This window comes from Kibdelosporangium banguiense, assembly GCF_017876405.1.
GTDB lineage: Bacteria > Actinomycetota > Actinomycetes > Mycobacteriales > Pseudonocardiaceae > Kibdelosporangium > Kibdelosporangium banguiense.
In genome coordinates this window covers 12,228,733-12,284,808 of the sequence record NZ_JAGINW010000001.1, presented here as the reverse complement: position 1 = coordinate 12,284,808, position 56,076 = coordinate 12,228,733, and the positions used below count along the sequence as shown (strand labels likewise).

Genomic DNA, 56,076 nt, shown 5'->3' with positions numbered 1-56,076 from the left:
GCGGCGAAGTTCGGCACGCCCGGCCGGCGTGACCGCGTAGGCGCGACGGCCGCGCGGGCCTTCCTCGACTTCTTCGGCGAACCCGGCTTCGGTGAGTTTCGCCAGTTCGCCGTACATCTGGTTGCGGCGGGCGTACCATGCGCCCCTCATCACCTCGTCGAACTTCTTCGCGAGGTCGTACCCGCTCTGCGGACCCGGCAGCAACGTGGCGAGCACAGCGTGCCGAAGTGACATGTGGCCAACCTTATCCGACAGAGTCATCAAGCTTGACCGGTCGTACATGACCGGTCACACTTGACCTGTGACTGAACGGCGAAAGCGCGCGATCCTGCTGGCCACGCTGGCCGGTGTTCTGCTGGGAACTCTGGACGGCACGGTCACCAGCACCGCGATGCCGCGGATCGTCGCGCATCTGCACGGCGAACAGAGCCTGACCTGGGTTGTGACGGCGTACCTGCTGGCCTCGACCGTGACGATCCCGGTCTACGGCCGGCTGGCCGACCTGTACGGCCGGAGAAACCCGTTACTCACCGGGCTCGGGCTGTTCCTGGCCGGATCGGCGCTGTGCGCGACGGCCCAGGACATGGGTCAGCTGATCGGATTCCGTGTCCTGCAAGGGATCGGTGCGGGAGCGCTGATGACGGTCGGGATGACGCTGGTGCGTGACCTGTATCCGCCACACCGGTCCGGCGGCATGCTGCGGATGCAGACCCTGATGGCCGGGATGATGGTGATCAGTTTCCTCGGCGGCCCGCTGGCCGGTGGCGTGATCACCGACAGCTGGGGCTGGCGCTGGATCTTCCTGGTGAATGTGCCGGTCGGCGCGGTCGCTTACCTTGTGCTGGCTCGCTTGGTGCCCAAGGGAGTTCCCGGCGACGAATCCGGCCGGTTCGATGTGGCCGGGGTACTGCTGCTGACCTTGGGGATCTCGCTGGTCCTGGTCGGCCTCACTGTCGCGAATGGTCTGCCCATCACGGCCGTCGGGGTTGTCGGTCTGGTCGTATTCGTTCTGGTGGAACGAAAAGCCGACGTGCCCGTGGTTCCGTTGCGGCTCTTCGGCAGTCGTACTTACAGCGCCGCGTCGCTTGCGGGTTTTCTGTTCACCGTCGGCATGATGCCTGTGGGTCTGTTCATCGGCCTGTACTTCCAGCAGTCATTGGGATACAGCGCCACGGCGGCCGGTCTGCTGGTGCTGCCGCTGATGGCCGGCATGATCATCGGCAACCGGCTGACCGCCGCGCTGGCACTGCGGACCGGCCGGATCAAAGGCGTCCTGGCCGCCGGTGCCGTCCTGCTCGCCATGGGCGCCGCGCCGCTTGCCCTGCTGGACAACGGGATCCCGCTGTGGATCACGCTCACCTGTACGGCGCTGATCGGGATCGGCACGGCGCCCTCGATGGGCGGCATCATGATCGTGGCACAGACCGCGGTGGACCGGCGCGATGTCGGCTCAGCCACCGCAGGCCTGAGCCTGGTCAAACAACTGGGTGGCACGGCCGGGCTGGCGATCGGTCAGGGTCTGCTCTCCACGCAGGCGATCGGCTGGACCATCGCGGTCATCGGGGTCGCCTGCGGGCTGCTGGCCCTGGTGGCGGTGCTGGCGATGGAGGATCTCGACCTCATGGCGGCCAGGCACTGACGTGACCAGTCCGTCGCGTCAACGAGTATCACATTGCCGACGGACGTCGTAGAAGTGTTATCTGTATGGTGAGTCCATGGTGGATCAGGCACTTCTTGTTCGTGGCGGTTTCGTGTACACGGCCGACGCCGGGGGCATGATGGTGTTGCCCGGTTTTGTCAACGCGCACTGGCATGAGGTGCTGTGCTGGGCGGAACCGGACTCGGCTCAACCGTCACCCTGCGCACCTGTCTCAGTCATCCTGGCCGGGTCCAGGCCGCCGTCCTGATTCGCCGCGCCGCGGGGGACGGGTCAGTTGCCTTCTTCGAGCATTCCGTCCCGCAGTTTCTGCAGGGTCCGCGCGAGCAGCCGGGAGACGTGCATCTGCGAGATGCCGATCTTCTCGGCGATCTGGGTCTGGGTCAGGTTTCCGAAGAACCGCAGCAACAGGATCGTGCGTTCGCGTTCCGGCAGTTCACGAACCAGCGGCAGCAACGACTCGTGGTTCTCCACTCCTTCCATCGCCGAGTCCGGCTCGCCGAGCATCTCGCCAAGGGAGGTGTTGTCGGAGTCCTGGGTGAGCATGTCGTCCAGGGACACCGAGTGGTAGGCGTTGCCTGCTTCCAGGCCCTCGTAGATCTCGTCCTTGCTCATCCCGAGCCGGGTGGCTATCTCGCTGGGGGTCGGCGCGCGGCCGAGCTGCTGGGACAGTTCGTTGCCTGCCGCCGTTATCGCCAGGTGCAGCTCCTTGAGCCGTCGCGGCACGCGTACCGACCAGCTGGAATCCCGGAAGTAGCGGCGGATCTCGCCCATCACGGTGGGCACCGCGAACGACAGGAAGTCGGTTCCCCGCTGCGGATCGAACCGGTCCACGGCGTTGATCAGCCCGACCGTGGCGACCTGGACGAGGTCCTCGCCGGTCTCGCCGCGGTGGGCGAAGCGCCGGGCGATGTGCTCGGCCACCGGCAGGTGCCCGGTGACCAGCTCGTCGCGCAGCTCTGATCGGCGAGGATCGTCCTGGTCAAGCCCGGCCAGCTCGCTGAACAGCGGTGTCAGGTGCTCGTAGCCGTTCTTGGTCCTAGCTCGTGCCGTCACACCTCACCCCTGTCTCTGCCGCGCTTGGTCAACTCGATCAGCACTCGGTACCCGCCCGGGACCTGCTCGACCCGGGTGCTCGCGGTGTCTGCCAGCGTGGTCAGCACGCGCCAGCCGAACGAGGTGGTGTCCAGCAGTGCGTCCACAGTGGACAGCGCGGAGGCTTGCAGGCCGATCGTGTTCTTGCCGACCCGGAACCGGCACCGCAGTTCGGTGCCCGGCCAGGCCGCGCCCACCAGCATCGAGCAGGCCTCCTCCACGGCCAGCTTGAGATCGGCGACGAAGTCCAGGTCGTAGTCCTCGCGCATGGCTATCGTGGCCGCCAGCGACCGGATGATCGGCAGGTATCTGGCCTCCGCGGGCACTCTCAGCTCGATGTCACCCACGTCCACCGAACTGTCCACAAAGGACTTGTTGGTCGCCGTCATGATCACCGCCCCTCGTGTTGTGACTCAGCTCGATGGCTGGTTTCCCCGTCGCCGGGAGCGGCAAACTTCTCGTCACTGTGCGTGAGGAGGAAAAATTCCGGGTCACGGAGACAAAGAGCCGGGTAACTGCCGGAAACGGCAGAGGGTCGCCGACCGATCACCTAGTAGAACCGCATGCCTGGGGAGGTGGACGAATGACTATGGACGAATGTCCGCTTGTGCAGATCCGGGTCCGGGCCCGGGCCCTGGTGGCCATGGCCCGCGACGGGGACACGGCCGGGCTGGTCGACGCCCTCGACCGGCTGACGAGTGAACAAGCCGCGGGTGGGCCGGGTGCGCACCAGATCGTCGGCGAGCTCATTTCGGCCGCCGTGCAGATGGTGGCGCTGCGGGCGGGGGACATGCCCGCACACACCCTCTTCGCTGTCGACATCAGGGACGACGTGGACAACGCGGTGGCCATCGACCACCTCGAGCCGCCCCTGCGAGCCACTATCAGGGCCCTGCTCGCCGAGCTCAACGGCCATCCCGACGATGCCCGGTTCCAGCTGGAGCTGGCGTTGCGGGACATCGACATGGAGGCCACCCTCGAAGTGGTCGTGCACGCTCTACTGTGGACGATAGGGATGCTCGAGTGGTGCGAGGACGAGGGCGTGGACGTCCCTGACTGGCTCAGAGGAGCGGGTTTGGCCGCATAGCCGTTACGGTGAAGAAGTGCCTGGTGACCTGACCGACTATCGTCGCAAACGCGATGCCGCGCGCACTCCGGAACCGGTTCCCGAGGACGCGGCGCTGCCGCACGGTGACGACGACACGTTCGTGATCCAGGAGCACCACGCCCGGCAGTTGCACTGGGACGTCCGGCTGGAGCGGGGCGGTGTGCTGGTGTCCTGGGCGGTGCCCAAAGGGCTGCCGCCCGAGCCGGGAACGGTCCGGATGGCCGTGCACACCGAAGATCACCCGATGGAGTACGCCACCTTCGAGGGCGTGATCCCCAAGGGCGAGTACGGCGCGGGCAAGATGACCATCTGGGACCGTGGCACGTACGAGACGCTCAAGTGGGAGGACTACGAGGTCGACGTCGTCCTGCACGGCGGCCGGGTACAGGGCCACTTCACGTTCCTGCGCAAGGGGGACGAGGACCGCAACTGGATCGTGCGCAGGCGTGGCGCCCCGCAGGATCCCGACTGGCAGCCGTTGCCCGAGCAGCTCACGCCCATGCTGGCCACCATCGGCACGATGCCGCCGTCCGGCCAGGACGACAAGTGGGCGTACGAGTTCAAGTGGGACGGCGTGCGCGCCCTGATCCGGGTCGAGGGCGGCCGGTTGCAGATCTTCAGCCGGGCGGGCAACGAGGTCACCGCGACCTATCCGGAACTGGCCGAGATGGGCAAGCAGCTGGGCAGCGCGCAGGCCTGGCTGGACGGTGAGATCGTCGCGTTCGCAGGCGGCAGGCCGAGTTTCGCCGAGCTGCAGAAGCGGATGCACGTCGGCAACGCCGCGCAGGCGCGCAGACTCGTGGGCCAGACCCCGGTCAGCCTGCTGCTGTTCGACCTGCTGCACTTCGAAGGACGATCGCTGTTGCGGTTGCCGTTCGCCAACCGTCGTGCGTTGCTGGAAAAACTGGCCCTGCGCGGCAGCCATTGGTACACCGCGCCGTCCTATCCGGCCGCGGGCGCGGCAGTGCTGGCAGCCAGCCGGGAGCAGGGCCTCGAAGGCGTGATCGCCAAACGGCTCGACTCGCGTTACCAGCCGGGCCGGTCGCCCGCGTGGATCAAGATCACCGACGTCCGGCCGCAGGAAGTCGTGATCGGCGGCTGGCGGCCGGGGGAAGGACGCCGCGAAGGCGTGATGGGCGCGTTGCTGCTCGGCATCCCCGATGAGGGTGGCCTCCGGTTCGTCGGCTCGGTGGGAACCGGGTTCTCCGACACGGATCTGGAGTCGCTGACCGAGACTCTCCGTCCGTTGAAACGCAAGACCTCGCCGTTCAACGGCAAACTTCCGCCGGAACGTGCTCGCGGCGCGATCTGGGTGCGGCCGGAACTCGTCGGTGAAGTGGTGTTCCGGATCTGGACCCCCGACGGCCGGATGCGGGCCCCGGTGTGGCGTGGCCTGCGTTCCGACAAGTCCCCGCACGAGGTGACGCTCGATGAGTGACCAGCTGGTGGAGGTCGACGGCCGCAGGCTGAAGTTGTCGAATCTGCAGAAAGTTCTTTACCCCGAGGCCGGATTCACCAAAGGACAGGTAATCGACTACTACGCCCGGATCGCGCCGGTGCTGCTGCCGCACTTGAAGGACCGGCCGGTGACGTTGCGCCGATATCCCAACGGTGTTGACGGACAGTCGTTTTTTGAGAAGAACGTCGCCCGGCATGCACCCGAATGGGTCCGTACCGAACGTCTGCCGACCCCAGGCAGTAGCAAAGGCAACGAATTTCTCGACTTCGTGCTGATCGAGGATCTGGCGACGCTGGCGTGGGTGGCCAACCTGGCCGCGCTGGAGCTGCACGTTCCACAGTGGAAGGTCGGCGCCGAGCCGGACCTGCTCGTCTTCGACCTCGACCCGGGTGCGCCGGCGACCGTTGTGGAGTGCTGCCAGGTGGCGCTCTGGCTGCGTGAGGAGCTGGCCGAAGGCGGCTACGACGCCTGGCCGAAAACCAGTGGATCCAAGGGAATGCAGCTTTATGTTCCCCTTCAGTCGGGTGAAATCGATACCTGGACGTATTCCCGCAAGCTGGCCGAGCGGCTGGCCGGGCAGTACCCGCGCCAGGTGGTCGCCACGATGGCCAAGGCGCAGCGCGGCGGCAAGGTTTTCATCGACTGGAGCCAGAACCGGCCCGCCAAGACAACAGTGGCTCCTTATTCCCTGCGTGCCCGGCCGCAGCCGACTGTGTCCACACCGGTGACCTGGCAGGAAGTCGAGGAATGCGATCATGTCGAGGATCTGACGTTCACCGCCGACGAGGTGCGCGCCCGGGTGGACGAACTGGGCGACTTGCTCGATTACCTCTGAGTGCCCGTCATATGACCGGATCATTGCCCTGACATGTCCAGGAAACCACCGTTTCACAATACGCCGGGGATTGCTGTCAAAAGCCCGGTTGGCGGGTACCCGACAGGGAAAACAGGGGTAATCTGCCGGACGGGGATCGGTGGGAAGGGAGTGGTTTCATGGTGTCACGTCAACGCTCTGGTGTCGTGCCGGTCGGTTCGATCAAGCCGCGAATCGCGCCCGAGCAACGGCGAGTCCGTACCGAGCTGCCGCGCCAGGCTCTTGCCCTGACGCCGGGCCTGCAGTTGCGACGCGCCGTCGACTCCGCGTTGCTGGATCTGCAGAAGGTTTCCGCGGCGGAACGAACCGAGATGCTCGGTGCGATGCGCAGAGTCAACGACAACCTGCACGGCGCGCTCGCGCACACCGCCGCGATCGGCGAGACGTGTATGGTCGCAGCCGCGGTCCAGGCCGTGCACGCTGCCGAAGACCACCTTGAGGCATCCGAGCTCAGTCAGGCCCGGGTCGCCTTGACCACTGCCCGTGAGCGTCTTGCTCCTCCTCCTGCTGCAAGGGACCTCCGCTGAGCGATCTCGCCGACGAGAATCTGGCGGCGCTGGCACGCGCCCACGGTGTGGCCACATGGTACGAAGACGCAGATCAGCGCCGCGTCGAGGTGGACAGCGCCGTTGTCCGCCAAGTGCTCGAACAACTCGAAGTGGATACCGGCACGCGGCACGTGACAACGTCGCGTAGTGGTCTGCCTGACACGATCGTGGTGCGCCAAGGCGTCCGATACGAGACCGGCCGGGGCCTCGTCCGGCTTGAGGACGGCACCCGGGTGGACGTCGCCGACCGGCTGCCACCGGACCTTCCGTTGGGCTGGCACATGCTGGAGACGGGCGGGCGGGAGATCCCGCTCGCCGTGACGCCCGCGCGGCTGCCGGACGTGCCGCGGGCGTGGGGCTGGATGCTTCAGCTGTACGCCTTGCACTCGGCCGAATCCTGGGGAATGGGCGACTTCGGCGACCTGGCGGCGTTCGCCCGGGACGCCGAGGGCGCCGGGGTGATCCTGGTGAACCCCGTCCAGGCGATCGTGCCCGTGCTGCCGGTCCAGCGTTCGCCGTACTCGCCGTCGAGCCGCAGGTTCGCGAATCCCTTGTACCTCAAGGTCACCGACACCGGCGAGTTCCACCGGGCCGACCCCGCGGTACGTGCCCGGGTGCTGGCGCTCGCGCCCGGCCCGCCGAAGGACCTGATCGACTACGACGCGGTCTGGGCGGCCAAGCTCGCGGCTCTGGAACTGTTGTGGCCAGGGCACATCAGGGACCTGGAACCCGGCCTGCACGACTTCGCGACGTTCTGCGCGCTGGCCGAACAGCACGGCGGCGACTGGCGTGAGTGGCCGGCCGGGCTGCGGCACCCCGGCAGCCCGGATGTCGCTGCGGCGCGCCGGGATCTGGCGCCGCGCATCGCGTTCCACGCGTGGCTGCAGGAGTTGTGCGAGCAGCAGCTGGGAGCGGCCCGGACGGCTGCCGGCGCGATGTCCGTAGGGATCGTGCACGACTTGCCGGTCGGCGTCGATCCTGGCGGCGCGGACGCGTGGGCGCTGCAGGACGTGCTCGCGCCACAGGTGACCGTCGGCGCGCCGCCGGACGCGTTCAGCCAGCAAGGGCAGGACTGGCGGCTGCCGCCGTGGCGCCCGGACAGGCTCGCGGCGACCGGTTACCAGCCTTTCATCGAAGTGATACGCAGCGTGCTGAAGCACGCCGACGGAATCCGTGTCGACCACGTCGCCGGACTGTGGCGGCTGTGGTGGATCCCGCCCGGCGAGCCGCCGAGCAGGGGCACATACGTGCACTACGACTCAGAGGCGATGCTCGGCATCCTGGCGCTGGAGGCGCACCGTCACTCGGCCGTGGTGGTCGGCGAGGATCTGGGTACAGTGCAACCGCACGTGACCACGACCTTGCATGAACGCGGGATGCTCAGCTCGGCGGTGCTGTACTTCCAGCGTGACTATGAAGCCCCTGGTCACCCGTTTGTGCCCATCCGTTCGTGGGAACCCGCTTCCATGGCGAGCATCTCCACGCACGATCTGCCGACCGCAGCCGGATTCCTGCGGGCCGAGAACGTCCGTGTGCGGGAGTCCCTCGGGCTCGTCACCGACCCGGACAAGGAGTACGAGCGCGTGGCGGCCGAACGCAGGGACCTGATCGAATTCTTGGTGAAGGAAGGTGTCCTGGAGTCGCCGGACGCGCCGGAAAACGACATCCTTGTCGCCATGCACGCCGTGCTCACCCGCGCCCGCAGCGCCCTGTTGCTCACATCACCGCCGGACGCCCTCTGCGACATCCGTCAACCGAACCTGCCGGGCACGGTCGACGAGTACCCGAACTGGCGAATTCCGCTCTCCGTGCCGGTCGAAGACCTGTTTTCGCAGGTAGGCGTCCGGCGGGTGATTCACGCTCTGACCGGGGACGCAAACCCTGCGTGACATCCAGCGTGCCCCTGCCAGCGGGACTGCGGCGTTCTCTAGGGTCGTCGCAAAGCAACTGAGGAGCGATCGTGCGGCCCTGGCCCGGAACCCCTTACCCGCTTGGTGCCACCTATGACGGCGCCGGCACCAACTTCGCGCTGTTCTCGGAGGTGGCGGACTACGTCGAGCTGTGCCTGATCGACGACGACGGGCACGAGACACGTGTCCGGCTGCCCGAGGTGGACGGGTTCGTGCACCACGGATACCTGCCGACCATCGGGCCGGGCCAGCTGTACGGCTACCGCGTGTACGGGCCGCACGACCCGGCCAACGGCATGCGCTGCAACCCCAACAAGCTGCTGCTGGACCCGTACGCCAAGGCTGTCGCAGGCAGCAATGTCGACTGGCACGAGTCGCTGTTCGGATATCCGTTCGGTGACCCGGACGGCCGCAACGACGCCGACTCCGCCGGGCACGTGCCGATGGGTGTCGTGGTCAGCCCGTACTTCGACTGGGGCAACGACCGGCACCCGAAGACGCCGTACAACGAGTCGGTCATCTACGAGGCGCACGTACGCGGCCTCACGCTGCAGCACCCGTTCGTGCCGGAGGAGATCCGGGGCACGTACGCGGGCCTCGCACACCCGGTGATCATCGAGCACCTGAAGAAGCTCGGCGTCACCGCTGTCGAGCTGATGCCGGTGCACCAGTTCGTCACCGACCACGCGTTGTTCGAGCGTGGCATGCGCAACTACTGGGGCTACAACACGATCGGGTTCTTCGCGCCGCACTCCGCGTACTCGGCCACCGGTCGCGGCAACCAGGTGCAGGAATTCAAGGCGATGGTCCGTGACCTGCACGAGGCGGGTATCGAGGTCATCCTCGACGTGGTCTACAACCACACCGCCGAGGGCAATCACCTCGGGCCGACGTTGTCCATGCGGGGCATCGACAACGAGGCCTACTACCGGCTGGTGGACGACGACCGCCGGTTCTACATGGACTACACGGGCACCGGCAACTCGCTGAGCGTGCGCAACCCGCACACCCTGCAGCTGATCATGGACTCGCTGCGGTACTGGATCACCGAGATGCACGTCGACGGGTTCCGGTTCGACCTCGCCGCGACCCTGGCCCGCGAGTTCTACGACGTGGACCGGCTGGCGGCGTTCTTCGACATCATCCAGCAGGACCCGGTGATCAGCCAGGTCAAGCTGATCGCCGAACCGTGGGACGTGGGCCCCGGTGGCTACCAGGTCGGCAACTTTCCTCCACTGTGGACGGAATGGAACGGCAAGTTCCGGGACACCGTCCGGGATTTCTGGCGCGGTGAGCCGTCCACCCTCGGTGAGTTCGCCTCCCGGATCACCGGCTCCTCGGATCTCTACCAGGACGACGGCCGCCGTCCGTTCGCCTCGATCAACTTCGTCACCGCGCACGACGGCTTCACGCTGAACGATCTGGTGTCCTACAACGAGAAGCACAACGAGGCCAACGGCGAGGACAACCGGGACGGCGCCGACGACAACCGGTCGTGGAACTGCGGCGCCGAAGGCCCGACCGACGACGCCGAAGTGCTTTCCCTGCGGGCCAGGCAGCGCCGTAACATGCTGGCGACGACGCTGTTGTCCCAAGGCACGCCGATGTTGTTGATGGGCGACGAGATCGGCCGTACCCAGCACGGCAACAACAACGCGTACTGCCAGGACACCGAACTGTCCTGGGTGGACTGGGAACTGGCCGAGCAGAACACCGAGCTCAAGGCGTTCACCGCCGCGCTGACCAAGCTGCGCCGGGACCACCCGGTGTTCCGCAGGCGCCGGTTCTTCGCCGGACGACCGATCCGCAAGGGCGAGGAGCTGCGCGACATCGGCTGGTTCACCCCCAGCGGCCAGGAGATGACCGAGCAGGACTGGGAGTCCGGGTTCGGCCGGTGCATCGTGGTGTTCCTCAACGGTGAGGGCATCGCGGACCTCGACCAGCGGGGCGAGCAGGTCAGTGACGACTCGTTCCTGTTGTGCTTCAACGCACATCACGAGGACATCGATGTGACGCTGCCCAACGGTGACTACGCCGAGAAATGGACCGTGGTGGTGGACACGGCGACCGGCGAGGTCGGCGGCGGGCCGACCGTCCCGGCGAAGTCCACCCTCAAGGTGGTGGCGAGGTCACTGGTCGTGCTCCAACGAGCCGAGGAAGACGAATGATCCCCAGCTCCACCTACCGGCTGCAGCTCGGGCCGGAGATGACGTTCGATCAGGTTGCCGAGATCGCGGACTACCTTGCGGCGCTTGGTGTCGGAGCGGTGTACGCCTCGCCGGTCCTGGCGGCCACTCCGGGCTCGACCCACGGCTACGACGTCGTGGACCCGACCATCGCCTCGCCCGCGCTCGGTGGTGAGCAGGCGCGGATGCGGATGGTCGGCGAGCTGCAGGAGCTGGAGCTGGGGCTGGTCGTGGACATCGTGCCCAACCACATGGGGATCGCGGATCCGCCCGCGAACCCCTGGTGGTGGGACGTACTGGCCAACGGCCGGGAGTCCGAGTACGCCCGGTTCTTCGACATCGACTGGGACACCGGTCCGGTCCTGGTTCCTGTGCTGGGTTCGGACTCGCTCGACGAGCTGTCTATTGAGGACGGCGAGCTGCGGTACCACGAGCACCGGTTCCCGATCGCTTCCGGCACCGAAGGCGGGACGCCGCAGGAAGTGCATGAGCGGCAGCACTACCGGCTGGTGAACTGGCGGCGGGCCAACTCGGAGCTCAACTACCGGCGGTTCTTCGACATCACCACGCTCGCAGCCGTGCGCGTGGAGGACCCGGCGGTGTTCGAGGCGACGCACGCCGCGGTGCTGCGGTGGATCGCCAACCTGGAGGTCACCGGGCTGCGGGTGGATCACCCGGACGGCCTGGCCAACCCGGGGGAGTACCTGCGGCAGCTGCGTGCGGCGGCCCCGTCGGCGTGGCTTGTGGTGGAGAAGATCCTCGGCCCGGACGAGGTTCTGCCGTCGACCTGGCCGGTGGACGGGACCACCGGGTACGACGCGCTTCGGCTGGTGTGCGGGATCTTCATCGACCCGGCTGGGGAGCAGGCCTTCTCCGAGCTGGCCGGCAACCAGGATCTGCACGCCATGGAGGCCGACCGCAAACGGTGGGCTGCGGAGAACCTGCTGCGAGCCGAGGTCAAGCGGATTTCCCGGCTGGGCGTGCCCGAGGAGGCCGTTCTCGGCTTCCTGCCGCGGTTCGGCGTTTACCGGTCCTATGTGGCCGATGGGATCACTTCTTCACTGCCGTCGGGCGGTATCGGTGAGCAAATGCTTGCTTCGCCGGATGGTGAGCTGGTGTCGCGGATCGAGCAGACCGCGGCCATGGTGATGGCCAAGGGCGTCGAGGACACGACTTTCTACCGCTACAACAGGTTTGTGGCGCTGAACGAGGTCGGCAGCGACCCGGGCCGGTTCGGTGTCCCGGTGGCCGAGTTCCACACGAAGGTAGCGGCCGCGGCCGAGTCGAGCATGACCGCACTGTCCACTCACGACACGAAACGGTCGGAGGACGTCCGGGCGCGGCTGGCGGTGCTCTCGGAGATTCCCGACGAGTTCGCCGAGGTCGTGCACTGCTGGACGGCCAAGGTCCCGCTGCCCGAGCCGACGCTGAATCTCCTGGCGTGGCAGACGATCGTGGGCGCGTGGCCGATCAGTTCCGCGCGGTTGCAGGCGTATCTGGAGAAAGCCTCGCGCGAAGCCAAGATCTCCACCAGCTGGACCGAGCGCAACGAGGAGTTCGACGCCGAGGTGGCGGCGTGGCCGGAGCGGGTGATGGCCGAGCTGGGCAGCGAGATCCGCGAGTTCGCCGGCCGGATCCAGCGGCCGGGCTGGTCGAACTCGTTGGGCCAGAAGCTCGTCCAGCTGGCCATGCCCGGCGTGCCGGATGTCTACCAGGGCACCGAGCTGTGGGATTTCTCGCTGGTCGACCCGGACAACCGGCGGCCGGTGGACTTCGAGCTGCGGCGGGAGATGCTCGGCGAGATCGAGGACACGCCACCGCCGATCGACGAGTCCGGCGCTGCGAAGCTGCACGTCGTGTCGCGGGCCCTGCGCCTGCGGTGGGACCGGCCGGAGCTGTTCACCGGCTACGAACCCTTGCACGCCACAGGTTCCGCGGCCGAGCATCTCTTCGGCTTCCTTCGCGGCGGCGGAAATCTGGCGGCGGTCGTGACCCGGCTCCCGGTCGGGCTCGAACGATCCGGCGGGTGGCGCGACACCGAGTTGTCGCCGGCGGGGGAGTGGACCGATGTGCTGACCGGCCGTTCGTACTCCGGCTCGATCCCGGTGTCCGGACTGCTTGATCAGTATCCCGTCGCGCTGCTGGTCCGGGGCGTGTGATGACCTTCTCCGTGTGGGCGCCGGGAAAGTCCCAGGTTCAGGTTAATGTGGACGGTGTCGCCCACGCCATGACCGCCGGTGATGGCGGCTGGTGGCACGCTGATGTGTCCGGCGACTCGTATTTTTTTCTTGTTGACGGCGACGAAACGCCGTTGCCTGATCCGCGTTCGTCGCGTCAGCCGGACGGCGTGTTCGGGCCGTCCCGCCGTTACGACCACAGTGAGTTCGGATGGACCGATCAGGCTTGGTCCGGCCGGGCACTGCCGGGAAGTGTGCTCTACGAACTGCATATCGGGACGTTCACACCTGAAGGCACCTTCGACTCGGCGATTGCGAGGCTTGACCACCTCGTTGATCTGGGGATCGATCTCGTCGAAGTGCTTCCCGTCAATTCCTTCGACGGGACAACAGGTTGGGGTTACGACGGTGTCCTCTGGGGCGCCGTGCACGAGCCCTACGGCGGGCCTGACGGGTTCAAGCGTTTCGTCGATGCCGCGCATGCCCGCGGTTTGGGTGTCGTGCTTGACGTGGTCTACAACCACATGGGGCCGTCCGGTGCTTTCCTTGACCGGTTCGGCCCGTATTTCGCCGGCCGCAACCTGTGGGGTCCTGCGCTCAACGTGACCGGTCCGGGTTCCGACGAGGTCCGGCGGTACGTGCTGGACAATGCTTTGTCGTGGTTGCAGGACTTCCATGTGGACGCCCTGCGGCTGGACGCGATTCACGCCATTTTGGACACTCGCGCCACGCATCTGCTGGAAGAAATGGCTGTCGAGGTCGACGCGCTGGCCGCCGGGCTGCGCCGCCCGCTGTCGCTGATCGCGGAGTCGGATCTGAACGACCCGCGGCACGTCACGCCAAGGTCTTCCGGTGGTTACGGCTTGGCCGCGCAGTGGTGCGACGATCTGCACCACGCACTGCACGTCTTCCTGACTGGCGAACAACAGGGCTACTACAAGGACTTCGCGGCTGACCAGGCATTGAAAACCGCACTGGAGAACGCTTTTTTCCATGCCGGGACGTGGTCTTCGTTCCGTGACCGCACACACGGCCGTCCGATCGACAAGACGCACACGCCTGGTCACCGGTTCGTGTGCTTCCTGCAGAACCACGACCAGATCGGCAACCGTGCCCAGGGTGACCGGATGCCCGCCACGGTATCGCCGGGCGTACTGGCCTGCGGCGCTGCCATCATGTTCTGTTCTCCTTACACCCCAATGGTTTTCATGGGTGAAGAGTGGGCTGCGAGCACGCCATGGCAGTTCTTCGCGTCCTTCCCCGACCCGGGGCTTGCCGAGGCTGTCCGTACCGGGCGGCGCAAGGAGTTCGCCGAGCACGGCTGGGGTGAGTCCGAGGTCCCCGACCCGATGGACCCCGCGACAGTCCGCAATTCCACACTGGACTGGTCGGAGCTGGACAGCCCGGGGCATGCCGGGATGTTCCAGACATACCGGTCGCTCATTGCCTTGCGGCGTAAGCATCCTGAGCTGGCCGACCCGCGGCTTGACCGGTTCAAGGTCGATCAGGACGACCGGGTCGTGACGTTGCATCGCGGTCGTATCCAGCTGGTCTGCAACCTGAGCGCGAGTGCGGTCGCGCGGGAGGCGGGCGAGGTTCTGCTCGCGGTCGGTGATGTACGGATAGGTGAGGACCTGATAGTCGGGCCCGAATCGTTCGCGATCGTCGCATATTGACAGTTTGTCCCTTTAGTCGAGTGATCCATCCCTGTTGTCAGATGTAGTAGGTCTGCTACATTCTGATGGAGAGGTTAGATATGGGGAGGGGAGCGATGGCCGGGGACGAGCCCGTGCTCGACGTCCGCGACCTGCGGATGCGGTACGGCACAACAGATGTGCTGACAGGCGTCAATTTTCAGGCGCACCGGGGGGAAGTGCTGGCCTTGCTCGGGCCGAACGGTGCGGGCAAGACCACAACGATCGAGATCCTCGAAGGGTTCCGGATGCGGTCGGCCGGCGAGGTCTCGGTGCTGGGGAGCGACCCCGCGCACGCCGACGAGCGCTGGCGGGCGCGGCTCGGCGTGGTCCTGCAGTCGTGGCGTGATCACGGCAAATGGCGGATCCGCGATCTGCTGGGGCATCTGGCGACGTTCTACGAGCCCTATCAGAAGCCGTGGGACATCGACGAGCTCGTGAACGCGGTCGGCCTGGCCGAGCACGCCCACAAGAGGGTGAACAAGCTGTCCGGCGGGCAACGCCGTCGCCTGGACGTGGCGATCGGCATCGTGGGCAAGCCGGACGTGCTGTTCCTCGACGAGCCGACGGTCGGTTTCGACCCGGCCGCCCGGCGTGAGTTCCACGACCTGGTCCACCGGCTGGCCGACGACGAGGACACCACGATCCTGCTGACCACGCACGACTTGGCCGAGGCCGAGAAACTGGCCGACCGGATCCTGATCCTGGCCGGTGGCTCGGTGATCGCCGACGGCTCGGCGGACCAGCTGTCGCTGGAGATGTCCACCGAGTCCGAGGTGAAGTGGACGATGCGCGGCCAGCGGTTCGTGCACGCCACGACCGAGGCGACCAAGTTCGTGCACGACCTGTTCAAACAGCACGGTGACGACATCGGTGACCTCGAAGTGCGCCGCGGCTCGCTCGAGGACACATACATGGCGATGGTGGTGGCCTTCGAATCCGGCCAGCACGAGAAGGCAGCGCGTGAGTTCGTGGAGGTGACCCGATGAACCCGCTGGCGGCGGCCGCCCGGTCCGGAACGCGGCGTGGCCTGGTCGAGTTCAGGCAGTCGTTCGTGACCACGACCGACATCTTCGCCGCGGTGTTCCCGACCGTGATCCTGCTGGTCGTGATGATCTTCATGCGCGGCGCGACAATCGGCCAGACCGGTTTCTCGCTGGGCACCATGTCGCTGAGCAGCGTGCTCGGCATGACCGTGGCGTTCAACGGAATGGTGACGGTCTCCCAGCAGCTCGCGGTCGAACGCGAGGACGGGACATTGCTGCGGGCCAAGGCGATCCCGAACGGGATGTTCGGCTACCTGATCGGCAAGATCGTCCTGGTGGCCTGTCTGTCCGTGGTCAGCGTGCTCGCGCTGTTGATTCCGGGCACGTTCCTGTTCGACGGCCTGGCTTTGACGAGCGTCGGCGCGTGGCTGACGCTGATCTGGGTGCTCGCCCTCGGCCTGATCGCCACCATGCCGATCGGTGCCGTGCTCGGCTCGATGTTCGAGAACCCGCGCAACGTCGGCATCATGATGCTGCCGATCATGGGCCTGGTCGCCATCTCCGGGATCTTCGGGCCCCTGGGCGAGATGAGCGGCTGGATGCAGGTCCTCGGCCAGCTGTTCCCGATCTACTGGCTGGGCCTGGGCATGCGCTCGGCCCTGCTGCCTGACAGTATGGCCGCGGTCGAGATCGGCGGATCCTGGCGAACCCTGGAAACCATCGGAGTCCTGGGCATCTGGGCCGTCATCGGCCTGATCGTGGCCCCCATGGTCATGCGCAGGATGGCCCGCCGCGAATCCGGCGCAAGCATGACCGAACGCAGGGAAAAGGCACTCCAGAGGATTACATGAGCGAGGTCATCTACAACCGCATCGCGATGCTGCGCGCGGAACGGGGCATCAGCCGCCGTCAGCTGTCCGACGCACTGGGCGTGCACTACCAGACCGTCGGCTACCTCGAACGCGGCGAATACAGCCCCAGCCTCTACCTGGCCCTGAAGATCGCGGAGTATTTCGAAGTCGCGGTGGAGGTCGTCTTCTCCACCGCGCCCTTCCCCCGGATCGGCGCCGAACGAGCCGGCTGAACTCGTGGGAACCCGGGGCCGCCCTGGTGGCTCTGGCGGGGTATGGGGTTCGAAGTGACGCCGGATGAGCTGCGGCGGGCCGGCAATGGGATTGTCGACGGCGCGGATGCGTTGAATGTGGTGGTCGATGGGCATTCGGGGGCGCAGGATGCCGGGGGACAGGCCAATCGGGGGTTCGCGACGGCCAAGGGCATCGCCGAGTGTGAGACCAGCTGGGAGCAGGTGCTTTCGGTCGCCGGGACGAAGATGGCGGTCGCGGGGGACAAGCTGGTGATGAACGCGCGGCAGTACGCCGGCGTCGAGCAGGGCAACAAGACGCGGTTGAAGGGGGACTGACCATGCTGTCGTTCCCGGAACTGCGGGATGCCGAACCGGCTGTGTTCAGCCGGGCCGCCGGCAAGTGGCAGCGGTTCGCCCAGCTGATCGGCGAGCGCGGGGATGAGCTCGCCAAGCAGATCAAGTCCCTGGAGAAGTGGACCGGCAAGGGCAGCGAGGCCGCCAAGGGCGACCTCAACGAGCAGCGCAAACGCTTGGCTGACGCTGCCGAGCAGATGGGACGCATCCCGCCCGTGCTCACCCAGGTCGGCACGATTCTGACCGCTGATCAGGCCAGACTCCGGGAAGCCATCGCCACGGCGAACGACAACTCCCTGGTGATCCAGCCGGATGGGACGGTTGTGGCGACCGATCGCACCGTCGGCAATACGCCGTACCCCGTGCCGGGGCGCTCGCCGCAGCAGACGTTGCCTGACCAGAAGCAGGTCGCCGCGCAACTGACTCCGGTCGTCCAAGGCATTCTGCGGCACGCGACCGCGGCCGACGAAGAAGCCGCCGCCGCGTTACGCAAACTCACCGCGCAGGCCGCAGGCATGGCCCCCGGCGCGAAGGACGCGACGGTGATCGCGGGGAACACCTCCATCCCTGGCCCCAAGGCCAAGCCTGGTGAAGTCAACGACTGGTGGAAGTCGCTCACCCCGCAGCAGCAGGAGTCGTTGCTGTTCATGCACAGCGAGAAGATCGGCAACCTGGACGGCATTCCCGCGGAGGTACGCGACCGCGCGAACCGGGCGGTACTGGCTCAGGAGAAGGCCAAGCTGATCGAGATGCGCGACCAGGATCCTGGCAAGGCCGCCGAGATCAACGGCAAACTCAAGGGCATCGGGGAGATCGAGGACCGCCTGAACACCAAGCCGAGTGCCGAACACCAGCAGCCGTACCTGCTGAAGATCAGTTCGGACGGCACCGGCCGTGCGATCGTCGCGATGGGCAACCCGGACACCGCCAAGAACGTGGCCACGTATGTCCCCGGCACGTACTCGACGGTCGCCGACATGAAGACCGACCTCACCCGGGCCGACCAGATGGTGCTGGCGGCCAAGAACGCCGGTTCACCGTCCACTTCGGTCATCACCTGGGTCGGATATGAGGCCCCACAGGGTATTCCGGAAGCCGCCCAGAACAAGTTCGCCGACAACGGCAAAGCCGCTCTGAACAATTTCCAGGACGGCCTGCGGGAGACCCATCAGGGCGAGAAGTCCCACAACACGGTGGTCGGCCACAGCTACGGCACTGTCCTCATCGGACATGCTGCCCGGGACGGCAAACTGAACGCGGACGAGGCAGTGTTCGTGGCGAGCCCGGGTGTGGGCGTCACGAACGTCAAAGACCTGCATCTCACCGGTGTTCCCGAGGACAAGGTCGCCGATCGTGTCCACTCCACGACCGCGCAGTACGACCCGATCAACGTGGTTGCCGGGACACACGGTCCGTCGCCCACACAGTTCACCAACACGTTCGAATCGGCACCGGGCCCGCCCAGCGCAGTGGGCTGGAACCAGGCGGTGCACAGTATGTACTGGGAAACCGGCAATCCCGCGCTGACCAACATGGGCAACATCATCGCCGGCAAGCCGACGTTCTGACGGGAGGACCAGTGCTCACCCTCGAGAACGCCACCCATGAGGTCGACGAACTCGTCCGCCAAGTGCTCGCTCACCTGAACCCACTCGGCTCAGTGAAGATCGCAGGCGATCCGACCCCCTGCGACGACCCGACCGATGGTGGTGAACCCGGCCGTGTAACCGCGGTCGCGCAATACGAGGTCTACATCGCCGGAGACCTCTTGCCCCATGTCGACACACTGCACACCTGGCTGACGGGCAACGGGTTCCAGATCCTCAAGGACGCCCGCCCGAACTACCTGTGGGCCGAACGCCTGGCCGACGGATTCCGCATGGCGGTCCAGACCAACGACCTCGGTGCGTTCTTCGTGACGGCCACTTCGCCCTGCGTGTGGCCTTAGGCCTGTGTCGAAGCCGGCGGGGTGAATCCGTGCGAACGGCCCATTCGCACGGGTTCGTCTTGCCTGGGTGGAACTGTTGACGGGGTCGCGTTCGTTCCGTGGTTGAAGTCGTGCACGGGGAGGCCGAGACCGGGATGTGAAGAGGGGCGTCCATACTGGCGGTGCTCAGCGGGCGAAGGGCGTCTGTTCAGTCGAGGATCGCGGTGGCTTCGATCTCGACCAGGTGGTCGGGTACGTCGAGTGCCGCAACACCCAGCAGCGTGGCCGGCGGGACCGGGGTGATTCCCAGCTTTGCGGCCGCCCGCGAGATCCCCTCCAGGAGCGGGGGCATCTTGTCGGGAGTCCAGTCGACAACGTAGAAGTTCAGTTTCGCAACGTCGTCGAAACTACCGCCGGCCTCGGCCAGGGCGGTGCCGATGTTGAGGTAGCACTGCTCGACCTGCGCGGCGAGGTCGCCCTTGCCGACCGTGGTCCCCTCGGCGTCCCAGGCGACCTGACCGGCGATGAAGACCAGCTTTGACCCGGTTGCGATCGACACCTGCCGGTAGACATCGATCTTGGGCAATCCGCTGGGGTTCACCAGGGTGATGGCCATGCCGTCCGCCTCCTTGTCCGGGCATCGTGGGCCCGTGCTCGTCACACCAGACCCTCGTGGTCTCTTGTGGTTACTCAGGAACTGTAAGAGAGTGGTCGCTGACATGGAAGAACGCACTTTTTAGTGACTGGGGAACCTGATGGTGACCAAACAGATCAAGGGCCGATCCGAGGAAACAGACCTCAGGCGCGCGGACTCGTTGGCGCGAGAGATCTTCTCCGACGTCGCCAACAAGTGGGCGTTCCTGATCATCGAGACTCTCGGTGAACGGACCCTGCGATTCAGCGAACTGCGCAACGAGATCGAGGGCATCAGCCACAAGATGCTCACCCAGAACCTGCGCATGCTGGAGCGCAACGGCTTGGTCGAGCGCAGCGCGTACCCCACCGTCCCGCCGCGTGTCGAATACACCCTCACCGAGCCGGGCCAGGGCCTACGCGCAACCGTCGACGGAATGTGTGACTGGACCCACCGGTACTTCGGTCACATCGAGGCCGCCCGCCACCGCTTCGACGCCTGACGGTTAGGCCCCGGCGTGGACGTAACCGGCCCAGGCGGACGGGGTTGACGGCCAGGCGTCACGCATCTGGCGGGTGATCTTGTGCAGGGCCACGGCGCCGGGCAGGCGGGTTTGCTCGGTCAGCGCGGACGACAGTTCCTGGTGGACGCCCGCTGCCGCCGCTGCGGCGACGCCGTCGTTGATCTCCCAGAGGGTGGCGATGACCTGGCTGAAGCCGGCGAGCTGGAATGCCGAAGCGATGTGCACGGCCTCGTTGGCGAACCGGACGCCGCCGCGTGCGGTCGCACATGCCGAAAGGTAGGCCAGTTCCGCGTTCTCCAGCCGCATCCGCGCGATGGTGGCCACGTCCAGCGGGCCGTCCTGCAGCTGCAGATAGCTGGCTGATGGGTCGGCTGGGTCGCTGCCTGCGTGGCATGCGAAGTGCGCGATGTTGACGTGTGGCAACGCGTACAGCACGGCTGACCGGGTTGCCTCCGGTCCGATCAACGGCGGTGGGCCGGGGATTCGGCTTGCCAGCGCCTCCGCGTCGGCCTGGGTGGCGGGCAGGGGTGCGTGGCCGGGTGTCTCCGGCATCGCGACCGCCAAAGCGGACCGCCACGGCGAGACTGTGCCTGAGCGGCTGTACATCAGGGCGCGGATCGTCGGCGTGTACGAGGAGACGACGTGGTCGAAGGCCGACTCGCTGTCCCGGCCGGCCGCGTGCAGCGGCAGGAAGTTCAGCGGCCCGGTCGGCGACCACCAGAGCCGGGAACCTTGCGGCAGCGCCAGTTTGGTCAGCACCGGCTCGGCGATGACGTCCCAGAGCCAGCCGAGTGTCTCCTGCAGCACGGTTTCCCGTGCCTCTGCATCAGACAGTGCGGAGTGGAATCTTTCCGAGCGCTCCTGCAGGTCGTCCGCGTTCAGGCCGGGCAACGCCACCAGGCGTGTGCCTGAGGTGCTCAGCACGATGGCGTCGCAGCGGCGCGGGTTGACGTTGATCGTCACCACAGGGCCTTCGGCGGCCGCGGGCTGCAGGTCCGTCGCCCCCATCGGCAAGGGCATCAGGAACCGGTCGAAGTCCGGTAGCGCCTTGACGCGTTCGCTCAGCACGGTCCATTCCGCTGACAGGGCACGCCATTTCTCTATGTCCTCCGCGGCCGGTGGCGGTGCACCAGGCTGGTAGAAGTCCGTGGCGCGTTGCCGCACCACGATGAACTCCTCTGCGAGCTCCGGGTCCGCACGCCTGAGGTTGTCCAGCTCCCGCCGCGTGTTGAAAGCGTTGGACAGCATCATCGCGCGGCCGTCCTCGATGCCTTCCAGAGCACCGGGACCATCGTTCTGCGCGATCGACTGGGCGGCGTTGTTCGACGCCATCTCGGCGACTGAGCCACCGCCTGTACTCGCCCCGCGATGCGCCCTGGACATGGCTGAGTGGGCCCACATGTTCACGGTCCGCAGGTCCGGCGGCGAAGTCTGGCCGACCACCGCCCGGGCGTGCTCGACGGCCTCGTGGAACACGTCGTCGTCATGGGTCAGATCGAAATGCGTGAACAGCGCCAGAGCCAACGCCTTGCGTGCTTCGACGCCGCCGTCCGCGGCGAACCGCTCGCGGAAGATCCGGACGTTCCGCTCGGTCTTGGCCAGCGCCTCGAACGGCGACAGCATCGCCCCGCCGAGCGCGGTCATCGCCTCGACCGACCGGACCGGGATTCTGGCGTCGTTCAGCAGCTGCGGCAGCGTCTGCATCACCTCCTGCAGGGTCGCCGCCCCGCCCGCGGGATCGGTGCGGTCGAGGGTCACCAGCTTGAGCCCCAGCTGAGTCAGCCGCAGCATGGTCCGGTCGATGTCGTCCTCATCGGCCGGACCATGCTGCTGGACGCGGTCGAGCAGCTCGGTGATCTCGGCGAGTTCGGCCGGGTCGACGTTGCGGACCGGCTCCGGCTCGGGCTGATCGAGGATCCGCTGCATCGCCTCGGCCCGATCGGCTTCATCGAGGTGCTCGACCTGCTGCTCCAGCACGTGCATGGCCTTGGCCATCACCTCGGTCAGGTCGGCCTCGTGCGGGTAGCGCAGCACGGTCGCCATCAGGTCCATCGCCTGCTCGTGCCGGCTCTGCCCGCCGCCTGGTGCCGTGCCCACTATCCGGTGCATGGACGCGATCAGGTTGTCCGGATCGCCGGCCGTCGGCCCACCGGGCAGCGCCGCGGTGAACACGTCGTCCAGCGCCCTCTGGGCTGGCGTCTGCCTGGCTATGGACTGCGCTGTGGTGCGGGCCGCGACCGCACGGAAAAGGATGGCCGCGGCCTCTTCCTGCTCCGCGCTGCCCTCCAGGAAGCCCGCTACGGCCTCCTCGAGCAGCGTGACCGCCTCGTTCAGGTCGGCCTCGGCCACGCCTGCCTCGTGCGCCTCGATCAGGCCGAGACCGAACTGGCACAGCAGGACCGGATTGAGCTGCCACAGCTGCTCGCGGGCCTCGCGCTGGGCGACGATGGCCTCGCGCAGCATGTCCGGTTGTGGCTCGGTGTGGATGCTCGCCCAGATCACCAGCGAGTGGCCCAGCTCGGCGAGCAGCGCGGGCCGTTGCTCGTTGCCTTCGGCGGCGGCCACGGCGGTGCGGAACTTCTCCACCGCCTCGGCCAGCAGCTGGTCGTCCTGACCGAGCAAAGCCTTGGCACGCAACGAGAGCGCCAGTCCGGTGGCGGCACGGACGTAGTCGTCCTCACCGGTTTTCTCGAACGCCTCCCGGAAAACCGTGATCAGTTCGTCGAACCTCGCCGGGTCGGTCTCGTCCTGCAGCTGGTCCATGAGCGCGAATCCGTAGCCGCACAACGCCACGGCCCGCGTCGGCCGGTCCGGCGGGAGAGCGGCCACGACACCGCGCAGCACCTGGACGGCGGCGTTACCCGCGTGCGGGTTTCCGCGTTCGTGCAAGGTGCACAGCAGCAATCCCAAGTCGCCCATGGCCTCGGCGTACATGTGTGCGCGCTCTTCGCCTTCCGGCGGCATCGGCTGCCCGGCGGCCTGCTCGAACGTGGTGATCACCAGATCCGGCACGGATTTGGGGTTCTCCAGGCACAGTGGCCACAGCAGCACCATGCATCGCGCCCAGTCCTCCTGCCCGTCCTGTTCGTTCTGGGCTGCCGCGCGGACGAAGTGGGTCATGCCCAGCAGGTGCTGGACCTCCACATCCACGCCGTCGGGTGTGGCCAGGTAGCCGAGCAGCGCCTCGGCGTCGGCGGTCACCTGCGTGCTGAGGAACTCGGTCAGGTCCGTGTCGCCGAGCGCGTTCAACCGCGCGCGCAGCGCGATCAGCGGGCGTGAGCGGTTCGGGTCGATGCCTGAGATCGTAGAGCTACTCCAGAAGAGTGACGGCAATGTCCTCAGTGGACCTATTAGGGGTTCGCCCGGTCCGGGAACGTGCTGGCGGCGGCGTCCGGAACCGGTTCCGGCGTCCAACCGGAGGGTGATTCTCGTCATGCCGGCGGCGGTCTGGTATACCGGGCTGACGCCGGTCGATGTTCCACCAGCGGAAAATGCCAGGCGTATCGGCCCTGTTCAGGGCTACACTTGAGGGCAAGCCTAACCTAGCGGTAACTCGAATGAGTGATGCTGGTGACAAAGGCGTCACGCGACCATGTGTCGATCGTCGCACGAGTGGAATACAAACCATCAAGGTAACGTTGAACGCTGCGTAACCGGCATAAGAACCGGAAACCACGTTCGAGCCCCGGTCAGTCGCGACCTGACGCGGGGTGGAGACCTGCGCGCCCTGAAAGGGGGAGACCATGTCCGTCGAGACGACCAAGGCCGTTGTCCGTCCTCGGGAAGACGCCGATCTGGTTGGATACTACCTGGCCGAGGTCGGAGCGACACCACTGCTCACCGCTCAACAGGAAGTCGAGCTGTCCAAGCAGATCGAAGCCGGTCTGTACGCCGCTGAGCTGCTGCGACGTGCTGAACAGGGCGAGCAGATCGCCCACGACCTCGCCGAGCTGAAGATCATCGCCCGCGAGGGTGCCCGGGCCAAGGACCACATGATCCGCGCCAACCTGCGGCTCGTGGTCTCCCAGGCCCGCAAGCGCTCGCAGGCGGGGCTGCCGATGCTGGACGTGATCCAGGAGGGCAACCTGGGTCTGATCCGCGCGGTCGAGAAGTTCGACTACTCCAAGGGCTTCAAGTTCTCCACCTACGCGATGGCCTGGATCAAGCAGGCGATCGGGCGTGGGCTGGCCGAGCAGACCCGCACAGTTCGGCTGCCGGTGCACGTGGTGGAGGAGCTCGCGAAGTTCCGCCGGGTGGAACGCAAGCTGGAGACCAAGCTGAACCGCGACCCGACGCCGGAGGAACTGGCCGAAGAGGTCGGCACCACCGCCGAGCGGATCGTGGAACTGCGCCGCGCCGGTCGCGACGCGGTCAGCCTGGACACCCCGGTCGGCGAGGACGGCGACTCCAAGATCGCCGACCTGGTCCCCGACATGGAGGCCGAGAACGCCGCCGACGTCCTCGAACGCGAGGAGCTCTACACCGAACTGCGCAAGCAGATCGCCACCCTGCCCCCACGCGAGGCCCTGATCATCTCGCTGCGCTACGGCCTGCACGACGGCCACGAGTACACACTCCAGCAGGTCGCCGAGCACATCGGCCTGACCCGCGAGCGCATCCGCCAACTGGAAAAGCACGCCCTGGCCGAACTACGGCACCCCAGCCGCAACCAGAACCTGCTCGCCCTCGCAGGCTGACTGCCCCGCTGACTAGTTCCCGCTATGTCCAGGCCGACGGCTACCCAAGCCGTCGGCCTTTGTCATGGAGCTACCCCACCACCTGCGCCAGAACCTCGGCGAAGGCGGTCCTGTCGACGGTTATCGGGTCGGCGGCGAGCCAGGCGCCGATGTCGCGGACGAAGTCGGCCGGGGTCATGGGCGGGATGGGGGTGCCGGTGTAGTCGGTGGTTATCTCGCCTGGTCTTGTCGGGTAGAGCAGCAGGACGCCGCGGACTTCCAGGTCGGGCCAGAGGCCGCGGAACGCCGCGATCTGGCTGCCGAGGCGGGTCGAGCCGCCACGGAACGGGTGGTCGTTGCGCCAGATGTCGCCGTCCTCGTCGATGTCGTAGTGGCCGGGCAGCCACATCTTCGATTCGATCAGGACGAGGCGGTGGCCGCAGAGCACCGCGTGATCGACGTCGACCAGGACTGATCCGGGTTCGGAGAGCCCGTGGAAGATCCGTACACCGGGCAGCTTCGTCAGGTAGGTCGTCAGTAACTGGGCTGTCATCTGCTCGGCGCGGTGGTCGCTGCCGAAGCCTGGGCGGCCGAAGACCTGGTTGCCGCCGAAGCGGACCATGAATGCCTGGTTGGCGGCGCGGCCGTCGAGGTGCCGTTTCACCATCCTGAAGAGCACCGCGCCGGACGCGGCCAACGCCAGCAGCCAGATGACGACCAGCGGGGTCGGCGGCGCCACCAGGAGCAATGCCAGCAGCAGGGCGATCCAGGCCGCGACGGCCACCGCCAGGACCCGTTGGTCGGGCCGGACTGCCTGGGGGACGGCGACTTGGCGTTCGCCCGCGGTGTGCCACCACGGGATCGAGTCGAAGGGGATCTCGGGCTGGGGCGGCATGTAGTCCGGGTTGTCGCGGACGATGCCGCGGGGGCCGCGCCGAACCGCTGCCACCGGCTGCTGGGCCGGGATGGGTTCTTCTTCCTCGTCCTCACCGCTGTCGTAGTAGGCCCGCAGTTCGGGGTCCGACAGGGTCTCGTACGCCTCGCGCAGCAAACGGAACGTACCTGCGGTGCCGCCCGCGTCCGGGTGCATGACCTTGGCCAATGCCCGGTAGGCCGACCGGATCTCGTTCGCCGTAGCGTCCTCGTCGACGCCAAGCAGCTCGTAGAAGTCGACCCGATGCACGTGGACACGATATTCGGTGCTGACACGAACATTTCCGGCGGATGGCTTCAACGAACCGGCGCAGTCGTGGCGTGTGTGCAGTGAACAGGCAGAAGGGGCACACCGTGACATTCGAAGAGTTCGCCGGCGCACGGACGCAAGCGTTGTTGCGCTACGCCACCGTGCTGACCTGCGACCGGCATCTGGCCGAGGACATCGTGCAGGAGGTGCTCGTGCGCACCTACCGCAAGTGGAAACGCATCGAAGGACTGCGGTCGCCGGAGACCTACGTCCGGCGCATGATCACCAACCAGTTCTTGTCCTGGCGCAGGCGCAAGGCGTCGACCGACCTGCCGCAGTCACCTGAGGTGATGGTGGAACTGGGGGCCGCGATGGCGGATCCGGCAAGCCGGTACGACGAGCGGGACGCGCTGCTGGCCGACGTCGCCGCGCTGCCGAAGCGGCAACGAGCCGCTCTGGTCCTGCGCTACTACAGCGACCTGCCTGACGAAGAGATCGCCGAGATCATGGGCTGCGGCACGGGAACTGTCCGCAGCCACATCTCCCGCGCGCTGGCCACGCTGCGCGTCACCCCGTCCGTCACTCACGTCTGAGGGAAACCATGAGCACCGAAGAGATGATCAAGCACGCGTTCGAGAAGCAGGCAGGCCGGGCCGGCGACCACCGCCGTGTGCTGGCCGAGGTCGCCAGGCGGACCAGTTCCCGCAGGCGGATCGGCATAGGGGGGATTTCGCTGCTCACGGCCGGTGTCGCCGCTGTGGTCGTGACGCCCTTCGTGCTGTTCACGGGCGACGGCGGGCAGCCGGTCACGACCGGCCCGGCCGCAACACCGCCTCAGCCAAGCGTGGCAGCGACAGAGACCGAGACAGTTCCGCCTGGGACACCGGTGATGAAATACCAGCCGAGCCAGCTGCCCGATGGCGCGACGGAGTCCCAACGGATGAGCCAGCCGGACGGCACGTTGATGCGAATCTGGAAACTGCCCAGCCAGCCCGCGGCAAAAGGTGAATCCAGGGTCACTCTGACTCTTCAGAAGGCCACCAAGCTGCCTGACCGGACCAACTTCCCCGGTGACATCACCCCCGTCGACATCAACGGTGTGCCGGGGCAGTTGGTCGACGTCGGCGGCAAGAAAGACGAAGGGCAGGGTGGACAGGGGCTCGTCGAGTGGATGGCCGCACCGGGGGAGCGGCTGACGCTCGCGGTGGACTTCGTGCCGAATGCCAGCGAGGTCGTTGTGCAGATCGCCCGCTCGATCCGGCCGGACGGCAACGCCGCGATCGTCCGGAGTGCCGGCTTCGGCTGGCTGCCCGAGACCATGAAGGAAGGCTTGTTCTCGGTCTGGGGCACCACGCCGACGGACTACTCCCTGCTCCTTGACACCGATCTCGCGCCGCAGGCACGGGGCCAGAAGCGTGTGACTGCCCAGATCGACAGGGACAAGCCCGGTAGCGCGACGGCAGGCAACGGCACGCCAGTCACGGTGCGCGGCAAGCAGGGTGTGTTCATTGGCGCTTCCGGTACCGCGGGCAGCGAGCACGGTGAGGTCTGGGTGGAACTCACCGGCGGGCTCTGGCTGGAGGTCAGCGGCCCGGTGTCCCAGGCGGACCTGGTCAAGGTCGCCGACACGATGACGATCAACCTGGACGTGAAGTTCCCCTGGATCGGGAAGCGCTAGTCGTTGTTCGCAGCTGGTCGATCTGGCCGGTGAGGTCACCGATCCGGTCGGCCAGCTCAGGGTGGTTGGCGCGCAGGCGATCCCGGATGCCGGCGAGCGGGGCGATCAGCGCCGCCGGGTCGTCGTCGGACAGCGCCGCGGTGAGTTTCCGGGGCCGAATGTCCGGCAGGCCGATGATCTGACCAGCCAGTTGCCGCAGGACAGCGGAGTTCTTACGGGCCCACTCGCTGACCGCGCGGTCGCCCGCGCGCTGATCCCGGACTTCACGGACGCGGTCTTCACCGACGCTTGTCCCGGATGGCAACGGGCTCAAACGCAAGTAGCGGCGTTCCACGGCCTGCCTGCTGGCCAGGCCGAGCGCCAGGCCGAGCGCCGGGGCGAGACTTGCCCAGCTCGTTCCCAGTTCGCGCGCGGCGGTGATGAGCTGGGGTTCCCAGCGGGCGAGGTCGTCGCGTAGCCCGCGCAGCACGACCAGCGCGGCGAGCAACTCGGCGGCGCTGGGCTGACGCGTGCCTTCTGCCACGCCCCGAACGATGACAATGCTAGAACAGTGGCACGTGCGTAACGACTGGCATCAGACGACAAGGAGGGCTTCACGATGTTGATGCGCACCGATCCGTTCAGGGAGCTCGACCGGCTGACCCAGCAACTGCTGCAGCCCGCGGGAACATGGACCAGGCCCGCCTCGATCCCGATGGACGCCTACCGTGACGGTGACACGTTTGTCGTGCACTTCGACCTGCCCGGTGTCGACCCCCGGACAGTCGAGCTCGACATCGAGCGCAATGTGCTGACAGTCAAGGTGGAACGGCGCCCGGCGCATGGCGGGGACGTGCGGATGCAGGTGTCCGAACGGCCGCTGGGTGTGTTCAGCAGGCAGTTGTTCCTCGGCGACAGCCTTGATGCCGAGCGCGTGGACGCCTCGTACGAAGCGGGCGTGCTGACGTTGCGGATTCCTGTTGCCGAGCGGGCAAAGCCCCGTCGGATCGAGATCGCAGGCGAATCCGGGCCGAAGCGGATCCACGCTTCCCGGTAGTCTACTGTGGACAGTGACAGGGCCGGTCCGCGCGGGGCCGGCCCATGTCCTTCGACTCGCCAGCCGGAATCGAACCGACGTCCTCTCCGGCCCGGGGGCCTGAGTGCTCTCCCACTTGAGCTATGGCGAGGGCCATATTCTCACTCGACTGTGCGCCAGTTCTCTACGCCCTTTCGAGTGCATCGCATCAAAGTGTTTGCCACCATCCGTCAACCGCCGGCGGGTTGTCGATGTCCACGCGTTCACCCGGTTTGGGCACAGCAAGGGTCACACCCTGGGCTTTTGCCTCGCGCCACAGGCGATCCACCGGTTCGGCCCACGCATGCGGCGCCAGAGTGAAAGTGGCCCAGTGCACGGGAATCAGCACGTGCGCATGCACGTCCATATGCGTGGACACGCCTTCCTCGGGCGTCATGTGGATATCGGGCCACATCGGGTCGTACGCGCCGATCTGCACAAGTGCCGCGTCGAAGGGGCCGTGTTTCTCGCCGATGGTGGCGAAACCGTCGAAGTAACCGGTGTCGCCGCTGTAGAACACCCGCCGGGCCGGGCCGGCCACAACCCAAGAGGCCCAAAGGGTTCCGTCCCGCGACAGGCCGCGGCCGGAGAAGTGCTGGGCCGCGGTGGCGGTCAGGGTGAGCGCGCCGGCCCGCGTGCTTTCCTCCCAGTCCAGCTCGACGATCCGGTCGGCGGGTACCCGCCAGCGTTCCAGATGTGCGCCGATACCCAGTGGCACAACGAATGGCGCACGCTGGGTACGCAGCAACGCACGCACGGTCGGCAGGTCGAGGTGGTCGTAGTGGTCATGGGAGATGACGATCGCGTCCAGCGGGGGAAGCTCGTCGATCGGTACCGGTACGGGGTGTAGCCGTTTCGGGCCGACGAGCGCGGACGGTGAGACCCGGTCGCTCCACACTGGATCGAACAGCACCCGGGAGCCCTCGATCTCGATGAGGGCGGACGCGTGGCCGTACCACGTTATGTGCAGGCCGTCGGCGGGCGCTTCGGCCGATGGGCTGACAAGCGGGATGGGTCCACTTGGCTTGCGGCGTGGCTTGTCCTCCCGGTAACGCCGTAGCAGGTCGCCCATGTCGCCGCTGGGCATCGACTGGCTCGGGTGCTCGTTGCGGAACTTGCCGTCGCGGAACTGCGGCGACCGGTTGACCCGGTCGGCCCTGCTGCCCTTCGGCGCCGCGCCCATGGCCGCCGGGACACCCCACACCGCCCTGGCCAGCAGACCGAGCGCGGTCGCGCCGAGCAGGGTCCTGACCATCCTTTTTGTGCTTCTTCCCACTGAATCAGCCTACCCGCGTGCGGGGTAACGTTGCTGGGTGAGCGCGCTACTGCTGTGTGATGTCCAACTCGGGACCGGCGGGCCCCGCGTGGACGTGGCTGTGTCCGGCGGACGTGTCTCCGCGATCGGGCCGGGGCTGCCGCGTACCGGCGAGGTCATCGCGTGTGGCGGGGGCACGCTGCTGCCCGGCTTGGTGGACGTGCACGTGCACGCTACCCAGTGGGCGAGTTCCCGACGCCGGATTCCCTTGGCTGAAGCGACATCCGCGGCCGATGTGGTCACCATGCTCGTGTCGCGGCTCGCAGACCGGCCTTCCGCTGTGGGCGAACTGGTGCTGGGCCACGGCTTTCGAGACGGGGCCTGGCCTGACGTGCCGCACAAGGACTTGCTGGAGCGCGCGTTGCCTGGCCGGCCGGTGGCGTTGTTCAGCAACGACTTGCACACGTTGTGGCTCAGCCCGACCGCCCTGCGGCTGATCGGCCGGGATCACCCGACCGGTGTGCTGCTGGAGAACGATTGCATGGCAGCCACGGCTGAACTGCCGTCGGCTTCGGTGAGTCAGTTGGACGCCTGGGTGCTCGAGGCCACCGATGCCGCCGCCGCGCGTGGCGTCACCGAGATCGTGGACTACGAGTATGCCGACACTACTACCGATTGGCTGCGGCGGCTGACTGAACGGGCGCCGGGTGTGCGGGTGTCCGCAGTGGTCTCGCGTCCGTTGCTGGACACCGCGATCGAGCGAGGGCGCCGGACCGGGGATGTGCTCCCGGGCACCGGTGGAATGGTGAAAGTCGGACCGTACAAGCTGTTCGTGGACGGCTCGCTGAACACCAGAACGGCGTATTGTCACGACCCGTACCCCGGCCAGGATGCCCACGGCCTGCTGGAGTTGCCGTTCGACGAGCTGGTCGCCTTGATGGGCAAGGCATCCCGGCACGGGCTGACCCCGGCTGTGCACGCGATCGGCGACCACGCCAACACGATCGCCCTGGACGCCTTCGCCGAAGTCGGCTGTGCCGGCCGGATCGAGCATGCCCAGCTGGTGCGTCCCGACGACCTGGCGCGTTTCGCCCAGCTCGGGGTGATCGCCGGAGTCCAGCCGGCGCACCAGCCCGATGACCGGGACGTCGCCGACCAGCACTGGGCCGGCCGCACCGCGCACGCTTTCCCTTACGGCGCCTTGCTGGCAGCCGGTGCCACGCTCGAAATCGGCTCGGACGCGCCGGTCTCGCCCCTGAATCCCTGGGACGGCATAGCCTCGGCGGTGACCCGGACCGACGACTCCCGCCCGGCATGGCACCCCGAACAGGCGATCTCCCTGCCGGTGGCGCTCGCCGCGGCCAGCCGTGGCCGGAGCGAGGTGCGCGTCGGGGACGTCGCCGACCTGACCGTGACAGCCGAGGATCCGGCTGGGGCAGCGGATCTCCGCGAAATCCCGATCGCCGTGACCTTGGTGGATGGCCGGATCACATACCGCGCATAGGCTTCAGTTGGCTGCGGCCTTCTCGGCCAGGCTGCGTTCGATACAGAATTCGTTGCCCTCGGGGTCGTGCATGACGACCCATCCGGTGCCGTCGTCGTTACGACGGTCGTCGAAGATCTTCGCGCCCAGGCCTTCCAGCCGGGCGACTTCCTCGTCGCGCGTGGAGTTCGCCTGCAGGCAGATGTGCACGCGGTTCTTGCCGCTCTTGGCTTCCGGGACCTGCTGGAAGAACAGGTTGCTGCCGTCGCCCATGTCGATGGCCACCTCGGGGTCACCCGGCTTGTCCACGTCGTAGATGGGCTTGCCGACGACCTGGCTCCAGAACTGGGCGAGACCGTAGGCGTCGCGGGCGTCGAACGAGACGTTGTGGATCGAAGAGGCCATAACGCCCATCCAAGACGAGACATTTGGGCTAGTCAAACCGGATGACGAGGCTCAAATCCGGCGTGCCGCCGGGCTCACCAGCCAGGCAGGTCGTCCACCGGCTTGGCGTTCGCCTCGTGCCGCGCGATCGTGCCGTCCAGCGCGGTGCCCAGGTCGACACCGGTCTGGTCGGCCAGGCTGATCACGGTGAAGGCGAGATCGGCCAGCCGCTGCTCCCACCCCTCGGTGGGGCGGAACGGCCGGCGGCCGTTGGCGGTGGCCGCGAGCACCTCGTCGGACAGCCGGCCGATCTCGGAGAGCAGCGTCAGGGTCAGCGTGGGAGCGTTGGCGTGCAGGCCGAGCTTGTCCGCGGCCTGGGCAACCTTCGTCTGGACTTCGCGCACACCGTTACCCTAGTCATGTCCAGTCGCGGCTCAGCGCCTCCTCGACGAGTGTTTCGACGATCTTGCTCTCCGGTACGGTCCGGATCACCTCGCCCCGGACGAAAATCTGGCCCTTGCCGTTGCCGGAGGACACGCCGAGATCGGCTTCCCGGGCCTCGCCGGGGCCGTTGACCACGCAGCCCATCACGGCCACCCGCAGCGGCACCGGGAAGCCTTCGAACGCGGCCGTGACCTGCTCGGCCAGCTTGTAGACGTCCACCTGGGCGCGGCCGCACGACGGGCAGGAGACGATCTCCAACTGCCGTGGCCGCAGGCCCAGCGACTCCAGGATCTGGCTGCCGACCTTCACTTCCTCGACCGGCGGCGCGGACAGCGAGACGCGGATCGTGTCGCCGATGCCCGCGGCCAGCAGCACGCCGAAAGCGACCGAGGACTTGACTGTGCCCTGCATCCTGGGCCCGGCCTCGGTGACGCCGAGGTGCAGCGGATAGTCGCAGCGCCCGGCCAGCTTGCGGTACGCCGCGATCATCACGACCGGGTCGTGGTGCTTCACCGAGATCTTGATGTCCTGGAAGCCGTGTTCCTCGAACAGCGAGCACTCCCACAGCGCGGACTCGACCAGCGCCTCCGGCGTCGCCTTGCCGTACTTGGCAAGCAGTCGCTTGTCCAGGGAGCCCGCGTTGACGCCGATCCGGATGGGCACGCCCGCGGCCGAGGCGGCCTGGGCGATCTCCCGGACCTTGTCGTCGAACTGCCTGATGTTGCCGGGGTTCACGCGCACCGCCGCGCAGCCCGCGTCGATCGCGGCGAAGACGTACCTGGGCTGGAAGTGGATGTCGGCGATCACCGGGATCTTGGAGCGCCGGGCGATCTCCGGCAGCGCGTCGGCGTCGTCCTGCGACGGCACGGCCACCCGGACGATCTGGCAGCCCGCCGCGGTCAGCTCGGCGATCTGCTGGAGCGTTTCGTCCACATTGGACGTCAAGGCGGTGGTCATGGACTGGACCGAGATGGGCGCGTCCCCGCCGACCGGGACGCCCCCGACGAGCACTTGACGGGACTTCCGGCGGATCTTCGGCGGTCCGAGCTGAACCATGGTCACGACAGGGCCTCCAGGCGTTTGAGCACGGTGGTGGTGATGCCGGCCGCGTCAAGGCCATGCGCGCGCAGGATCTGCGCGCGGGACGCGTGGGGCAGGAAGCGTGGCGGCAGTGCGAAGGTCGCCGCGCATGTGCCCGAACCACTGGCGGCGAGGGCCTGGGCGATCCGGCCGCCGAGTGCTCCGGGCGTTGTGGTGTCTTCCACGGCCACCACAAGCCGGTATCTGCCCGCGAGTTTCAACAGGCTGGGATCCAGGGGCGCGATCCACCGCGGATCGACCACGGTCACCGCGACATCGTGCTTGGCCAGTTCGTCCGCTGCCTGCAGGCACGCCTCGGCGAGCGGGCCGACCGAAACCAGAAGCACCTGTGCGGCTGGGTTCTCGCGCAGCATGTCGTAGTGCCCGGTCCGGCGCACCGCCGGGATGTCCTCGCTCGTGTTCGCTTTGGGGTAACGGACAACGGTCGGCCCGTCGTTGACGGCGACTGCTTCCCGCAACAACTCCCGGAGCCTGGCCGGATCACGCGGGCTGGCCAGCCGCAGACCGGGCACGACCGGCAACAGCGAGGCGTCCCACATGCCGTGGTGGCTTGGCCCGTCCGGGCCCGTCACGCCGGCGCGGTCGAGCACGAACGTGACCGGAAGCCGGTGCAGGGCCACGTCCATCAGGATCTGGTCCATCGCCCGGCTCAGGAACGTCGAGTAGATCGCCACCACCGGATGCAGCCCGCCGATGGCCATTCCCGCGGCGGAGGTCGCCGCGTGCTGTTCGGCTATGCCGACATCGAACGTCCGCTCGGGAAAGCGTTGTGCGAACTGTGCCAGGCCGGCGGGCTCGGTCATCGCGGCGGTCAGACAGACGACATCCGGCCGCTCGGCCCCGATCGCCGCGATCTCTTCGGCGAACACCGAGGTCCACGTCGGTGTCCCGACCGGCTGCACCGTGTCGGCCGGTCCGATCGCGTGCAGCCGGTCGGCTTCGTCCTGCTCGGCTGCTTGGTAGCCTTTTCCCTTGCGCGTCAGGCAATGCACGACGACCGGCCGTTCCAGCCGTACGGCCTTGCGCAGCATGGTTTCCAGGGCAAGCATGTCGTGCCCGTCGACCGGCCCGAGATATGCCAGCCCGAGTTCCTCGAAGATGTTCCTGTCGCCCTCGTACCGCAGCATCGCCAGATGGCTGGCGATCCCGCCGACAGTCGGGGCGTAGGAACGGCCGTTGTCGTTGAGCACGATGACCATCGGCCGCTGCGGTGCCGCGCCGATGTTGTTCAACGCTTCCCAGCACATGCCACCGGTCAATGCGCCGTCACCGATCACGGCCACCACACGCCGGTCGCTTTCCTGCAGCGCAAACGCTTTCGCCAGGCCGTCCGCATAAGACAGAGCAGTCGATGCGTGGGAGTTCTCGATGACGTCGTGCTCGGACTCCGACCGCGACGGATAGCCCGACATCCCGCCGGACTGTCGAAGTGTGTCGAACTCCGCCTGCCGGCCGGTCAGGATCTTGTGCACGTAGGCCTGATGGCCGGTGTCGAACAGCAGGACGTCGTGGGGTGACCGGAAAACGCGGTGCAACGCGATGGTCAGTTCCACCGCGCCCAGGTTGGGCCCGAGGTGCCCGCCGGTCCGCGACACCTTGCTGATCAGGAAGTCCCGGATGTCGCCGGCGAGCTGGGCGATCCGGGCGGGGGAGTAATCGGCGAGTTCGGCCGGATCGCCGACCAGGGGGTGCGATGTCGCTGTCATGACGACTGCCTGGCCGTGGGTGGCACGGTGAACTGGATGGTCTCGCGGGCGGTCTCGCGTTCCTCCACTGTGGACGGATTTAAGGCGGCCATCACTTCGTCGACCAGTCCGGGCGGCGCCGAGGCACCTGCGGTCACCCCGACGACCCGCACGCCGTCCAGCCATTCCGGCTGGATGCCGGAGACATCGTCGATCAGGTACGCGGCCGTGCCCTGCCGCCGGGCCAGTTCCATCAGCCGGACCGAATTCGACGAGTTCGCCGAGCCGACCACCAGCACCAGATCGGACTCCTCGGCGATGGCCTTCAACGCTTCCTGCCGGTTGGTCGTGGCGTAACAGATGTCGTCCGACCCGGGACCTTTCAGATCGGGGTAACGTTCCCGCAGCGCGCTCACCACTCCGGCGGCCTCGTCAACCGCCAGCGTGGTCTGCATCAGATAGGAGACGTTGGCCGGATCCTTGACTTCCAGATTCGCAACATCTTCTGCGGTCTCGACCAGCACTGTGACGTCGGGTGCTTCGCCCATGGTGCCGTCGACCTCTTCGTGCCCGGCGTGTCCGACCAGGACTACCGTGTCGCCTCGCGCGGCGAATCGGCGAGCCTCGGCGTGCACCTTGGTCACGAGCGGGCAGGTGGCGTCGATGACGTCCAGTCCGCGCCGCTCGGCCTCGGCGCGGACAGCAGGGGAGACGCCATGGGCCGAGAAGACCACTGTGGACCCATCGGGAACCGCGTCCAGCTCGTCCACGAACACCGCACCTCGCGTCTGCAGGTCTGCCACCACGTGGGTGTTGTGCACGATCTGTTTGCGTACGTAGATCGGTGGTCTGCGGTGCGCCAGCGCCTGCTCGACGACTTCGATGGCACGTTCCACCCCGGCGCAGAACGACCGGGGCGACGCGAGCAGCACCTTGATGTCCATGGAAAGTGCCTCTCGATCTGGATGCTCAGTGGTCCCGGCAGATGACCATTCGGGCCAGCCCGGTCAGTTCGGCGGCCGCACCCGTGCACGGATCGGCCGACCGCAGCCGCTGGATCGCGCGTGCCAGCCGGTCGTCGGCCTGGGCCTGGCTCCAGGCGCGGCCACCAGCCATGTCGATCAGCTCGGCGCACCGCGCGGCCTCTGGCCCCGACAGCGTCCGCTCGACGTGGTAGAGCTCGTGAAGCTCTTGCCCGGCAGGGGTTTGCGATTCCAGGGCGACCACGACCGGCAGGGACTTCTTGCGGTTGTGCAGATCGGAGAACACCGGTTTGCCGGTGACCGCCGGATCGCCCCAGATTCCCAGCAGATCGTCGACGAGCTGGAACGCCAGTCCCAGTTCGGCACCGAACCCGCGCATGTGGTCGACCTGTGCCGAGCGCCCGCCGCCGAACAGGGCCCCGATGGCACACGCGCCACTGATCAACGCGCCTGTCTTGCGACGCGCCATGGCCACGCACTCCGCCAGGTCGACGTCCGTGCGATCCTCGAACTCGACATCGAGCGCCTGACCGTCCACAAGAGCCTGAACGGCGGCGCTGACGATCCGCATGCCCTCCTGCGCGTCCGGGTGCCCGCTTGCGGCGAGCAGGTCGAACGCGAGCGTCAGCAACGAATCCCCGGTCAGGATCGTGGCGTTACGCCCGAAAACGGTCCACGCTGTCGCCCGGTGCCGTCGAGTGACGTCACCGTCCATCACATCGTCGTGCAATAACGAGAAGTTGTGCACGAGTTCGACGGCTATCGCCGCTGGGATCGCGGCGGAGGCGTCACCACCGACTGCCTCTGCCGCGAGCAGGACCAATGTGGGCCGTAGCGCTTTGCCGCTGTCCGCGTCCGACGGGCGGCCGTGCTCGTCCCACCAGCCGTAGTGATACCCGGCGACCCGCCGCATCGTGGCGGGCAGGGAGTCGATCGCGGCCCGTGTGGCCGGTTCGAGCAGAGTCCGGCTCCATGCCAGCACTTCCCGGGGCTGGCGGCTCTCCGTGGTCATCTCACGGGTCGTCATGGCTAGCGTCCGAGCTCGACGCTTTCGAGGATGCCCAACGCATCCGGCACCAGCACGGCGACCGAGTAGTACGCACTGACCAAATAGGACATGACCGCGTTGTCGTTGATACCCATGAACCGGACGTTCAGGCTGGGTTCGTACTCGTCGGGCAGCCCGGCGTGGTGCAGGCCGATCACGCCCTGGGCGTCCTGCCCGGTGCGCATCGCGATGATCGAGGTCCGGCCGGTGTCGGTGACCGGGATCTTGTCGCACGGCAGCAGGGGCACGTTGCGCCAGGTCCGGACGGTCTTGCCGTCGAGTTCCTTCGTGTTGGGGTAGATGCCGCGGCTGGTGCACTCCCGGCCGAACGCCGCGATCGCCTTGGGGTGCGCCAGGAAGAACTGGGTCTTGCGGCGCCGGCAGAGCAGCTCGTCCATGTCGTCGGGCGTCGGTGGCCCGGTGCGGGTGTGGATGCGCTGTTTGAGGTCCGCGTTGTGCAGCAACCCGTACCGCGGGTTGTTGATCATGTCGTGTTCCTGGCGTTCCCGCAGCGCCTCGACGGTCAGCCGCAGCTGTTGCTCGGTCTGGTTCATCGGCTGGTTGTAGAGGTCCGAGACCCTGGTGTGCACGCGCAGGATCGTCTGTGTGACCGAGAGTTCGTACTCCCGCGGGGAGAGCTCGTAGTCCACGAAGGTCGATGCCAGCGGGAACTCGCCGGAGTGCCCGGACGACAGCTCGATCTCGGCCTCGCCCTGCCGGTTGCTCGCTTTGCTCGGCCGGGTGAGGAAGTTCTCGACGTGCGTGCGCAGTGCGTCGGACTGGGCGGTGACGGACTCGAAGGCCTGGCGCGGCAACGACATCATCGTGCAGCGGGTCTTGGCCTTGATCGTGAAGCTCCACTCACGGCGGCCGCCGGCCACCGCCATCTCGCCGAAATACTCGCCGTCGGCCATGGTTTCCAGCTGGGTCGTGGTGCCGTACTCGCCCTCGCCGGTCTTGTCCACCTTGCCGTGCGCGATCAGGTAGAGCCGGTCGGCGGGCATACCGCCCTGGACGATCACGTCACCCGGTTCGAACTCCTCCTGGACGAACCGGCCGGCAAGCGCGCCTAGCACCTCGTCGTCCTCGAAGTCCCGCAGCAGCGCCAGTTCGCGCAGCTCCGGCGGGACCACCCGGATCTGCGAACCGATGCTGGTGAAACTGACCCGGCCGTCGCCGATGGCGTACGTCAGCCGGCGGTTGACCCGGTAGACACCGCCCTCGGCCTGGACCCACGGCAGGACACGCAGCAACCAGCGTGGCGTGATGCCCTGCATCTGCGGGACGGACTTGGTCGTCGTCGCGAGATTGCGCGCCGCCGCTGTCCCCAGGCTCATCTGCGACTGTGGATTCTCGACCTGTGTCACCCTGCGAACCGCCTGTTCCTAGGTTGATCTGTTGCGCTTGTGACTCGTGGGGACCTGCTGGGAGAGAAGAGGTTTAGGTGACGCTGGCCGATGCCGAGTCACTCGACGGCCCTGCCCCGGCATGGCGGGCACATGGGAGGGCCACACATCGGCCAGCGCCCTCTCGACCACCTTGACCGGTGGGGGCACCACGGTGGGCCTGACCCGTTGGGAGCGCCGACGGCCAGGTCAGGGGTTGCCATGGCATCGGCCAAGGTCCGGTGGCCGAGGGGTCAGTCCCCGGTGCGGCCGAGTTCGACGTCCTCCAGTACGCCCAGCGCGTCGGGGACCAGGATGGCCGCCGAGTAGTAGGCGCTGACCAGGTAGGAGATGATCGCCTTCTCGTTGATGTTCATGAACCGCACCGACAGGCCCGGCTGGTACTCGTCGGGCAGGCCGGTCTGGTGCAGCCCGATCACACCCTGGTTCTGCTCACCCACCCGCATCGCGATGATCTGGGTGGTGCGGGTGCCGGTGACCGGGATCTTGTTGCACGGCAGGATCGGGACGCCCCGCCAGGACGGGAACTGGTGGCCGTTGATGTCGACGGGAGCGGGGTAGATGCCGCGCTTGTTGCACTCCTGGCCGAAGGCGCCGATCGCGCGGGGGTGCGCCAGGATGTGGCTCGGGTCCTTCCACACCGTGGCCAGCAGCTCGTCCATGTCGTCCGGGGTCGGCGGGCCGGTCCGGGTCGGGATGCGCTGCTTGAGGTCCGCGTTGGCCAGCAGGCCGAAGTCGCCGCTGTTGATCAGCTCGTGTTCCTGGCGTTCGCGCAACGCCTCGATGGTCAGCCGCAGCTGTTGCTCGGTCTGGTTCATCGGCTGGTTGTAGAGATCCGCGACCCTGGTGTGCACTCGCAGGACCGTTTGCGCGACGCTCAGCTCGTATTCGCGGGGCGAGAGTTCGTAGTCCACGAACGTGCTGGGCAGTTCCGGCTCACCGTCGTGCCCGGACGCCAGCAGGATCTCGGCCTCACCGTGGACGTTCTGCGCTTTTCTCGGGCTGTTCCGATAGGCCTCCACGTGATCACGAAGTGACTCGGACTGCTCGATCAATTGCTGGAATGCCTGACGCGGCAGTGCGAGAATTGTCGCCGAGGTCAGCGCCTTCGCGGTGAACTCCCAGATGCTTTGCTGCTGAATCAGCGACTGGTCGCCGAAATAGTCGCCGTCGATCATCGTGCCCAGCACGGTCTGGTCGCCGTATTCGCCGGTGCCGATCTTGTTCACCTTGCCGTGCGCGAGCACGAAGACATGGTCGGCCTCGTGGCCGAATTCGGCGATGACGTCACCGGGCTGGTATTCCTGCTGGACGAACCGGCCGGCCAGCTCGTGGAGCGCCTCCTCATCCTCGAAACCCCGCAGGGCGGGCAGTTCGACCAGGTCGGGAGCGACCACATGGACCCGGGAACCGACATTGGAGACCGCGATCCGGCCGTCGCCCACGGTGTAGCTCAGCCTGCGGTTGACCCGGTAGACGCCGCCCTGGGCCTGCACCCACGGCAGGACGCGCAACAGCCACCGGGAGGTGATGCCCTGCATCTGCGGTACGGATTTGGTGGTCGTCGCCAAATTCCGCGCGGCCGCGGTCGCCAGGCTTTGCTGTTGCTGCCCGTTTTCCGTACCAACATTCGACTCCACCGTGTCGGTCACAACTCGCCGCCATTCTTAATCGGGTTCATTCGACAGTGGAAAAGGCATGAGGGATTGGCAAATGGTTAGGAGTAATGGAGAACACCTGTCCGGTGTTCCTGGGATGATCCGGTTCGGACGTTGCCTTCGAGGAGGCTAGCACCGCGTTTCGGGCAGGCGCAGTCACCCAAAAGCGTTGCCCAGCTGGTGGAAAACAATCATGGGACGATTCATCTCCGAGTGGCCGAAAGGCCGGAGAAATGAACCCACAGTAGATGCCGGTGAAAAGTGTTCACCCGGCCGAAGCAAGCCGTTGCTGCGAAAGTGTGTACCCCGCGGACCTGCCTTGGCCCGCTATTAGGCCATCCGGGGCAGTATGGTCTGGTCCAGCAAGGCGATGACGTGATCCGCCATCCTTGCGGGATCGCCCTGCTCCGGTCGCAGTACCAGCTCTGGTGCCTCCGGGCGCTCGTACGGGTCGTCCACGCCGGTGAACCCGGTGATCTCGCCTGCCCGTGCCTTCGCGTACATCCCCTTGGGGTCGCGTGCCTCGCAGATCTCGATCGGGGTGTCCACGAACACCTCGGCGAACGGCACGCCGGCCTGCTCGTGCGCGGCCCGTACCCGGTCACGGTCGTGCTGGTAGGGACTGATCAGCGAGACCACCGCGATCACTCCCGCATCGGCGAAGAGCTTCGCGACCTCGCCGACCCGCCGGACGTTCTCGGCCCGGTCGGCCGTGCTGAAACCGAGGTCCGAGTTCAAGCCATGGCGCAAGTTGTCGCCGTCCAGAAGGTAAGCCGGACGGCCCGCCGCCACAAGCCTGCGTTCGACTTCGACCGCGACAGTCGATTTGCCGGACGCCGAAAGACCTGTCAGCCAGATCGTCGCGCCCGTCGTCGTGCGCTCGTCGCGGCGGACCGCGGTGGCATGCCAGACGACCGACGACGTGCTCGGCCCGGTGATCATCCCGGCGGCGACGGTGTTGTTGGTCGCCTCGTCGACCAGGATGAAACTGCCGCAGTCCCGGTTGCGCCGATAGGCGTCGAACAGCAACGGTTGCTGGGTGCGCAGCTTCACGCGGCCGATCTCGTTGAGCGACAACGACTGTGCGTCCTCGTCACGGTGCAGGGTGTTGATGTTCAGCCGGTAGTCGAGTGTTTCGATCCTGGCCTTGGTGCTGCGCGTGGTGTTGACGATCGTGTACCGCGTGTCCGGCGTCAGCTCGCTGCGCTCGGTCAGCCAGCAGACCATCGCGTCGATGTCCTGTCCGACGTACGGCCGGTTGCCGGGACGGCAGATCAGGTCGCCCCGGCCGATGTCCAGCTCGTCGGCCAGTTGCACGGTGACCGCCTGCGGCGGGAACGCCTCGGCGACGGGTTTGCCGCCGGGGCCCCAGATCGCCTGGATCCGGGTGGTGAACCCGGAGGGCAGCGCGAGCACCTCGTCGCCCGGTTTGAGCACGCCACCGGCCATTGTCCCGGCGTAGCCACGGAAGTCGTGGTCCCGGATGACGTACTGGACCGGCAGCCGGGCGTCGATCAGGTTGCGGTCCGAGCTGATGTGCACTTCTTCCAGGTGGTGCAGCAGCGAAGTGCCCTCGTACCAGGGCATCGAGGTGCTGCGGTGCACGATGTTGTCGCCGTGCAACGCCGAGACGGGCACGAATGTCAGGTCGCGCACGTCCAGCTTCATGGAGAACCGGCGGAACTCCTCGCGGATCTCGTCGAACCGCTCCCGTGACCAGTCGACCAGGTCCATCTTGTTGACACACAGCACAAGGTGGCCGATGCCGAGCAGGCTCGCGATGAACGCGTGCCTACGCGACTGCTCCAGCAGGCCCTTGCGGGCGTCGACCAGGATCAACGCGACGTCCGCTGTGGACGCCCCGGTGACCATGTTGCGGGTGTACTGGATGTGCCCGGGTGTGTCGGCGATGATGAACTTGCGTTTGGGCGTGGCGAAGTAGCGGTACGCGACATCGATGGTGATGCCCTGCTCGCGCTCGGCGCGCAGGCCGTCGGTCAGCAGAGCCAGGTTCGGGTAGTCCTCACCGCGGTCCCGGCTGGTGCGCTCGACCGACGCGAGCTGGTCCTCGAAGATCGTCTTGGAGTCGAACAGCAGCCGGCCGATCAGCGTGGACTTGCCGTCGTCGACGCTGCCCGCCGTGGCCAGGCGGAGGAGTTGCGGCATCAGAAGTAGCCTTCCTTCTTGCGGTCCTCCATGCCGGCCTCGGATATCCGGTCGTCCGCCCGGGTCGCGCCGCGCTCGGTCACCCGCGTCGCGGCGACCTCGGCCACCACCGCTTCCGGTGTGGTGGCAGTGGATTCGACGCATCCGGTGCAGGTCGCGTCGCCCACTGTGCGGAAGCGTACGAGCGCCTCGAACGGTTCCTCGCCGGGTAGCAACGTCACAAACCTGGTGTGCGCCAACAGCATGCCGTCGCGGTGGAACACCATCCGGCGGTGCGCGTAGTAGATCGGCGGCAGCTCGATGCGTTCCTCGAGGATGTACTGCCAGATGTCCAGTTCGGTCCAGTTGGACAGTGGGAACACCCGGATGTGCTCACCGCGGTGGTGCCGCCCGTTGTAGAGCTGCCACAGCTCAGGGCGCTGGTTGCGCGGGTCCCACTGGCCGAACTCGTCGCGGAAGCTGAACACACGCTCCTTGGCGCGGGCCTTCTCCTCGTCGCGGCGCGCGCCGCCGAACACCGCGTCGAACTTGTTCTCGTTGATCGCGCGCAGCAAGGCCGTGGTCTGCAGGCGGTTACGGCTGGCGCGTGGCCCGGTTTCGTCGGTCACACGGCCGGCGTCGATGTCGTCCTGCACGCTGCTGACGACCAGCCTGACCCCGGTCGTGGCCACGGCCTGGTCGCGGAACTCGATGACCTCGTCGAAGTTGTGGCCGGTGTCGATGTGCATCACCGGGAACGGCGGCGGTGCCGGCCAGAACGCCTTCGCGGCCAGGTGGAGCATGACCACCGAGTCCTTGCCGCCGGAGAACAGCAGGACAGGCCGTTCGAACGTCGCGGCGACCTCACGCAACACGTGCACCGACTCCGCCTCGAGGGTGCGGAGGTTGGACAGCTCATAGGTCACGGCCACCCGCAAAAACTAGAACAGGTTATTGCACGCGGTCAACGGTCGGAGCAAGCTTGGGGACATGGACATGCTCGCGATCGAGGAGATCCGCCGCCTGAAGTACCGCTATCTGCGCGGCGTGGACCAGAAGCGCTGGGAACAGCTGGAGTCGACGCTGACCGAGGACGCGGTGGCCGACTACGGCACCCACACGATGGGTGAGCCGCTGGTGCTCACCGGCCGTGCCGCGATTCTGGAGTTCATGCGGCAGAACCTGGACGGCGACGGGATCATCACGTTCCACTTCGCCGGCCAGCCGGAGATCGACGTAGACGGTGACACTGCCACCGGGATCTGGGCGTTCGAGGACACCGTGATCGTCAAGGAGCAGCGGCTGATCATCAAGGGCGCGGCGTACTACGAGGAGGAGTACGTGCGTGTTCCCGACGATGGCTGGCGGATCAAACACATCGCCTACAAGCGGCTCTACGAGACGATGGAGTCGATGGACGACACTCCCAGCCTGAAGTTTCTCGCCGGGGTTTGACCGACAGTTAGAACACGTTCTAGCCTGAGCTGTGCTCACCGAGTCATTCGCCGCCGCGATCGCCGAAGCCGAGAAGATCATCACGGACGCGCCGCACGTGCGGACCGAACTGGACCTCAGCGAGGGGTACGAGTACCTCGCCGGCAGTATCCGGGCCTCGCTGCAGATGGCGTGGGCGTACAGCCGCGACTTCCCGTACTTCACCCAGTCCACCGGGCCCTACACCAAGATGGGCCTGGACAACCCGGACACGCTGTACTTCCACGCGTACATCCGGGAGGACGCCGAGTACGTGGTGTCCGGCCGGCGCGGCAGCACGGCAGACCTGAGCTTCCAGGTGCTCAACGGTGACTACTCGCCGGTGGATGTGCCCGACAGTCTGGCCGCGTTCGACGACCGGGAGATCGACATCGCCGCCGACGGCACCTTCGAGATCCGGTTCGGGCCGGGCAAGGCCGGCCCGAACTACTTCCACCTTGGCGAGGGCTCGGCCATGCTCATCGTGCGCGAGGTCTACAGCGACTGGACGAGCGAAGAGCGCGGCATGATCCGTATCCGCCGCGTGGACACGACCGGGAGCGCGCCACCCGTGGCGGGCAAAGACGCGCTGGCCAAGCGGTACGGGGTCGCGGGCAAGATGCTGATCGGCCGGCTGAGGACGTTCCTGGCGTTCCCCAACTGGTTCTACCTCAAGCTCCCGGTCAACACGATGACCGAGCCGCGGTCCACGCCCGGCGGCCTGACGACCCAGTTCTCCTCGGTCGGGCACTACGACCTGGCCGACGACCAGGCGATGATCATCACGGTGCCCGCGTCCGAGGCGCCCTACCAGGGCTTTCAGCTGGGCAGTATGTGGTACATCTCGCTGGACTACATCAACCACCAGACCAGCCTGACCGCCGACCAGGCCCAGATCGATCCGGACGGCAAGATCCGCTTCGTGGTCACCGAGCGGAATCCCGGCCTGGCCAACTGGATCGAGACCACCGGGCACACCCGCGGCTACCTGCAGATCCGGTGGCAGCGGCTGTCGCGTGACCTCAAGCCTGAGGACGGCCCCGAGGTCGAGGTCGTACCAGTGGCCGAACTGCCCCAACGCCTGCCGTTCCACGCCGAGATCACCCCGGAGCAGTACGCGCAACGAATCGCCGCGCGCCAGGCCGCGGTCGCAACCAGAATGGTGGGCTGATGTTGCTGCAGGACAAGGTTGTCGTCGTCTCCGGCATCGGCCCCGGGCTGGGCCGGTCGATCGCGGTGCAGTGCGCCGCGCAGGGCGCGGACATCGTGCTGGCGGCCCGGACCGAGTCACGGCTGACCGAGGTCGCCAAGGAGGTCACGGATCTCGGCCGTCGCGCGGTGACTGTGCCGGCAGACATTTCCTCAGACGAGGACGCGGCTCGCCTTGTTCAGACGGCGGTCGAGTCGTTCGGCCGGGTGGATGCCTTGGTGAACAACGCTTTCGCGATGCCACCGATGGGCGATCTCGACGCGATCCCGTTCGACGGTGTGCGGCAAGGGTTCGAGACCAATGTGCTCGGTGCGTTGCGGCTGACCAACTTGTTCCGGCCCGCGCTGACCGCCAGCCGTGGATCCGTGGTGATGGTCAGTTCCATGGTGATCCGGCATTCCAAGCCGACATTCGGCGCGTACAAGATGACCAAGTCCGCGTTGCTGGCGATGGCGCAGAGCCTGGCGACCGAACTGGGCCCGCAGGGCGTGCGCGTGAACACGGTCGCGCCGGGCTACATCTGGGCCGACAACGTGAAGTTCTACTTCAGCTACCTCGCCAAGGAGCGCGGCGTCACCCCGCAGCAGGTGTACGACGAGGTCGCGGCCGACATCGATCTGCGCAAACTGCCTGAGCCCGACGAGGTCGCCGACGCCATCGTGTTCCTGGTCTCCGACCTGGCCAGGGCGATCACCGGGCAGTGCCTGGACGTCAACGGCGGCGAGTACCACCACTGATCGGAGCAAGCTTGTGGACGGCATCGGTACTCCTCGGACACTGCACGCATCGGCCACCAAGATCACCGGCCTGACCGACTTCGGGCCGGACGACTACCTCGAAGGCCTCTCGGTGCTGCTGGACTCCTACAACAGGGAGGCCCAGCTGACCGAGCTCGGTGTCCGGGTCAACCGCGCGGGTCTGCGCGGCGCGTTGGTGGCCCGGCTGCTCAGCGAGTCGGCATGGCAGCGAATTCCGTCCTATGCGGACGTTCCCATCGAGCGGCCGATCTTCGTCACAGGACTGCCCCGAACCGGAACGACCGCCCTGCACAGGCTGCTGGTCGAAGACCCGGCGCACCAGGGCCTCGAACTCTGGCTGACCGACGTGCCCCAACCGCGGCCGCCGCGTGACACATGGGAAGAAAATCCCATGTACCAACGGATCCAGTCCGTGTACGCACAGCACCACATCGAGCACCCCGAATTCATGGGCGTGCACTACATGACCGCGGATACGGCGGAGGAATGCTGGCGGCTGCTGCGCCAGTCGATGCTGTCGATCGACTTCGAATGCCTCGCCCATATCCCGACCTACTCGTCCTGGCTCGCCGACCAGGACTGGACCCCCGCTTATCAAAGGCACCGCCGCAACCTGCAGCTGATCGGCATGCCGGACGCAGGCCGCCGCTGGGTCCTCAAGAACCCCAGCCACCTCTTCGCCCTGGACGCCCTCATGGCCGCCTACCCGGACGCATTGGTGATCCAGACCCACCGCGCCCCTTCGACGATCATCGCGTCCGTCTGCAGCCTCGCCGAACAGGCTTCCGGCACGTGGTCAGAGGTCTTCCGCGGCGAGGTCATCGGCCGTTCGCAGCTGGATCTGTGGGCCCGCGGCCTGGAAAAGTTCACCGCCGACCGAGCCAAGTACAACCCAGCCCAGTTCTACGACGTCGACTACCGCGAATTCGTCGCCGACCCACTCAGGACAGTGGCCGACATCTACACCCACTTCGGCATGACCCTCACCGACGAAACCCGATCAGCGATGAAAGACATCCACAGCTCAGGCGACCGCCGCCGCTCCCACCGCTATGACCTGGCCGACTTCGGCCTGACCACCGAACAGACCGACGCCCGCTTCGCGAGAACCGCCCACTGATCCGCGACTCGAAGCCGTCCGGCCGGGCAGACGGCATCAATCCGACGAGCGCGTGCTGGGCTTTTTCTGGGCATTGTGCTTCACTCAATCCATGCCCAGAAAAAGCCCAGTGGAGGACGAGGTGGTCGCCGCGGTCGCGCGGCTGCTGCGGCGCGGGCTGCCGGTCACCCCGGCCACTGCGGACGCGGCCCTGCTCGACCTGCGCGGGATCGTTGCCAGGGCGGCTGACCCCGCTGATGAGGCCAGCCGCACCGCGGCGCTGGACGGCACCCTGCGCGGCCTGCTGGCCCGGTTCCCGGACACCCGCTACGCCTCGGCGGCGCGGGCGTTGTTCGGACTGCCGCCGGCCGAGCCGGGCCAGAACCTGACCGTTCGCCGGAATGTGGCGGCTGAGCAGGCTGGACACGAGAGCCACCACTTCCGTAAGCGGGTCGAGCCCAAGCTGATCGAGAAGATCGCCTGGGAGTTGCTGGCCGACGCCGAACGATTCACCCGCTCGGCGCTGATCGCGCCCCGGCTGGCTCCGGCCGTCGGGCGGCAGCCGATCCAGGCGGATCCCTTCGCCTGGGAAGTCGCCGAACATGAGGAGCAGTTGAGCAGGCTGTGGTCGGCGATCTACGCCGCCCGCGCCGAACTGCTCGCCGTCGAGCGGCTGATCAGCCTGCAGGCCGACCGGATGGACATCCTGCGCACGGCGGTGACCGCCGCTTGGCGATGGGCGGCAGCTCGCGCCGAGGCGATCAGCTACACCACTGCGTTCGCCTCCGACCTGGAGTCCTCAGCGGACGAACTGGTCGCTTTGGCCGGCTGGACGCCGGCCCTGACCGCAGCGCAGGCATCGCGGCTGACCGAGGCCGCCGTCGGCGGAGCCAGCCGTGAGCAGTTCGTTGCCGCCCTGCACGACGAAACCGGACTGGGCAACGCCTGGACCCACGGCTTCCTCGCGCGCCCCACATCCCCCGAGAACACCCCCGATGAGCAGAACGGACAACTGTCGTGACCACCACCAACCCGGCCTTGGCCGCTGCCCTGGAGGCGGCGTCGACCGGTGACCCGCGCCGCTACGTCATCACCGGCGGCCCCTCCTCCGGCAAGGACGACCTGATCGAGGCGGTCCACGCCGCAGGGATCCCGTGCATGGCCGAGGAACCCGGCCGAGAGATCTACCGCAAGCACCGCGAACGACTGGGCCGGCACCTGCTCAAGGAGGACCGCCGCGAGTACTCTTTGGAAGTCCTCGACGCGTTCGTCACCGAATACACCGCGCACACAGGCGGAATTCGCTTCTATAACAGGGGAATCCCGGACGGCTATGGCTGGGAAGGGTTCTTCGGGCTGCGACCGGCCCCACAGTTGGAGCAAGCCACCCGGCGCTATCGCTACGACGCGATCTTCGTGCTCGACCCGCTGGACACCTTCGAGGATCCCGACGACATCGTCTGGGCCAAAGACCGCGAGATCCGCCGCGTGCACGAGTTGATCGTGCAGGGCTACTACGACGCCGGCTATGAACCGGTGTTCGTCGCCCCCGACTCCGCCGACGCGCGGCTGGACTTCATCTGCGCCAACCTGCGCCTGCCCAAACCCAGCCGAGGAGCGCGATCTCGTTGAGCCGCAACGGGAAACCGTCGTTGCTGATCTCGCCCAACAGCGTGCTGGCCAACGCGCTGCTGCGCTCGATCGACATCCTGCGCCCCCGCGTCCTGGCCACGCGGCCCTCGCGGATCGAGTTCGTGGTCGGCACCCAAATCAACGGCGCGCCGCACCTGGGCACCAACCTCGTCCAGACCGCAGCGTTCCTACTTGCCAAGATCGCCCGGCGGGAGTTCTCCATCGACACTGGCGTGCGGTTCGGCGCCCTGGACAACGCACCCCACGAGGTGGTGCTCGACCCGGAGACGCATACCGCCTACCAACAGACCTACTACCACGCACTGGGCAAGGACAAGATCAGCGAACTGATCGACGGCTACTACCAGGCGTTCTTCACCTCGCTGTCGCAGGCCACCGACACCGGCTACGAGGTGGAGACCTACACCGACCAGCACAAGCCACCCCGGGTTTCCGGGCCGAGTTCCTGCGCACCCTGGAACGTCTGGAGGACATCCGCTGGTGGATGGCGCCCTCCCATGGCGTCATCCACGTCCGCGTTGCCTGCCCGGACTGCGGCTGGGCGGAGAAACGCGCCGACCGCACCAAACTCGCCCACCTCGACGAGGATGGGGCCACCTTCACCGCGGTCTGCTTCGACCACGGCGCCTATGAGGCGCACATCGACCCCGAGGATGACCAGCCCTACCTCGACCTGGCCACCCTCTATCGCAACCTGGTCAAGGAACGAACTGTCGGCCGGGACGGCCAGACCCTGCATGTGATGATGAAGGGCGGCGACTGGGCCTTCGGCTGCCAACTTGTGGACGGCGCGCTCGGCGCGCTGAACACCCCGCCCGCGCACATGCCGATCCGCGTGTTCACGCCGCAGGTGCTCGCCCCGACCGGGGCGAAGCTGTCCAAGTCTCTGCTGCGCGAGCAGGATAAGGGCGCCTTGCCCGCCGATGTCGAGCCCTGGATGCTCGATACCACCGTATGGCCCGGCTCGATCGACAACTACGTCGACTCGCTGGTCTGGATGGTCAGCGAGCTGCTGACCGATCCCAAGCACTTCTTCCGCTCGTTCACCGTCAAGGAACTCGGCCGGCTCATGACGCAACGTCCCCCAGAACCCGTCGTCCGCGCCCATGAGATGGGCATCTACAAGCGCTACTTCGACCTCATCGCCGCCGGCCGCAAGACCACCGAGATCCGTGTCAACGACTCCAGCCGCCGCAAGATCAAGGAAGGCTCGCTGATCCGGTTCCGCTGCCAAGGCGACGAGGTTCTCACCCGAGTCACCCGTGTCACCCGATACGACACGTTCGACGAGATGTTCGACCACGAGGAAGTCGCCTCGGTCAACCCGCTGGCCACTCGCGACGAGCAACTCGCGAACATCCGCCAGATCTACCCTCCCGAACGCGAAGCCCTCGGTGTCGTTGCCCTGGGCATCGAACTGGTCGACCCACCCTCGTTCTAGGTCCAGAATTTTGCCCAGGTGGCTGGTGGGGAGGATTCGGTGAGGACGTAGGAGCGGAATGCCTCGACTACTGCGGGTGCGTAGTGGTCGGGGCACCAGCCGACGCCGATGGTGCGGGCGCATCGGGGTGCCGAGATTGGTAGCTCGACTATGTCGGGGAGTGGGCCTGGGGCTGGGGCGAGGAGGGCGACGCCGCAGCCGGCGCCGACGAGACCGCGCAACATGGCTGGGTCTTCGCCTTCAAAGGCTACTTGTGGTGTGAATCCTGCTTGCTGGCATAGACGTTCGGTTATTGGGCGGAGGCCGAAGCCGTGGGAGAACGTTACGAATGGTTCGTGGCTGACCTCGGCGAGTTTGACTTTTCGGCGGGTGGCGAGGCGATGGCCGGCCGGGACGACCAGGGCCAGTGGTTCCTCCAGGATCGGCTGCCAGGTGATGCCGGGCTGGTCGAATGGTTGCGCGGCCATGACCATGTCGACTTCGCCGTCCAGCAGGCTTTGCTCGTTGCGGGAGGTTCCGCCTTGGCGGAGCAGGAACTCGACGGCCGGATAGCGGGCTCGGAATCCGCTCAGCAGCACGGGCACCAGTTCCGCGCCGAGTGTGTTGAGGAACGCGAACCGGACTGTGCCGTGGGTGGGATCGGCTGCCGTGCCGATGGTGCGGACGGCGCCGTCCAGTGAGTTCAGGGCTCGTTTTGTGGCGTCCAGCAGGGTGCGGCCATTGCTGTTGAGCCGTAGGACCCGGCCCACGCGGTCGAACAGGGGCACGCCGATCTCGTGCTCCAGCCTGGCCAGACCACGTGACAGAGCAGGCTGTGACACATGCAACTCGGCTGCCGCGGCCGTGACAGTGCGGCCCTCGGCGACCATCACGAACCACCTGAGCTGGTCGATCTCCACATCTATGCTTACCACGCATCGATCTCATCGCCAACGTTCATTGGACGCATGACCGCTGGTTGAGGACAGTCAATGGCTGTGGACTTGCTACTCGTGGCCGCCGTCGGCCTGGTGGCCGGTGCGATCAACGGGATCGCCGGCGCCGGGGCCCTGCTGACGTTCCCGGTCTTCCTCGCGCTCGGGCTGACCCCGCTGCAGGCCAACGTCTGCAACAGCATCGGCGTGGTGCCCGGCAACATCGGCGCGTCGATCAGTTTCCGGCGTGAGCTTCGCGCCCAGAAGCCGTTGCTGCGCAAGGTTATCCCGGTGGCCGCAGTGGGCTCCCTGATCGGTGGTGCGCTGCTTTTCGTTCTGCCCGAACGTGTTTTCACCTATCTTGTGCCGGGACTGCTCGGTCTCGGCGCGGTCCTGGTCCTGCTGCAGCCGTTGATCGCCAGGAAACTGAAGTCCGCGCAAGCACATCGCGGGCCGTTGCGGTCCAGCATCTTCGGCACCGCGATCTACGGCGGCTACTTCGGCACAGGCGTCGGCGTGATCTTCTTCGCCCTGCTCGGCCTGTTCGCCAAAGGCACCACACACGAGATGAACGCGGTGAAAGCCGTCCTGCAGGCCCTGGCCAACGGCGTCGCGGGCATCCTCTTCTGTTTCGTGGCACCGGTGCACTGGCCAGTGACCGTCGTTTTCGGTATCACAACAGCGATAGCGGGACCAATCGGCGCGTATCTGTCCCGGCGGATCCCGCCCGCCCCGCTTCGCTATGTGATCGGAACCCTGGGCCTGGCGGCGGCGGTCAAACTGGCTGTCTGATCGCAGCGGTAGCTTCAGTGGTGACCATCGAGATCATCAAGGCCGCCTGTCCACCACGGGTGCGGCGGCCGGACGGGAGCCTGGCTTGACCAACGCACTGATCATCGGCGACCTTCAGCAGGGCATCACAGGCAGCTATCCGTTCGCCAGACAGGTCCTACCGCCGATTACCGGACTGCTGCCGCGTGCGCGCGTGGCCGGTGTCCTCGTTGTGTTCGTGCACTTCGCCTTTCGGGGCAACGGGACCGACCTGCTGCCGGGAAACGACCTGTATCGGATGTTCTACGACGCCGGGGACGCCTTCCATGAGGGATCGCCCGGAACCGAGATCGACCTGCCGGTCGCCGACGAGGACGTTGTCGTACTGAAACGCCGCGCCAGCGCGTTCGCCGGTACAGACCTTGACCTCGTGCTCCGCGCCCGCGGCGTCAGTACTCTCGCGATTGCCGGAGTAGCGACCAGCGCAATGGTGGCCGCGACGTCCTATGACGCGGCAGATCGCGGCTACCAGGTGACCGTGCTACGTGACGGTTGTGCTGACGGCGATCAGGCAATGCACAACTTCTTCATGGACGCCGTCTTTCCGAGCCGGGGATTCGAGGTCATGCCCTGCGCCGACTGGCTTTAGTCAAACCTTGGCGAAGGCGCCTCTGACAAACAGCTGGTCAGAGGCCCATACGGGCAGCGCACGGACCATTCATGCAACTCGGCGGCCGTGCTCACATAGCGCCGTCACGCCCTGCTCCGCAGCTGCCATAGCGGCCTCGATCCGGTCAGCCAGCAGCGGTTTCACACGCTCGCGAACCTCAGACATTGTGTAGAAACCTGCGGACAGGATCTCGCCGTCTGAGAACACGAACTCGTCCACATCAGACTGATCGAGAACACCGCCGTCAAAGACGAACACCACGCCTTCCGGCCGGGAGTCCTGCGGACGCACATAGTCCACCACCAACAGACGACCCAACGGCCACTCCAGCGTCAACTCCTCGCCGACCTCACGGACAGCCGCTGCCCACGGTGACTCGTCAGCATCCACAGCACCACCGGGAATCTCCCAGTTCGGCTTGTAAGAGGGCTCCAGCAACAACACACGACCCTCACGGTCCCGGAACAGCACACCCGCAACCATCCGCTTCCGGTTCAACCCGGCCACATACTGCTCAACCGGCAACACCTGAGAACTTGACACGTCCGCGACCCTAGCGAGAGCGATGGCAGCAAGAATCATCAGCTCTTGTGCGCCGCTGCCTGACACATCGCCCAGCCAGGCCATCCACGCATTCGAGAATCCGGAATCACGCTGGATCGACGTCGACAAAACCTACCCCCGTCGTGTCAGCCTCTGCGCCGTAGCGCAGGAGTTGGGCATGATCACAGCGGTGGTGTTCGACGTCGGGGAGACCTTGCTGGACCACGCTCTCAACGCACGCCGCGGAGCGTGCGGAAAAGGAAGTGTCCTGCCTCGCGCAACGGCAAGCACACCTTCGCCACCGCCGAACGAACCTCCGGCTGATCGGCCTGGTCACACGGGGCATCTGGTTGGTCCCCGGGTCTGTCCGCCGCCGGTAAGCGTGACGGGCCTGGAGACTGCGGCTGTGCAGGCGATCTGGGCGACTGCCAAGGCGGACAACGAGTTCGGGTCGACCTGCAGGGTGATCGTGCTTCCGGCGATGGTGATCGGCGAGGCCGTGTTGGGGACCTCGTTGGTGAAACCGGCGTCCCGTTCGGCTGCGGTCAGGCTGTCGGCCAGCAGGGAGAGGGAATCGTTGGGGCGAGCTTGGAAAGGAGTCGGCCGGAGTACCGGGGTGGGCGAACCGAGCTGGATCAGGTAGACCATGGCGCCGGTAGACGGGTTGCCGGTGATCGGGTCCGTGGGCTGGACTCCGCAACCGGCCAGCAGGACAAGCAGCGCGAGCAGGAGACGCTTCATCCGGCACCGCCTTGGTTCGGCAGACGGAGAGTGAACACGCCACCGCCGCCGGGGCCGTTTGCCGCCGACAGGGTTCCGTGGTGCAGGTGTGCGTTCTCCCAGGCGATGGCCAGGCCCAGGCCGCTGCCCTCGGAACGGGTCCTGGCCGTGTCGGCCTTGTAGAACCGGTTGAACACGTAGGGCAGGACGTCCGGGTCGAGGCCTGTTCCGTGGTCGCTGACCTCGATGGTGAGCCAGCCTGGTTCGTTGAACAGCCGGACCGTGACTGGGGGAGCGCCGTGCTTGAGGGCGTTGCCGACCAGGTTGGCCACGATGACGTCCAGCCTCCTCGGGTCCACGCGGGCCACGACCGGCTGCAGGTCCACGGTGACCTCGTCGGTCCAGCCGCGGGTGCGCAGAGCCGAGCCGATCGCCGCGCTGATGTCGACGTTGTCGAGTGAGAGCGCGGCCGTGCCGGAGTCGAACCGGCTGATCTCCATCAGGTCTTCGACCAGACGAGTCAGGTTGCGGGTCTCCTGGCTCACCAGACGTGCCGCCTTGCCCGCGTCCGTGCCCAGGTCGATGGCCTCTTCGTCGAGGACGTCGGTGACCGCGATCATCGCGGCCAGTGGAGTGCGCAGTTCGTGCGACACGTCCGCGACGAACCGCTTGGCGTCGGCGACCTGCTTCTCCAAGGCGTCGGCGGTGTTGTTGAAGGTCTTGGCCACCGCTGCCAGCTCGTCGTTGCCGCGGACCGCCACACGTGACGACAGGTCACCCTGACCCAGCCGCAAGGCCGCCGCGTTCAGTTCTCGCACGGGCCCGAGGACGGTCCAAGCCGCGTACAGGGCCAGCAATGTCGCCGCCACCACAGCGAAAATGCCGATCAGCCACGCTCGCGTCGCCAGTTGGCCGATGGCGATCTGTTCGGGGACCATGCTGCGGACGACGTACACCTCGGCTTCGCCCACCTGTGCCCCGATCACGAGGTTGGGCTCGCCGAGGAGCTCGACTCGTTGCCACGCCACGCGTCCGCTGCGTACCCGTTCGCGTAGTTCTTTGCTGACATAGTTCCTTGACCCGGGCGCGGGCCGTCCACGGTAGAAGACGACAACGGTGTTGTCGCGGGAGGACATCCCGTCGAATATGTCGTGCACGCTGACGGCCTTGGCGAGGTTGTCGGTGAACGTCAGTACGGCGGCGTCCTGCGCCTTCTGCAGGATCACGTTGCGGGCGTTGACGTACATAGCGCCCGCGACCGCCGCTGCGGTAAGCCCGGCGAGCAACGTGAACGCGATCAGGAGCCGGATACGCAGACTCCTCATACCGGCCCGAACCGGTACCCGAAACCACGCACGGTCTGGATGTACACCGGCGTGGCGGGGTCATCCTCTATTTTGGACCGAAGCCGCTGCACACAGGCGTCCACCAGCCGTGAGTCGCCGAGATAACCGTGCTCCCAGACCGATTCCAGCAGCTGCTGGCGGCTGAGCACCTGGCCGGGCGAGCTGGAGAGCTCCAGCAGCAGGCGCAGTTCGGTCGGTGCGAGGCCGACCACCTGCCCGCCTTTGCTGATCACCAGGCCGGCCCGGTCGATGGTCAGTCCGCCGTGCCGTTGCGCGGTCTGCTTCGACGGCTCGGCAGCCCGCCGCAGGACAGCACGGATCCGGGCCTCGAGCACCCGCGGCTGGACCGGTTTGACCACGTAGTCGTCGGCGCCCGCCTCCAGCCCGGCGACCACGTCCATATCGTCGCTGCGTGCGGTGAGCATGATGATCGGCAGGTCGCTGCCCGACCTGATCCGGCGGCACACCTCGAAGCCGTCGATTCCGGGCAGCATCAGGTCCAGCACCACCACGTCGGCGTCCGCCAGCCGTCCCAGCCCTTGCTCACCGGTCCCGAAGGCCTGCACGACGTGACCCTGCCGGGTCAGCGCCAGCTGCAGCCCATCACGTACCGCCTGGTCGTCTTCGATCAACAACACCCGAGACATGCCACCAACAATCGCAGGGCCGGCTGGAGTCCGCCTGTCCACCCGCCGATCATGGCCCGGCGATGTGCACAGTGAGTGCGGGCAATGTCATGGTTGTGTCACAGTCTCAGCAGTACAGACCTGTTACACAGTGCGAAACGGTTGCCCACAGTCGCCGCCGACAGTGAACGGTATGACTACACGTGACCGTTTCCTAGCAGCGATGACCAAGGTATATGCCCGGTGCATGCTGCCGCTGGCCCACCTGCGCGCTCCCGGCCACGCTCGCTATGTGGCGTGCCAGTGGGCGCTCGCCGTCCGCTTCCCAGCCGAGAACCTCGAAGGCCTCAACCCGTCGTTGTTCGTCGCGTTCACCACCGCACGCACCGAGGCATTCTGGTGTGACGGCCAACTGCTCGGCGTCACCTCGGGCCACCGCGACGCCGCCCGCCA

56 protein-coding genes and 1 tRNA gene (2 of these 57 cut by a window edge) are annotated in these 56,076 nt (G+C 66.8%); 33 read left to right on the top strand and 24 right to left on the bottom strand.

The features are described from left to right. Nucleotides 1–234: the 5' end (the start) of a PadR family transcriptional regulator gene (locus tag JOF56_RS54960; RefSeq protein ID WP_209647469.1), read on the bottom strand. The gene continues 297 nt to the left of window position 1, outside the view; the window shows 234 of its 531 coding nt (coding positions 1–234); the start codon lies at nucleotides 232–234; its stop codon lies off the left edge, out of view. A gap of 67 nt (nucleotides 235–301) precedes the next feature. Here JOF56_RS54960 and JOF56_RS54955 point away from each other — a divergent pair, with 67 nt between their 5' ends. Next, on the top strand, nucleotides 302–1,639 hold the full coding sequence (locus JOF56_RS54955; protein WP_209647468.1) for an MDR family MFS transporter: 1,338 nt from the start codon (nucleotides 302–304) through the stop codon (nucleotides 1,637–1,639). A gap of 76 nt (nucleotides 1,640–1,715) precedes the next feature. Beyond that, a complete protein-coding gene (locus JOF56_RS54950; protein ID WP_209647467.1) occupies nucleotides 1,716–1,907 on the top strand; it encodes a hypothetical protein in 192 nt (63 codons plus the stop codon). 23 nt (nucleotides 1,908–1,930) lie between these two features. Here JOF56_RS54950 and JOF56_RS54945 read toward each other — a convergent pair whose 3' ends face one another. Together JOF56_RS54945 and JOF56_RS54940 are read right to left on the bottom strand one after the other, a co-directional pair. Then, entirely contained in the window at nucleotides 1,931–2,713 is a 783-nt protein-coding gene (locus tag JOF56_RS54945) for a SigB/SigF/SigG family RNA polymerase sigma factor (protein WP_209647466.1), read from the bottom strand. Continuing rightward, nucleotides 2,710–3,141 (bottom strand): ATP-binding protein, encoded by a 432-nt coding sequence (locus JOF56_RS54940; protein WP_209647465.1) that lies wholly within the window; start codon nucleotides 3,139–3,141, stop codon nucleotides 2,710–2,712. Before JOF56_RS54940 ends, JOF56_RS54945 begins: the two co-directional genes overlap by 4 nt. 194 nt (nucleotides 3,142–3,335) lie before the next feature. Here JOF56_RS54940 and JOF56_RS54935 point away from each other — a divergent pair, with 194 nt between their 5' ends. From JOF56_RS54935 to JOF56_RS54870, 14 genes are all read left to right on the top strand, one after another. Continuing rightward, nucleotides 3,336–3,839 (top strand): hypothetical protein, encoded by a 504-nt coding sequence (locus JOF56_RS54935; RefSeq protein WP_209647464.1) that lies wholly within the window; start codon nucleotides 3,336–3,338, stop codon nucleotides 3,837–3,839. 16 nt (nucleotides 3,840–3,855) lie between these two features. Next, entirely contained in the window at nucleotides 3,856–5,298 is a 1,443-nt protein-coding gene (ligD, locus tag JOF56_RS54930) for a non-homologous end-joining DNA ligase (protein WP_209647462.1), read from the top strand. Further along, nucleotides 5,291–6,154, top strand: a complete 864-nt coding sequence (ligD, locus tag JOF56_RS54925) for a non-homologous end-joining DNA ligase (protein ID WP_209647460.1) — start codon at nucleotides 5,291–5,293, stop codon at nucleotides 6,152–6,154. Before ligD (JOF56_RS54930) ends, ligD (JOF56_RS54925) begins: the two co-directional genes overlap by 8 nt. Nucleotides 6,155–6,312: 158 nt before the next feature. Continuing rightward, nucleotides 6,313–6,720, top strand: a complete 408-nt coding sequence (locus tag JOF56_RS54920) for a hypothetical protein (RefSeq protein ID WP_209647459.1) — start codon at nucleotides 6,313–6,315, stop codon at nucleotides 6,718–6,720. A 47-nt stretch (nucleotides 6,721–6,767) separates the two neighbouring features. Then, nucleotides 6,768–8,630 carry a 4-alpha-glucanotransferase gene (malQ, locus tag JOF56_RS54915; protein ID WP_307855712.1) on the top strand — a complete coding sequence of 621 codons (1,863 nt, stop codon included), beginning with the start codon at nucleotides 6,768–6,770 and terminating at the stop codon, nucleotides 8,628–8,630. Nucleotides 8,631–8,701: 71 nt separating this feature from the next. Further along, complete coding sequence (gene glgX / locus JOF56_RS54910) at nucleotides 8,702–10,819, top strand: glycogen debranching protein GlgX (RefSeq protein WP_209647457.1); 2,118 nt, start codon at nucleotides 8,702–8,704, stop codon at nucleotides 10,817–10,819. Then, nucleotides 10,816–12,996, top strand: a complete 2,181-nt coding sequence (locus JOF56_RS54905) for a malto-oligosyltrehalose synthase (protein ID WP_209647455.1) — start codon at nucleotides 10,816–10,818, stop codon at nucleotides 12,994–12,996. Before glgX ends, JOF56_RS54905 begins: the two co-directional genes overlap by 4 nt. Continuing rightward, on the top strand, nucleotides 12,996–14,690 hold the full coding sequence (gene treZ / locus JOF56_RS54900) for a malto-oligosyltrehalose trehalohydrolase (RefSeq protein WP_209647453.1): 1,695 nt from the start codon (nucleotides 12,996–12,998) through the stop codon (nucleotides 14,688–14,690). Before JOF56_RS54905 ends, treZ begins: the two co-directional genes overlap by 1 nt. Before the next feature lie 95 nt (nucleotides 14,691–14,785). After that, the gene (locus JOF56_RS54895; protein WP_245378802.1) at nucleotides 14,786–15,697 is read left to right on the top strand and encodes an ABC transporter ATP-binding protein; all 912 of its coding nucleotides are present in this window, start codon (nucleotides 14,786–14,788) and stop codon (nucleotides 15,695–15,697) included. Further along, nucleotides 15,694–16,545: an ABC transporter permease gene (locus JOF56_RS54890; protein WP_209647451.1), complete on the top strand. Its 852-nt coding sequence runs from the start codon at nucleotides 15,694–15,696 to the stop codon at nucleotides 16,543–16,545. Before JOF56_RS54895 ends, JOF56_RS54890 begins: the two co-directional genes overlap by 4 nt. Further along, nucleotides 16,542–16,778: a helix-turn-helix transcriptional regulator gene (locus JOF56_RS54885; protein WP_209647449.1), complete on the top strand. Its 237-nt coding sequence runs from the start codon at nucleotides 16,542–16,544 to the stop codon at nucleotides 16,776–16,778. The genes JOF56_RS54890 and JOF56_RS54885 overlap by 4 nt, the downstream gene beginning before the upstream one ends. Before the next feature lie 42 nt (nucleotides 16,779–16,820). Continuing rightward, a complete protein-coding gene (locus JOF56_RS54880; RefSeq protein WP_209647448.1) occupies nucleotides 16,821–17,114 on the top strand; it encodes a hypothetical protein in 294 nt (97 codons plus the stop codon). Nucleotides 17,115–17,116: 2 nt separating this feature from the next. Further along, entirely contained in the window at nucleotides 17,117–18,700 is a 1,584-nt protein-coding gene (locus tag JOF56_RS54875) for an alpha/beta hydrolase (protein WP_209647446.1), read from the top strand. An 11-nt stretch (nucleotides 18,701–18,711) separates the two neighbouring features. Continuing rightward, on the top strand, nucleotides 18,712–19,080 hold the full coding sequence (locus JOF56_RS54870) for a hypothetical protein (RefSeq protein WP_209647444.1): 369 nt from the start codon (nucleotides 18,712–18,714) through the stop codon (nucleotides 19,078–19,080). Nucleotides 19,081–19,267: 187 nt separating this feature from the next. Here JOF56_RS54870 and JOF56_RS54865 read toward each other — a convergent pair whose 3' ends face one another. Beyond that, on the bottom strand, nucleotides 19,268–19,675 hold the full coding sequence (locus tag JOF56_RS54865; RefSeq protein WP_209649064.1) for a RidA family protein: 408 nt from the start codon (nucleotides 19,673–19,675) through the stop codon (nucleotides 19,268–19,270). Between the two features lie 139 nt (nucleotides 19,676–19,814). Between JOF56_RS54865 and JOF56_RS54860 the strand changes: the two genes are divergently transcribed. Beyond that, nucleotides 19,815–20,195: a winged helix-turn-helix transcriptional regulator gene (locus JOF56_RS54860; RefSeq protein WP_209647443.1), complete on the top strand. Its 381-nt coding sequence runs from the start codon at nucleotides 19,815–19,817 to the stop codon at nucleotides 20,193–20,195. Nucleotides 20,196–20,198: 3 nt separating this feature from the next. Here the strand turns inward: JOF56_RS54860 and JOF56_RS54855 are convergent, their stop codons facing one another. Continuing rightward, on the bottom strand, nucleotides 20,199–23,651 hold the full coding sequence (locus JOF56_RS54855; RefSeq protein WP_209647441.1) for a CHAT domain-containing protein: 3,453 nt from the start codon (nucleotides 23,649–23,651) through the stop codon (nucleotides 20,199–20,201). A 308-nt stretch (nucleotides 23,652–23,959) separates the two neighbouring features. On the opposite strand from JOF56_RS54855, the gene JOF56_RS54850 reads away from it, so the two are divergent. After that, nucleotides 23,960–24,913: a sigma-70 family RNA polymerase sigma factor gene (locus tag JOF56_RS54850; RefSeq protein WP_209647439.1), complete on the top strand. Its 954-nt coding sequence runs from the start codon at nucleotides 23,960–23,962 to the stop codon at nucleotides 24,911–24,913. Between the two features lie 70 nt (nucleotides 24,914–24,983). On the opposite strand, the gene JOF56_RS54845 is transcribed toward JOF56_RS54850, so the two are convergent. Beyond that, on the bottom strand, nucleotides 24,984–26,075 hold the full coding sequence (locus JOF56_RS54845) for a J domain-containing protein (protein ID WP_209647437.1): 1,092 nt from the start codon (nucleotides 26,073–26,075) through the stop codon (nucleotides 24,984–24,986). A gap of 104 nt (nucleotides 26,076–26,179) precedes the next feature. On the opposite strand from JOF56_RS54845, the gene JOF56_RS54840 reads away from it, so the two are divergent. Both JOF56_RS54840 and JOF56_RS54835 read left to right on the top strand, forming a co-directional pair. Beyond that, nucleotides 26,180–26,668 (top strand): SigE family RNA polymerase sigma factor, encoded by a 489-nt coding sequence (locus JOF56_RS54840; protein ID WP_307855711.1) that lies wholly within the window; start codon nucleotides 26,180–26,182, stop codon nucleotides 26,666–26,668. A gap of 8 nt (nucleotides 26,669–26,676) precedes the next feature. Beyond that, on the top strand, nucleotides 26,677–27,753 hold the full coding sequence (locus JOF56_RS54835; RefSeq protein WP_209647433.1) for a hypothetical protein: 1,077 nt from the start codon (nucleotides 26,677–26,679) through the stop codon (nucleotides 27,751–27,753). Here the strand turns inward: JOF56_RS54835 and JOF56_RS54830 are convergent. Then, entirely contained in the window at nucleotides 27,713–28,276 is a 564-nt protein-coding gene (locus JOF56_RS54830; RefSeq protein ID WP_209647432.1) for an HSP18 transcriptional regulator, read from the bottom strand. The two genes, JOF56_RS54835 and JOF56_RS54830, sit on opposite strands and share 41 nt — an antisense overlap. A 75-nt stretch (nucleotides 28,277–28,351) precedes the next feature. On the opposite strand from JOF56_RS54830, the gene JOF56_RS54825 reads away from it, so the two are divergent. Next, the gene (locus tag JOF56_RS54825; RefSeq protein ID WP_209647430.1) at nucleotides 28,352–28,789 is read left to right on the top strand and encodes an Hsp20/alpha crystallin family protein; all 438 of its coding nucleotides are present in this window, start codon (nucleotides 28,352–28,354) and stop codon (nucleotides 28,787–28,789) included. Between the two features lie 54 nt (nucleotides 28,790–28,843). On the opposite strand, the gene JOF56_RS54820 is transcribed toward JOF56_RS54825, so the two are convergent. Together JOF56_RS54820 and JOF56_RS54815 are read right to left on the bottom strand one after the other, a co-directional pair. Beyond that, nucleotides 28,844–28,919 (bottom strand) — tRNA-Arg (locus tag JOF56_RS54820). 57 nt (nucleotides 28,920–28,976) lie between these two features. Then, nucleotides 28,977–30,062 carry an MBL fold metallo-hydrolase gene (locus JOF56_RS54815; protein ID WP_209647428.1) on the bottom strand — a complete coding sequence of 362 codons (1,086 nt, stop codon included), beginning with the start codon at nucleotides 30,060–30,062 and terminating at the stop codon, nucleotides 28,977–28,979. 58 nt (nucleotides 30,063–30,120) lie between these two features. Between JOF56_RS54815 and JOF56_RS54810 the strand changes: the two genes are divergently transcribed. Further along, complete coding sequence (locus JOF56_RS54810) at nucleotides 30,121–31,566, top strand: amidohydrolase (protein ID WP_209647426.1); 1,446 nt, start codon at nucleotides 30,121–30,123, stop codon at nucleotides 31,564–31,566. A 3-nt stretch (nucleotides 31,567–31,569) separates the two neighbouring features. Here JOF56_RS54810 and JOF56_RS54805 read toward each other — a convergent pair whose 3' ends face one another. The 10 genes from JOF56_RS54805 to cysD form a co-directional block, all read right to left on the bottom strand. Further along, complete coding sequence (locus JOF56_RS54805; RefSeq protein WP_209647424.1) at nucleotides 31,570–31,950, bottom strand: VOC family protein; 381 nt, start codon at nucleotides 31,948–31,950, stop codon at nucleotides 31,570–31,572. Nucleotides 31,951–32,024: 74 nt separating this feature from the next. Next, the gene (locus JOF56_RS54800; RefSeq protein WP_209647422.1) at nucleotides 32,025–32,333 is read right to left on the bottom strand and encodes a hypothetical protein; all 309 of its coding nucleotides are present in this window, start codon (nucleotides 32,331–32,333) and stop codon (nucleotides 32,025–32,027) included. Between the two features lie 13 nt (nucleotides 32,334–32,346). Continuing rightward, nucleotides 32,347–33,429, bottom strand: coding sequence for a flavodoxin-dependent (E)-4-hydroxy-3-methylbut-2-enyl-diphosphate synthase (gene ispG, locus JOF56_RS54795; protein ID WP_209649063.1), 1,083 nt, complete (start codon nucleotides 33,427–33,429; stop codon nucleotides 32,347–32,349). Between the two features lie 2 nt (nucleotides 33,430–33,431). Continuing rightward, the gene (locus JOF56_RS54790) at nucleotides 33,432–35,180 is read right to left on the bottom strand and encodes a 1-deoxy-D-xylulose-5-phosphate synthase (protein WP_209647420.1); all 1,749 of its coding nucleotides are present in this window, start codon (nucleotides 35,178–35,180) and stop codon (nucleotides 33,432–33,434) included. Beyond that, nucleotides 35,177–36,103 (bottom strand): 4-hydroxy-3-methylbut-2-enyl diphosphate reductase, encoded by a 927-nt coding sequence (gene ispH, locus JOF56_RS54785; protein WP_209647418.1) that lies wholly within the window; start codon nucleotides 36,101–36,103, stop codon nucleotides 35,177–35,179. The genes JOF56_RS54790 and ispH overlap by 4 nt, the downstream gene beginning before the upstream one ends. 25 nt (nucleotides 36,104–36,128) lie before the next feature. Continuing rightward, nucleotides 36,129–37,169: a family 2 encapsulin nanocompartment cargo protein polyprenyl transferase gene (locus JOF56_RS54780; RefSeq protein WP_209647416.1), complete on the bottom strand. Its 1,041-nt coding sequence runs from the start codon at nucleotides 37,167–37,169 to the stop codon at nucleotides 36,129–36,131. 2 nt (nucleotides 37,170–37,171) lie between these two features. Continuing rightward, nucleotides 37,172–38,527 (bottom strand): family 2B encapsulin nanocompartment shell protein, encoded by a 1,356-nt coding sequence (locus JOF56_RS54775; protein ID WP_209649062.1) that lies wholly within the window; start codon nucleotides 38,525–38,527, stop codon nucleotides 37,172–37,174. 302 nt (nucleotides 38,528–38,829) lie between these two features. Continuing rightward, on the bottom strand, nucleotides 38,830–40,248 hold the full coding sequence (locus tag JOF56_RS54770) for a family 2B encapsulin nanocompartment shell protein (protein ID WP_372448346.1): 1,419 nt from the start codon (nucleotides 40,246–40,248) through the stop codon (nucleotides 38,830–38,832). Between the two features lie 336 nt (nucleotides 40,249–40,584). Further along, nucleotides 40,585–42,420: an adenylyl-sulfate kinase gene (gene cysC / locus JOF56_RS54765; protein ID WP_209647414.1), complete on the bottom strand. Its 1,836-nt coding sequence runs from the start codon at nucleotides 42,418–42,420 to the stop codon at nucleotides 40,585–40,587. After that, nucleotides 42,420–43,331, bottom strand: a complete 912-nt coding sequence (gene cysD, locus JOF56_RS54760) for a sulfate adenylyltransferase subunit CysD (protein WP_209647412.1) — start codon at nucleotides 43,329–43,331, stop codon at nucleotides 42,420–42,422. The genes cysC and cysD overlap by 1 nt, the downstream gene beginning before the upstream one ends. Nucleotides 43,332–43,389: 58 nt before the next feature. Between cysD and JOF56_RS54755 the strand changes: the two genes are divergently transcribed. The 8 genes from JOF56_RS54755 (at nucleotide 43,390) to JOF56_RS60615 (ending at nucleotide 50,033) form a co-directional block, all read left to right on the top strand. Next, nucleotides 43,390–43,854 (top strand): nuclear transport factor 2 family protein, encoded by a 465-nt coding sequence (locus JOF56_RS54755; RefSeq protein WP_209647411.1) that lies wholly within the window; start codon nucleotides 43,390–43,392, stop codon nucleotides 43,852–43,854. A 31-nt stretch (nucleotides 43,855–43,885) separates the two neighbouring features. Next, entirely contained in the window at nucleotides 43,886–45,043 is a 1,158-nt protein-coding gene (locus tag JOF56_RS54750) for a hypothetical protein (RefSeq protein WP_209647409.1), read from the top strand. Next, nucleotides 45,043–45,819: an SDR family oxidoreductase gene (locus JOF56_RS54745; protein ID WP_209647407.1), complete on the top strand. Its 777-nt coding sequence runs from the start codon at nucleotides 45,043–45,045 to the stop codon at nucleotides 45,817–45,819. Before JOF56_RS54750 ends, JOF56_RS54745 begins: the two co-directional genes overlap by 1 nt. Before the next feature lie 13 nt (nucleotides 45,820–45,832). Then, nucleotides 45,833–46,960 (top strand): sulfotransferase family protein, encoded by a 1,128-nt coding sequence (locus JOF56_RS54740; protein ID WP_209647406.1) that lies wholly within the window; start codon nucleotides 45,833–45,835, stop codon nucleotides 46,958–46,960. A gap of 91 nt (nucleotides 46,961–47,051) precedes the next feature. Continuing rightward, nucleotides 47,052–47,960, top strand: a complete 909-nt coding sequence (locus tag JOF56_RS54735) for a hypothetical protein (protein WP_209647404.1) — start codon at nucleotides 47,052–47,054, stop codon at nucleotides 47,958–47,960. After that, nucleotides 47,957–48,571, top strand: a complete 615-nt coding sequence (locus tag JOF56_RS54730; protein ID WP_209647403.1) for an AAA family ATPase — start codon at nucleotides 47,957–47,959, stop codon at nucleotides 48,569–48,571. Before JOF56_RS54735 ends, JOF56_RS54730 begins: the two co-directional genes overlap by 4 nt. Beyond that, nucleotides 48,568–49,335 carry a hypothetical protein gene (locus JOF56_RS54725; protein ID WP_209647401.1) on the top strand — a complete coding sequence of 256 codons (768 nt, stop codon included), beginning with the start codon at nucleotides 48,568–48,570 and terminating at the stop codon, nucleotides 49,333–49,335. Before JOF56_RS54730 ends, JOF56_RS54725 begins: the two co-directional genes overlap by 4 nt. After that, nucleotides 49,335–50,033, top strand: coding sequence for an ASCH domain-containing protein (locus tag JOF56_RS60615; protein ID WP_307855848.1), 699 nt, complete (start codon nucleotides 49,335–49,337; stop codon nucleotides 50,031–50,033). Before JOF56_RS54725 ends, JOF56_RS60615 begins: the two co-directional genes overlap by 1 nt. Here the strand turns inward: JOF56_RS60615 and JOF56_RS54715 are convergent. After that, complete coding sequence (locus JOF56_RS54715; RefSeq protein ID WP_209647400.1) at nucleotides 50,030–50,947, bottom strand: LysR family transcriptional regulator; 918 nt, start codon at nucleotides 50,945–50,947, stop codon at nucleotides 50,030–50,032. The two genes, JOF56_RS60615 and JOF56_RS54715, sit on opposite strands and share 4 nt — an antisense overlap. A gap of 57 nt (nucleotides 50,948–51,004) precedes the next feature. Here JOF56_RS54715 and JOF56_RS54710 point away from each other — a divergent pair, with 57 nt between their 5' ends. Both JOF56_RS54710 and JOF56_RS54705 read left to right on the top strand, forming a co-directional pair. Next, complete coding sequence (locus JOF56_RS54710) at nucleotides 51,005–51,739, top strand: sulfite exporter TauE/SafE family protein (protein WP_209647399.1); 735 nt, start codon at nucleotides 51,005–51,007, stop codon at nucleotides 51,737–51,739. 85 nt (nucleotides 51,740–51,824) lie between these two features. Next, on the top strand, nucleotides 51,825–52,367 hold the full coding sequence (locus tag JOF56_RS54705; protein WP_209647397.1) for a cysteine hydrolase family protein: 543 nt from the start codon (nucleotides 51,825–51,827) through the stop codon (nucleotides 52,365–52,367). Nucleotides 52,368–52,436: 69 nt separating this feature from the next. On the opposite strand, the gene JOF56_RS54700 is transcribed toward JOF56_RS54705, so the two are convergent. The 4 genes from JOF56_RS54700 to JOF56_RS54685 form a co-directional block, all read right to left on the bottom strand. Then, on the bottom strand, nucleotides 52,437–53,015 hold the full coding sequence (locus tag JOF56_RS54700) for an NUDIX domain-containing protein (RefSeq protein ID WP_245378800.1): 579 nt from the start codon (nucleotides 53,013–53,015) through the stop codon (nucleotides 52,437–52,439). Nucleotides 53,016–53,264: 249 nt separating this feature from the next. Beyond that, on the bottom strand, nucleotides 53,265–53,672 hold the full coding sequence (locus JOF56_RS54695; protein WP_209647395.1) for a hypothetical protein: 408 nt from the start codon (nucleotides 53,670–53,672) through the stop codon (nucleotides 53,265–53,267). Then, nucleotides 53,669–54,976 (bottom strand): ATP-binding protein, encoded by a 1,308-nt coding sequence (locus JOF56_RS54690; protein ID WP_209647393.1) that lies wholly within the window; start codon nucleotides 54,974–54,976, stop codon nucleotides 53,669–53,671. The genes JOF56_RS54695 and JOF56_RS54690 overlap by 4 nt, the downstream gene beginning before the upstream one ends. Beyond that, the gene (locus JOF56_RS54685; RefSeq protein WP_209647391.1) at nucleotides 54,973–55,644 is read right to left on the bottom strand and encodes a response regulator; all 672 of its coding nucleotides are present in this window, start codon (nucleotides 55,642–55,644) and stop codon (nucleotides 54,973–54,975) included. The genes JOF56_RS54690 and JOF56_RS54685 overlap by 4 nt, the downstream gene beginning before the upstream one ends. A gap of 172 nt (nucleotides 55,645–55,816) precedes the next feature. Here JOF56_RS54685 and JOF56_RS54680 point away from each other — a divergent pair, with 172 nt between their 5' ends. After that, nucleotides 55,817–56,076: the 5' end (the start) of a M15 family metallopeptidase domain-containing protein gene (locus tag JOF56_RS54680; RefSeq protein WP_209647389.1), read on the top strand. 262 nt of this gene lie beyond the right edge of the window; only the first 260 of its 522 coding nucleotides appear in the window; the start codon lies at nucleotides 55,817–55,819; its stop codon lies beyond the right edge, outside the window.

Excerpts from the sequence above, each read along its gene's own strand:
- JOF56_RS54890 (WP_209647451.1), top strand. The coding sequence starts at position 15,694 with ATGAACCCGCTGGCGGCGGCCGCCCGGTCCGGAACGCGGCGTGGCCTG.
- JOF56_RS54805 (WP_209647424.1), bottom strand. The coding sequence starts at position 31,950 with ATGGCCTCTTCGATCCACAACGTCTCGTTCGACGCCCGCGACGCCTAC.
- JOF56_RS54885 (WP_209647449.1), top strand. The coding sequence starts at position 16,542 with ATGAGCGAGGTCATCTACAACCGCATCGCGATGCTGCGCGCGGAACGG.
- JOF56_RS54865 (WP_209649064.1), bottom strand. The coding sequence starts at position 19,675 with ATGGCCATCACCCTGGTGAACCCCAGCGGATTGCCCAAGATCGATGTC.
- JOF56_RS54710 (WP_209647399.1), top strand. The coding sequence starts at position 51,005 with ATGGCTGTGGACTTGCTACTCGTGGCCGCCGTCGGCCTGGTGGCCGGT.
- JOF56_RS54780 (WP_209647416.1), bottom strand. The coding sequence starts at position 37,169 with ATGACGACCCGTGAGATGACCACGGAGAGCCGCCAGCCCCGGGAAGTG.
- JOF56_RS54735 (WP_209647404.1), top strand. The coding sequence starts at position 47,052 with ATGCCCAGAAAAAGCCCAGTGGAGGACGAGGTGGTCGCCGCGGTCGCG.
- JOF56_RS54875 (WP_209647446.1), top strand. The coding sequence starts at position 17,117 with ATGCTGTCGTTCCCGGAACTGCGGGATGCCGAACCGGCTGTGTTCAGC.
- treZ (WP_209647453.1), top strand. The coding sequence starts at position 12,996 with ATGACCTTCTCCGTGTGGGCGCCGGGAAAGTCCCAGGTTCAGGTTAAT.
- JOF56_RS54895 (WP_245378802.1), top strand. The coding sequence starts at position 14,786 with ATGGCCGGGGACGAGCCCGTGCTCGACGTCCGCGACCTGCGGATGCGG.
- JOF56_RS54790 (WP_209647420.1), bottom strand. The coding sequence starts at position 35,180 with ATGACAGCGACATCGCACCCCCTGGTCGGCGATCCGGCCGAACTCGCC.
- ispG (WP_209649063.1), bottom strand. The coding sequence starts at position 33,429 with ATGGTTCAGCTCGGACCGCCGAAGATCCGCCGGAAGTCCCGTCAAGTG.
- JOF56_RS54835 (WP_209647433.1), top strand. The coding sequence starts at position 26,677 with ATGAGCACCGAAGAGATGATCAAGCACGCGTTCGAGAAGCAGGCAGGC.
- JOF56_RS54920 (WP_209647459.1), top strand. The coding sequence starts at position 6,313 with ATGGTGTCACGTCAACGCTCTGGTGTCGTGCCGGTCGGTTCGATCAAG.
- ispH (WP_209647418.1), bottom strand. The coding sequence starts at position 36,103 with ATGGACATCAAGGTGCTGCTCGCGTCGCCCCGGTCGTTCTGCGCCGGG.
- JOF56_RS54855 (WP_209647441.1), bottom strand. The coding sequence starts at position 23,651 with ATGACGAGAATCACCCTCCGGTTGGACGCCGGAACCGGTTCCGGACGC.
- JOF56_RS54690 (WP_209647393.1), bottom strand. The coding sequence starts at position 54,976 with ATGAGGAGTCTGCGTATCCGGCTCCTGATCGCGTTCACGTTGCTCGCC.
- JOF56_RS54685 (WP_209647391.1), bottom strand. The coding sequence starts at position 55,644 with ATGTCTCGGGTGTTGTTGATCGAAGACGACCAGGCGGTACGTGATGGG.
- JOF56_RS54935 (WP_209647464.1), top strand. The coding sequence starts at position 3,336 with ATGACTATGGACGAATGTCCGCTTGTGCAGATCCGGGTCCGGGCCCGG.
- JOF56_RS54815 (WP_209647428.1), bottom strand. The coding sequence starts at position 30,062 with ATGGTCAGGACCCTGCTCGGCGCGACCGCGCTCGGTCTGCTGGCCAGG.
- JOF56_RS54950 (WP_209647467.1), top strand. The coding sequence starts at position 1,716 with ATGGTGGATCAGGCACTTCTTGTTCGTGGCGGTTTCGTGTACACGGCC.
- cysC (WP_209647414.1), bottom strand. The coding sequence starts at position 42,420 with ATGCCGCAACTCCTCCGCCTGGCCACGGCGGGCAGCGTCGACGACGGC.
- JOF56_RS54860 (WP_209647443.1), top strand. The coding sequence starts at position 19,815 with ATGGTGACCAAACAGATCAAGGGCCGATCCGAGGAAACAGACCTCAGG.
- JOF56_RS54775 (WP_209649062.1), bottom strand. The coding sequence starts at position 38,527 with ATGAGCCTGGGGACAGCGGCGGCGCGCAATCTCGCGACGACGACCAAG.
- JOF56_RS54825 (WP_209647430.1), top strand. The coding sequence starts at position 28,352 with ATGTTGATGCGCACCGATCCGTTCAGGGAGCTCGACCGGCTGACCCAG.
- JOF56_RS60615 (WP_307855848.1), top strand. The coding sequence starts at position 49,335 with ATGATGAAGGGCGGCGACTGGGCCTTCGGCTGCCAACTTGTGGACGGC.
- JOF56_RS54700 (WP_245378800.1), bottom strand. The coding sequence starts at position 53,015 with ATGGCCTGGCTGGGCGATGTGTCAGGCAGCGGCGCACAAGAGCTGATG.
- JOF56_RS54880 (WP_209647448.1), top strand. The coding sequence starts at position 16,821 with ATGGGGTTCGAAGTGACGCCGGATGAGCTGCGGCGGGCCGGCAATGGG.
- JOF56_RS54940 (WP_209647465.1), bottom strand. The coding sequence starts at position 3,141 with ATGACGGCGACCAACAAGTCCTTTGTGGACAGTTCGGTGGACGTGGGT.
- JOF56_RS54850 (WP_209647439.1), top strand. The coding sequence starts at position 23,960 with ATGTCCGTCGAGACGACCAAGGCCGTTGTCCGTCCTCGGGAAGACGCC.
- ligD (WP_209647460.1), top strand. The coding sequence starts at position 5,291 with ATGAGTGACCAGCTGGTGGAGGTCGACGGCCGCAGGCTGAAGTTGTCG.
- JOF56_RS54745 (WP_209647407.1), top strand. The coding sequence starts at position 45,043 with ATGTTGCTGCAGGACAAGGTTGTCGTCGTCTCCGGCATCGGCCCCGGG.
- JOF56_RS54695 (WP_209647395.1), bottom strand. The coding sequence starts at position 53,672 with ATGAAGCGTCTCCTGCTCGCGCTGCTTGTCCTGCTGGCCGGTTGCGGA.
- JOF56_RS54755 (WP_209647411.1), top strand. The coding sequence starts at position 43,390 with ATGGACATGCTCGCGATCGAGGAGATCCGCCGCCTGAAGTACCGCTAT.
- JOF56_RS54905 (WP_209647455.1), top strand. The coding sequence starts at position 10,816 with ATGATCCCCAGCTCCACCTACCGGCTGCAGCTCGGGCCGGAGATGACG.